Genomic DNA, 56875 nt, shown 5'->3' with positions numbered 1-56875 from the left:
ACGACGTACTCACCAAGGTCAAGGACTCGCTGCGGGCCACGGTCGTCTACGCCGAGCCCTACGAGAAGGACGGACCACCGTCATCCCGGCCGCGACGGTCATCGGGGGCGGCGGGGGCGGCAACGGCCGCGGCCCGACGGGCGGCGAGGGCGGCGGCTTCGGCATCCTCGCGCGGCCGGCCGGGGCGTTCGTCATCCGGGACGGGACCGTCCAATGGGTCCCGGCGGTCGACCCCAACTGGCTGGTCGGCACGGTCACGGCCGTGGCCCTGGTCTTCGGCGTCCGGCTGACCCGCCGCAAGCAAGTCAGGGCGCGATGACCAGCTCCGCCGGCGGCGCCACGTCGGTCGGCGTGGGCGCGGGAGCGCACTGCTCGGTGCCGGGCCGACCGGGGCCGCACTCCGCGGCACCGGGGTCCGCTCGGCCGCCGATGCCGAAGTAAAGCCCGACCACGATCCCGAGCGCGAATCCCAGCGCCACCAACCGGACCACGCCGGACAAGGAAACAATAACTCTCATCGGAACCTCCACACCGGGAACCAATTCCAGACTGCGCCCGGAAATACCCTGACAACAGGGATTCCCGACGCCCCACCCGACTGGAAACAGGAAACCGACGAGAAAACGAATGCGATGTGGCTAGCCCCAGCAGCCACATCGCATCGCCGACACGGCGACGCCACGAGACGACACAGCCACGCCACAGGACGACACGGCGACGCCACGGGGCGACACGGGGAACATCACCTCCCTTGGTCGAACCCGTTCGACGGGCTCCCCACCTCGTCCACAGCGTGACTCTCGCCGGCATATTCGCGATGGATCGGATCCGCATTCCGGCCGGACCGGCGCCGGGTGAGCGCGCCCAGCCAGAAATCCGCCGCCGGACGCATCCCCGGCCGGGCCGCCTGCTCGGCCAGCCCGGCCAGCACCGGGCCGAGCGTCGCCCGCAGCGACCCACTGGCCCGCACGTCCTCGGGCGTCACCGCGTGATCGCCCAGCAGCAGCCGCAACGTGAGCAGCGCGAGCTTGTACCGGTCGGTGTCCGGCGTGACCTCGCCCCACCGCGCAGCCGGGTCCGCCCACCCGACGGTGTCCGCCGGGCGCACCGCGGGCTGCCGTCCGGCGATCCGGAAACCGTCGCAGTCGATCGCGAACACCCCCGGCCCGTCCGTCAGCGTCCACAACAGGTTGCGCATCGACACGTCGCCGACCAGCACGTCGTGCCGGTGCAGCACCTGGAAGAGCCGCAGGTACCGCACGGTGAGCCAGCGCCGCTCGGCGTCCGTCGGCAGCACCAGCTCGTCCCACATCGCCCGCCGCGGGTAGAGCAGGAACTGCAGCTCCAGCAGCCGCCACCGCCCGGCCAGCACGGTCGCGAACCGGGCGGGCGCCTCCTGCATCAGCAGGCCAACGCACCGCCCCCGGTGGAACACCCGCCCGGTCGGCCACGCGGTCATCGCGCGGATCAGCGCCCGGTCCGCGCTGCCGACGCCGGTGGGCAGCGCGATCAGCCGGCCCAGCTCGTCGGCCAGCACGTCGACGTCGTTGTGGTACAGCTTCAGCAGCACACCGGCCGGCCGGGACAGCCGGAACACCGCGCCCTGCCCGCCGTCCGCGACGACCTCCGCGACACCGAGGTCGGCGATCTCCATGTCGCCGAGACCGGTCATGACACGGCCCAGACGACCACCGCTGTCCGATCGTCGTCGAACGTCCGCAGATCGAACTGCAGCTGGTGCAGGTACGCGACCGGCCCGGGCGGCTCGACCCACGCCGTCGCCAGGTATGCGCCGGCCTCGGTCTCCTGCACCGGCACCCCGATCCCGTCCGACGCCAGCACCAACGCCTGCCCCGCCGCCAGCACGCCGGCAGCCGTCTCCGCCGGCCGGCGCGGCGACGGCAGACTGTCGGTGCGCGGGTCCACGATCTCCCCCACCCGCGGGTCGAACAGCGGCCGGAAAGCTCCGTCCGCCAACAGGAACGCCGGGCTGTCCCCCACCCGCGCCACCTGGTACCGGTGCTGTGCCGACCCCAGCTCGACGAGCGCCACGGTCAACGTCGTCGAACGCGAACCCGGCTCCGGCCCGTCCTCCCGCACCGCCCGGTCCGCTGCCCGCAACGCGTGCCCGAGATCCACCGCGGCCGCCCCCGGCAACGCCCACGCCAGGTAGCCCAGCGCGTGCCGGACCGCGAGCTGCGCACCCCGGTGCGCGTCGGCCGCCGCCCCCACCCCGTCCGCGACCGCGGCCAGCACGTACCGGCCGCCGAGCTCGGTCACGCCGACCGCGTCCTGCCGCACCACGCCGTCGAAGCGGTGCGACGTGCCGCGGGTCGACGCCGCCCGCACCTCCAACGCCCCCACCCGGCCCGCTTCGACGACGGTGTCCGGCACGTCGGCGACCGGGTCCAGCCGCCACGGCATCCGGGCCGCGAGCGACGGCGGGCCCAGCTCCCGGGGGCGGAACACACCCTGGTCGCCCCACACCGACCCGATCATCAGACCGGGTCGATCTGCAACGCGGTGAACCCGGCCACCCGCTGCGGGACCCGCAGCACCAGGTCGCCGTCCGCGGTCACCCGACCCGAGCTGACGACCGACATGGTCAGCGCTCGCGCGAAGGTGTGCAGCGCCGCGGCCGGGCTGACCCCGCCCTGGCTCATGTACGCCTGGAACGTCCCGATCCGGCCGATGGTCGGCGCGTCGGCGTCGCCGATGCCGAAGGAGATGATGTTGGGTCGGGCCGACCAGCCAGGGTCGACGAGCCGCTCGTAGGCCGCCTGCCATGAGGTGGGGTCGGTCGGATGCCCGTCGGACAGGAAGAACACGGCCGGCCGGTACACCCGGTGCGCGTCGGCCTTGAGCATGTCGACGTCCCGTTCGATGGTCTCGCGCAGCAGGGTGAAGACCGCGCCGAAGCTCGTCGCCGCCTGGGTGGTGAGCCCGACGAGCGAGACGACGTCGCTGAGCCGGCAGAGTGGTTGCAGGATTTCCGCGGTGCCCGAGAAGCCGATCAGGCAGAACCGGGTCTTGTCCGCCACCACCGGGTCGGTGCCCACGGCGTTGTGCAGGTCGGCCAATCCGTCGTTCAGCGCATCAAGATGGTCGGCCATCGAGTACGACTGGTCGCACACCACGTAGAACGGCAATATCTGTTCAGGCATCTCTCCTCCTCGTGAGGGAGGATGGCCCGCTCACCCGCACCAGATCTGGATCAGATGTTGACCGCGAGGGCGATACTCCGGATGCTCGCGCGGCGATGCGTTTCACTGGGGGTCGAAGTTCTTCCGGCGAAAGCCGGAAACGTCCGTGGGAGACGGTATGGACTTTCGGATGTTCGGTCCGTTCGAGGTCTGGCACGAGGGTGTCCAGATCGAGCCGGGCGATCTGCAGCAGCGGTACGTGCTGGTGATCCTGCTGCTCAACGCGAACCGGGCGGTGTCCCGGGAATACCTGCAGGAATACGTGTGGCGCGGGCAGCGGCCCAAGTCCGACCTGATCACCAGCTACATCGCGCGGCTGCGCAAGGTCTTCAAGGACGCGGGCGTCGACGACGTGGTGATCGACAAGTCCCCGACCGGCTATGTCCTTCGGGTGGACGAAGGCTCGATCGACACGGTCCGGTTCGGCCGGCTGCACGAGCGGTCGCGGCACGCCAAGCCCACCGATGCGGTGCCGTTGCTGCACGAGGCGCTGGACCTGTGGCGCGGCCCGTTCCTGTCCGACCTGGACATCGACCGGGTCGGCGGCCCGACCATGGCGCCGTCGGAGGACACGCGGGGCGACGCGCTGATCGACCTCGCGGCGCTGGAACTACAGGCGGGCAACCACCGGCGGATCCGCGACCGGCTGCGGCCGGTGTGGGAGGAGGACCGCAGCCAGCAGCGGCTGGCGGCGATGCTGATGCGCGCGTTGATCGCCAACGGGGACCAGGTACGGGCGGTCGAGGTGTTCCACCAGACGCGGGACGCGCTGGAGGAGTTCGGCATGGAGACCGCCCGCGAGCTGCGGGACATGGCGTGGATGGCGCAGTACGGCGAGCGGCTGAGCTCGCTTCCGTTGCGGCTGGCCAGGTTCACCGGCCGGCGCGACGAGCTCGCGCTGGTCGACGCCGCCGCCCGCGCCACGCTCGAGGAAGGCCCGGCGGTGCTGTGGATCTCCGGTATGCCCGGGGTCGGCAAGACCGCGCTCGCCGTGCACGCCGCGCACCGGCTCGCCGAGGCGTTCCCGGACGGGCAGCTGTTCGTCGAGCTCAACGGGTTCACCCCCAACGTCGAGCCGACCGCACCGGCCACCGCGCTGGAGCGACTGCTGAGCGATCTCGGCGTGCCGCCCGAGGCGATCCCGGAGTCCACCCGGGCCCGCTCGGAGCTCTACCGGTCGCGCCTGGAGGACACCCGGACCCTGGTCGTGCTGGACAACGCCGCGTCCGAGGAGCAGGTCGAGCCGCTGCTGCCCGGGGTAGCCGGCTGCCTGGCGGTGGTGACCAGCCGGGAGCTGGGCGACCTGGCCGCCACCGACCACGTCCACCTCGAGCCACTGCCGGCCGAGGAGGCGGTGGAGCTGTTCCGCAAGCTCGTCAGCGCCGACCGGACCCGCGGCCGGGTGGACCAGGTCCGCGAGGTCGTCGCCCGCTGCGGGCAGGTGCCGCTGCTGATCCATCTCGTCGCCGCGCAGTTCCGCCGGCACCTGCGCTGGCCGCTGGACCACCTGGTCGACCTGCTGCGCGAGGCGTCGCCGCTCAGTCCGGACACGAGCTTCTCCGACCTGGCGACCGTCGCCTGCACGGTGTCCTACCAGCAGCTCACCGACCCGCAGCAGGACCTGTTCCGGCTGTTCGGCCTGGTCCCCGGCGCGGACCTGTCGGCGCACGGCGCGGCCGCCCTGGTCGGCGCGCCCGTGCCGAAGGCGCGGCTGCTGCTGGAGGACCTGCACGGGGTGAGCCTGCTGGAGGAGCCGGCCCCCGGCCGGTTCCTGATGCTCGACCCGCTGCGCGACTACGCGGTGTCCGCCCACCCGGTCGACGACCCGATCGCACCGGTCGCCCGCCTGCTCGACTTCTACCTGACCTCGACCGCCGCGGCGATGGCCGTCCTGTTCCCCTTCGACCGCGACCGCCAACCCGAGATCGACCAGGAGTGCCCGGTGGTGCCCCGGTTCGCCGACTCCGCTGCCGCCCAGACCTGGCTGGGCGACGAGCGGCGCAACCTCGTCGCCGCCATCAACTACGCCGCCGACCACGTCTACCGCGACCACACCTGGAAGCTCGCCGTGCTGCTGTGGCGCTACTTCTACACCGCCGGCCACCTGCGGGACTGGACCGAGACTCTGCAACGGGCCCGGGAGGTGCTCCGTAGCTCGACCAACACGCGCGGGCTGGCCAACGTTCTGCTGCGGCTGTCCGGCGCGCGCCGGCGGTCCGGCGCGCAGTCCGAGGCCCGGTTGCTGGCCGAAGAAGCGCTACCGCTGTGGGAAGAGCTCGGCGACGTGCGCGGCGAGGCGGGCACCCTGACCGCGATCGCCTCTGCCGCGCAGAACCTGGGCGACCTGCCCGAGGCGGCCCGGTGCTATGCGGCAGCGCTGGAGCGGTTCGAACGCATCGGCGACGAGCGCGGACGGGCCAACACGCTGGACCACTTCGGGCTCGTGAGTGAGCTGTTCGGTGACTTCGAGACAGCCGAGCGGCAGCACCGTCAAGCGGTGGAGCTGCTCCGCGAGCTCGGCCACACGCACGGCCTCGCGCAGTCGTTGGACAACCTGGGCTGTGCGCGGCAGCGGCTCGGCCGGCTCGACGACGCACTGGCCAACCACACCGAGGCCCGGGAGCACGCCGTGTCGATCGGCGACCGGGCGGCGGAAGCCTATGCGCTCAACAACATCGGCAACACCCACCGCCTCGCCGGCCGGCTAGAGGAAGCCACCCGGTTCCAGCAGCAGGCGCGCCGGGTCGCGGACCTGGTGGTGGACCCGAACCTCCGCACCCAGCTGTACCTCGACCGCGGCGAGACCGCGTGGGCCGGCAAGGACGACCGGGCCGCCCTGCACGCATACCGTGCCGCGCTGGACATGGCCGCCGGCACCGGCGAGAGCGCGCAGGCGGCCCGCGCCAACCACCGCATCGGCACGGTGCTGCACGAGACCGGCCACCACAACCCGGCCGTTCCGCACTGGCGTGACGCACTCGCCGGCTACACCGAGCTGGGGCTGCCCGAAGCCGACCAGGTTCGCGACCAGCTGAGCGAGCTGAGCTGCGCGTGCGCTAGCTCGGCACGTTCAGCACCGGCATGAGGTCCGCCTGGAACTCGCGGACGGCACGGTCGCCATGCCAGCGGTTGAGGGTCCTGGCGAGGTCGCGCAGGTCGCCCCGGATCGTCGCGGAGTCGACCTGGGCGATGTCGGGAAGGAGGTCGCGAACCGCTGAGCACGCGTGCTCGATATCGCCGTTCAGGGCGTGGGCGAGCGCGCGCCGCACACCGAACCGGGCCTTGGCCCGGCGTGCTGTCGGTCTGATCCCGGGCACCTGCTTGTCGAGGATCTGCGCCGCCTCCGCCGGCCGGCCCAGGTCGTAGAGCGACCAGCCGGCCGCCAAGGACACCTGGTCGGGCGCGCTGCTCATGCCGAGAACGGGCGCCGTGCCGTCCTCGCGAACGGCGAGCAGGGACGCGGCTCGGTCCAGTGCTCGCCGGTAGGCGGACAAGTCTCCGGCAAGTGCGTGTCCCTGGGCCTCGAACTGTGCGGCCAGGCCGAGGATCCGCGACCCGGCGGCGGGATCGCGCTGAGCCTGCTGGGTGAGCCCGACGGTGCTGACCGGGTCGTGCCGGTACATCGCGAGCTCGGCCCGCCGGACGAGCGCGAAGCTGGCCAGGTGCGGGTCTCGGCCGGCGGCGGCGAGCTCGACGGCCCGGTCGGTCCACCACAGCGCGGCGCCCTCCTGGCCGGCCTCCTGGCTCATCCACCCGGCGAACTCGGCCACCCGGGAGGCGAGCCGGAGCAGTTCGGAGCGCATGGGCTCGGGATTGCCGGCCGCGAGGGTCCGGAGCGCGTGCACCTGCGCGATCGCCGGGGCCAGCACGACCCTCGGGCTCGCCATCATCCCGAGCTCCCGGTGCTGGTAGAAGGCGGAGCGCAGGACGGTGAGCGTGTGCTCGTCGGTCGCGATGCCGGCCCCGCGGGTGAGTGCGGAGCCGAGCAGCACGCCCGCGCCGGCGAGCATCGTGCGTCGGGAGACCTGGTTGAACCGCACCCCGCCGGTCTCGTCTAGCTCCATGACCCACACCCCGCCGTCGGCATCCGGTGGCTCGACGGCCTGACTGCTCGCCGGCTGGACCGCGGCCGTCAGCACGCCGTCGGTGCTCAGCGCGCGGTCGCACAACTTCGCGAACATGGCGCTCGGCCGCTGCAAGCCGTTCTCGATCTTGCTGACGTGGCCCTTGCTGTAGATGATCCGCCGGGCGAGCTCACCCAACGAGATACCGGCCTCGGTGCGTAATTTTCGCAACAACATGCCAAATGACTCGGCCACCGGTTCCCTCCAGGTTCGCTCCTGCGAGTAGAACATTTCGACATTCCGATGGCAATGTTCTACGCACGCGGGCCCTCCGGTCGTTGCCCGACGGACGAGGGGCCCGCGTCACGAATTCCGACTAGTCCATCCAGTCGTGCCCGTCGGTGGTGTTGGTCGGGGGCGGCGGCGGAGGCGTGGTCGGGTCGGCGGAAGCCGAGGTCGAGATGAGGGCGGGGGCGGCCACCGCGATGGCGGCGGCGCACAGGAGTCCGGTGACCTTGGCCGTGAAAACGGCGCGACGAGGCAACGACATGATTACTCCTTGGTTTGGGTTTCCGGCGCTTTCGAGCACCTACCAAGAAGAATTCACTCGGCCGACGGGCAATACCAGATGGTGCCCGTTTCCCCTTTCAGGAGGAAACGGGAAACGCTATTCGACGATCCCTTTCACGTGCGCGGCGAGAATGGCGAACGAGCTCCCCGCGTGCGGCAGCTCGCCCGCGAGCACCATCTCGACCACCTGCCCGAACGGCAGCCGGTGCACCCGGAGATCCGCCTCACCGGCCTCGAGCCGCTGCTCCCCGTCGGTCAACCCGGTGGCGAGGAACGCGTGGTCCCGGTGGTTCGTCAGCGAGTCCGCGCAGTTGACGACCCCGAGCTCGACCCAGCCGGTGGCGGAGACCCCGGTCTCCTCGGCGAGCTCCCGCCGCGCGGCCGCCGCGGGTGTCTCCCCTTCGTCGACCCGCCCGGCCGGCAGCCGCCACTGAGCCTGCCCGTGCACGTAGATCCACTGCCGGGTGACGGCGACCCGACCCCGCGCGTCCACGGCGAGCACGGTCACCGCGGGCGGCGCGACGACGTGGTCATAGACGGCGGACGACCCGTCCGGCCGGAGCGCGCCGTCCCGCCGGACCTCGAACCACTCGGAGGAGAACACCTGCTCAGACGTAAGGCGCGACCATCCGGCGCCGGCCCGCGACTCGACCACGTCGCAAGTCCACCACGTGGTCGGCACCCGATCCACGTTCCGTCCACTTCTGATCCACCCCCGCCAAGCACGATGACGACCCACTGACCCGAGGGACGCACATGGGAACCCGACTTGGTGGTCGCTACGAGCTCCTGCACCCGGTCTGGCGGGACCGGCTGGGCTCGACCTGGATCGCCCGGGACCCGGCCGGCTGGCCGGTCTCGGTCCGCGTCCTGCCCACCGCCCTGGCCGAGGACCCGGCGGTGCTCCGCCGCTTCGCGTCGGACAGGCGCCGGCTGACCGCCGTCCGGCACCCCAACCTGGCGGCGGTCCTGGACCTGACCACAGCCGACGGCACCGCGGCGATCGTGAGCGAAGCCGTCGACGGTACCAGCCTGCGCCACCTGCCCGGCCCGCTACCGCCGCGGGAGGCGACGAGGGTCGGCGCTGCCGTCACCGCCGCGTTGACCGCGCTGCATGACGCCGGTGTGCCGCACGCGCACCTCGGCCCTGGCAACGTCTACCTGACCCGCGCCGGCGAGGTCCGCCTGGTCGACATAGCACTGACCCGCCTGCTCGCCGACTCACCGACGGGCCGCTCGCTCCTGCCCCCCACCGCCGACCAACCGGTCCGTGCGCTGCTGCTCGACGTCACCCGCCGCCCGAGCAGGCGCCGACTCCCCCGCACGTTTCTCGCCACCTACGACACCTGCCCAGGGGCGTAGCCAGTCGTCTCGGCTACGCGGGATGACCTCAGATCGCGATGAGCGGCAATGTGGGATCCAGCTTCCCGAGGTCCTCAGGATCCGAGGTGATCACCGGGCAGTGGTTCAGTCGGCGGGCGCACACTGCCACGCAGGCGTCGATGACGTCAGCCGTGCCACTGTCACCGAGCAACGCGCCTATCTCGAGGGCGGTCGGATAGTCGAGACCGACGAAGCTCAGGTACGAGTCGGCCAGGAAACGACGCAGGTTGGCCTGTCTCCCGCCGCCCCGCACGACCTGTGCGACCACGACGGTGGGGATCACGATGCTGACCTCGCGCGACCGGGCGCGCCGGAGCAGCTCCTGAACCTGTGTGGACCGACGATCGACACCGATCAGCGCGCCGGCGTCCAGCACCAGTGCCCGGTTCATGCTGCGCCGTTCATGCTGCGCCGTTCACGCGACGCCACGGTTGTGCGCGGACTGCTCGGCGAACGCCCGGTCAAGCTCCCGCTCGGCCCACGCGCCAACCTCGGCGGAAGGCGCCCCACGCTCGGCGTCCCACTCGGCGAAGAGCGAGTCCATGATCACACCCGGCGCCAGTCTGGTGGCGATGTAGGCGGACACCGACCGGGCCTCGCCACGATCGACCGCCGCCTTGATCGTGTCGATCAAGTGCTCAGGCAACGTGATGGAGATCTGCCGAGTCTTACTCATGATGCCATCATAGTGGAATCCACTCACCATGCCGCTCGGCGCAAGCCAGTTGAGCGGCCAGCGATGCCGCGATCCTCCAGACGGGTGACCACGACCGAAACGACTGCCCGCCCGCGGGTCCCGTCGTACTCTCGATGCGCGGAGTGCCCGTGGGAACACGAACAGTAGGATGCGCGTGGCGAACTGGGGAGGTCGTGGTGACGAGCGAGGACGCGCTGGGCAATGCCGGATATGCCATCACCGGCAGCGGCGGAGGCGGCTCCGGCGGCAACTACGTCTTCGCCAACCTCGCCGAACTGAAGGCGATCATCACCCAATGGACCGAAATCCGCGACGCCATCCAGGCCGACGGAGTAAGACTTGCGCAAGCTCAGACCCTCATCAGGCCGCCGGCACACGACACCATGAGCAAGCGGCAACCAGAAGCGGTGAACCGATCACTGGACAAGGCGCTGGCTCACAACGCGACGATGCGCGCGTACGCGAGTTCCTATATCGAGAAGTTGTCCGCCGCTAGAGAACGGTACATGTCCGATGACGACGCGAGCGCGGCGCGGATGCGAGCAGCCGATGCGAACTGACCTACTGCGGCCACGCATCCTCTCGGCTTTGGCCCTGGCGTGTGCCATGCTGGCGGGGGGAGCGTGCTCTTCGGAGGCCGACGGCACACCAACTCCACAATCGTCCGGCGAACGGCCGGAGACGAGCGAGTCGAGCCCTGACCCGTCCACCGGCGATCCGGCCCAGGAAGCGCCCGGGGTGGACAACCCGTTGGACGCGAGCCGCTTTCTCACCGATCCGTGCACCGTCCTGACACGGGCTCAACTAGCCACGTTCGACGTCACCCGACCGGGTATTCCGGAGACAACGGGCGGCGTGGCCGAACAGGTAGGTCCGTTCTGTACCTGGCACGCCGCGGCAGAACTGGGCAGCACAATTGGTGTTGGTTTCATCACTGGAAACAAGAACGGCTTGTCCGACACATATCGGGGTCGCAGCCAGTTTGAAGATTTCCGGCCAACCGAAGTGGAAGAATACCCCGCCGTGTTCGCCAACAGCCCAGACCTCCGCTCTAAAGGCATGTGCACCATCGTCGTGGGCATCAGTGACTCATCGGCAATTCAGGCAACTGAAGTGGGCGAGTTGGATGAGACAGGGTCTTGTGAGCGGGCGAAACAGGTGGCGACGTCAGCGTTGGCGACGATCCGAGAGGGTGGCTGATGGGCGACATGAGCGGTGACGAGATCTACCGGAACTTCCACGACGGGGATGGGCCGGAGGGGCTCATCGGTGGGGCCGCGGTCGTGAAAGACGTCGCCAGCGAGTATTACGAGCGGACGAGGCAGATTCAGGCGTTGGTGGGGCGGATGGAGTCGGTCTGGCAGGGGGAGGCGGCGGGTGCTGCGCAGCGGGGAGCCGGGCCGTTGGCGACCGAGCACGAGCTCGCCGGCCACGCGTTGGGCACCGCACAAGACCTGACCGGCCGGCAGGCCGGGTCGTTCGACGAGGCCAAGAGCAGGGTCGTACCGGTGCCGCCGAAGCCGGAGATGGAGAACCCGGCAGCGGTGTTCACCAACCTGCACGCGGGGGTCGACCACGAGCGGCAGGTGGACGAGTACAACGCGGCGGCGCAGAACAACGTCGACGTGATGAACGGCTACTCCGGCGCCTCCGAGTACAACACCACCAACCTCCCGGCCAGCTACGGCGACCTGTCCGATGACAAGACCGGGATCAGCGTCGGCACCCCTAGCACGATCGACTCCAGCGACTTCGGCGACGACACCGGCCGGGACGCTGGTCGGGACCCTGGCCGGGACGCCGGCTGGGACACCGGTCGCGACCCCGGCGGCTCCTCGGGCGGCGACCCGGCTCCCGAGCCCGACCAGTCGGCGCCCCGCGGCCCCGGCGGCGCGACACCAGGGCCAGGCGGTGCACAACCGCCCGACCCCGGTGCGACGGTGCCCGGCGCCTTCAACCCGTCCGGCCCGGGCGGTCCCGCCGTCTCGCCCGTCGACGCCACCGCCGGCAGGACGACGGGCGGCGCTCCGGTCACCGGTCTGGGCGTGGTCGCGGGTCCCGGCGGCGAGCCCGGTCCTGGACGCGGCGGAAGTGGTGGCGGCGTGGGCGGCGGCACCCGCGGCGCCGGACCACGGGGCGAGATGCTCGCCGGTCCACGGCCCGGCGCGGAGCCGCACGGCTCGCCCGCCCGGCCCGGGGCGACGGGCATGGTTGCCGGGGCGGGGCGCGGGGCGGCACCCGCGGGCGGGATGCCGATGGGTGGCGCCGGCCGAGGCCGTGATGGTGAGGACACCGAGCGGAAGCGGCCGGAGTGGCTCGAGGGCGGCGACCCGGACGACCTGTTCGACACCGACGTGCTGACCGCGCCGCCCACGATCGGCGCCGAGGACGACTGACATGGCGCTACCCACGCCGGCGAAGGTTCCGGCGTCGCTGCTGGCGTGGCTGGTGGCCGACGCCAACCTCGGCGAGCTGCACAAGACCCTCGCCCCGGAGGCCCGCTGGCGACCGCCGGCCGGGCACGACGCGCTGCGCCGGCAGTCCCACGACCAGCTCACGGAGCTGGGATGGCGGGACCGGTACGGCAGGCTCGAACGGGAGGTCGCCGGCTCGCTCGCCGTGCTGTGCCGGCCCCGGGTCGAGTACTACGGGTGGATCGCCCACGGCGGCCACACCATCGGGGTGCTCGCCGGACAGATCGGCAGGGAAGCCATCCTCGCGGTCTGCCAGCCGGACTCGACGGTGTGGCTGACTTCCATCCACGCCTCCCGGCTCGCCGAGCGGCTCGTCGCGCAGACGCCCGACGTGCCGGCCGGCCAGGGCAGGCCGTTCACCGTGTCGGCGGCCGAGGTCCGGTCCACCCGCCGCGACGGCCGGCAGCGCACCCCGGCCGGGGTCGGCGTCCGGCGGGCCGTCCCCGATGTGCGGCAGGCGCAACGGCTGGCCGCGTTGCCGGCCACGGGGTACGGCGAGCTGTCCGTGGCGAGGCGGGACGAGCTGGGCCGCCGGCACCGGGCTCGGAAACCGTTGCGGTACACCGACACCAGCGACGGCCGGTTCACGATGCTGTTCGCCGGCGGCGAGGACCAGGTGCGGGTGGAGCCGGCCAGCCGGGACGACCTCGTCCGGCACCTGAACGCGATGCCCTGAACGGGCCGCTCGGGACGCTCAACGTCCTCAATGGCCCGTTCAGGGCACTACGCGACCAGCTAACAGGGGCCTAGTTGATCTAGGCGAAATGCGTCCGGACGACCTGGGCCATGGCCTCGACCGCCCCGCCGGCCTGTTTCGGGGTCACCGCGGCGTCCGTCTGCCGGTCCGCGACGCCGCGCCCGCCCATCGGGCTCAGCCCGATGTGCAGGTTGCCCCGTTCGGCAAGGTCGCCGCCGGGCGAAAGGTAGACGTCGAAGCCGCTGCCCCAGAAGGTCACCATGGGCTTGCCGGCGATCGTGGTCTCCCGGCGGTCGCGGTACAGCCCGCCCCGCCCGTACTCCCCCGGGACGTTCACCGCGTCGACGTTGACCGTGATCTGGAGCACGTGGTCGGGCGCGACGAAGATGCAGTGCGCGCCCCAGGTGACCGCCGCGTACTCCGCGCCGAACGCCGCCTCGATCGCCTCGTCGAACACCGCGCACTGGACGTGCCGGTTCTCCTCGGCCGCGGCCAGGATCTCCGCCGGCCCCTCGGGCACGCCGACCTCCTGGTACGGCTCGCAGTCGTCGCTGGCACCGACGCTGAAGTCGACGCAGGCGCCCCGCGTGGCGGTGTCGTTGTCGTCCGGGCCGTACAGCAGCGGGCGCTGCGGGGCGGCGTCCGCGTCCGCCGGTCGCTGCCCGGCGAGCGCGACCACCCGCGCCACGAGCCGTGCGGTGGTGTCGCAGTCCTGGGTGGACAGCTTGACGACGGTGGCGGCGAACCACGTGTTCCGGCTGCCACTCGGACCGTTGTCCCAGGTGGCGATGCATCGCTTGCCAAGATCGGCGACCTCGACCGTCCGGCCGGCGACCTGGCGGGTCCGCCCGGTGAACTCGGGTGCCCCGGCGTAACTGATCTCCAGGCGGGGGCCGTAACCGTCACCCTCCAGCGGGGCGGTGTAGCAGCCGGCGAACGGGTCCCGGGTACCCGTCGGCTTGTACCGGAAGCGCTCAGCCTCCCCACCGAGCAGCTGGGTCACGAGGACGCAGCCGTCCCAGGCGGCGAACGGGCGGCTCGCCGGATCCATCGCGACGCTGTCCGGGGCCCGCAGCTTCGCCACCGTGGCCTCGGCATACCGGCGAACGGGCGGGCACGCGCCCGGCGACTCCAGCTCGACCGACCGGTTCGCGCTCACCGGGATCACCACCTGGCACGTGTCCCCACTCCGGACGTACTGGTAGGCCTTGGCCCCGCCGATCGTCACCGGCGCCTGGAGGTACCGGCTGATGTGGGTGGAGTCCGCGCCGACCTTGACCGTGAGACCTTCGTCGCCGGGCGAGAAGTCGGGGTCGGCCAGGAACAGGCACGAGTGCGGGCCGGTGGGGATCGCGGCCAGCTCGACCGGGCCGAGCAGGCACGGGTCGAGCGCGCGCAGGGCGACGGTGACGGCCTGCATGTCCCGGCCCTCGGGTCGCGGCGTCCTCGTGCCGGTGGCGACGATCACGGTGGGCAGGCCGGCGCCGACGGACCCGGCCGGCGCGCGCTGGTCGGTCTGACCGCCGGTGAGCGCGATCGGCACGACCACCGCGGCGGCCACCACGACGACCAGGGCCGGGATCAGCCAACGCCACCATTTCCGGGACCCGCCGGGCCGGTACCGCTGATTCGGGAAACCCACATCTCCCCCACATGTCAGTCGGCTTCGGAGTCGGCGAGGAGCGCCAGGCAGGTCGAGCAGTGCGCGCGGATCTCGTCGTCGGGCAGGTCGCCGACCAGCCATGCGCCGCAGATCGCGAACCCGACCGCCACGCCGCCGACCGGGAAGGTGCCGTCGTCGCGCACGTGTGCCCGGTCGGGTTCGAGAACCGAGTGGCCCCATCGCACGGTGGGTTGGCCGGCGGTGGACACACCGTCACCGCGCCGCGGGCAGGTCGACCCAGACCAGCCGCGCGCTGACGTCGGGGGCGTGGCTCAGCAGCCGGCAGGCGCGCTCCGGGGAGCGGACGTTGAACCACGAGCGCCCGCCGTCGCACATCACCACGGCGTGGTCCGCGAACGCCAGGCCCCACCCGGCGATCTCGCCGTCCAACCGCTCGCCAACCTCCGCCACCACGGCGAACAGCCGGGGCGCCTCGTCGCTGACCATCTCGTCGACCAACTCGGCGAACTCCTCCTCGCCGCAGATCGCTGCCAACTCGCCCATGCCACATCCCGTGCTCGATCCATCACCTGACGTAAGCTACGATCGTTCATACGACTTTGGATGGAAAGTGGGAATCCCATTTTTCACCTGAACGGGGGCATGGGTGTCTGAGGAGAACAAGTGGGTCGTCACCGCAACGGTGCGGCAGTGGCAGCTCACCGAGACGCTACGTCAGCTGCGGGAACAGCACGGCTGGACGATCGAGGAGGTGGTCGCGCGGCTGACCAAGATCGGCGGCAAGTGGTCGACGTCGAAGCTCAGCCGGATCGAGACCCGGCAACAGGGGGTGAAGTCGTTCGACGTGGAGCGGCTGCTCGACGCCTACGAGGTGACCGACGCGAACACCCGTGAGTGGCTCATGGGCCTGTCCGCACGGGCCGGTGAGCGCGGCTACTGGCTGGCGATCCGCAAGGACTTGCCGGTGGACTTCCAGCAGCTACTGCACGTGGAGGCGACCCTGCTCGCCGTACGCCAACTGGAGACGCTGGTCGTGCCCGGCCTGCTCCAGACGCCGGACTACACGCGGGCGCTGGTCAACGGTGTGAATCCCGGCCTGGACTTCGAGGTGGCTGAGTGCCGGGTGCTCGCCCGGATGGCCCGCCAGCGAGTGCTGAACCGGCCGAAACCGTTGCGGTACCACGTGATCCTCGAAGAATCGGTTCTCACCAGGCCGGTCGGCACGCCATCGGTGCTGCGAGGTCAGCTCGCCAAGTTGGTGGACGCGGCCGAATCGGAGCACATCACGCTGCAGGTGCTGCCGACATCGATCGGCGTGACGCCTGCCGTGCAGGGTCCGTTCTCGATCCTCACCCTGCCCGAGCCGATCCCCGACTTCGGCTATGCGGAGAGCCCAGGTGGCGCGATGTACATCGAGGACCGCGCGCACGTACGGGAGCTGGTGGAGATGTGGGGCATCCTCACCGGTCGCGCATTGACGTCCGCCGATTCGCTGGACGCCATCAAAGCTGCCGAGGAGACTTGCGGGTAGGACAACCCCGGGAGGACTCCCATGACCATCGTCTGGCGCAGGAGCAGCTTCTCCGGCGGCGGCGGCACCGGCGGCGGCAACTGCGTGGAGGCCGCGCTGCTGCCCGCTGACCGGTTCGCCTTACGCGACAGCAAGAACCCGGACACCGCCATGCTGGAACTCCCCCGCCCCGGCCTGACCGCGCTGCTGCGCCACGTCACGAGCTAGGCAGCAGCGACGACGCCGTTCCGTGCCAGGACAGACGCAGGGTCTCCCGCGCCCTCGTGCACGCGACGAACAGCAGGCAGCGTTCCTGCTGGAGGTCGAGCTCGTGGCTCAGCGGGTCGTCCTCGACCGGGGTGACCGCGCGTGGTGGCGGCACCGCCTGCTCGGTGAGGCCGACCACCGCCACGCAGCGGAACTCCAGCCCCTTCATCGCGTGCATGGTGGCCACCGCGACGCGACCGCTCTCCGGCCTGGACCTCGCCAGGGACTTGGCCGGTAGACCGGCCGCGGTCAGCGCGCCGACGGCCGCGTCGACCTGGCTCCACGAACGCGCCGCGATGCCGATCTGGTCGGGTTCGACGCCCGCGTCCAGCCACGCGCGCACCTCGCCGGCGAGCCCGTCCAGCTCCTCCTGCCGGGTGGCCGCCGCGTGCAGCGACGGCGGCTGCCCGTGCACCTCGGACCGGCAGCCGGCGAGCGTGTCCAGGTCTCCGTTCAGGTCGTCGACCGGCTGGCCGTGCAACAGGCCGATGCTCCAGCCGAGGATCTCCGCAGTGGTGCGGTAGTTCAGCGTGAGCCGCTCGGAGCGGCCGGTGATCCGCACGCCGACCTGCTTGAGCGAGATCCGGTGACCGTAGATGCGCTGGTGCGCGTCGGCCGCGACGAACATGTCGTCGCGTGCCTCGGGGACCGCGGCGCGCAGCAGCCGCCAGCCCCACGGGCCGAGGTCCTGACCCTCGTCCACCACCACGTGCCGGTACGGCTTGTGGGTGCGCGCCGCCAGCAGCCGGGCGGCCTCCGCGCACACGGTCTCGTGGGTCCACCGGTCCCGGCGGCGCAGCCCGTCGACGAACGCGGTGACCGCCGCCCAGACCCGCTCCTTCTGCCGCTGGCCGAGCGGCCGGCCGCGACCTCGGCGCGGCGCGGCCAGGTACCCGTCCAGGTCGTCGACCTGGTGGGCGAGCACCACGTCCCGCCATTCCTGCGCGAGAAAGGCGTCGGTGAGCTCGACGCCAGTCTCCTCGATGACCTCGCGCCACAACGCCCGCTGGTCCTCGGCTCGCATGATGCCGATCCGGCCGTGCTCGGCGGTGACCACCTGGTTCGCCAGCTGATCGACGTGCCGGACGTCGATGCGGCGCAACACGTCCTCGTCCTCGACGAGGGTGCGGAGCTGGACCTCCAGCGAGCCGGTGAGCGTGCGGGTGAAGGTCGTCACCAGCACCGACCGGTCCACCGTGGACCTCTCGGCGAGGTGCTTCGCCCGGTGCAGCACGGCTACCGTCTTACCGGTGCCCGGGCCGCCGGTCACCCGCACCGGGCCGGAGAAGTCCCCGTACGCGACGCGGTGCTGCACCGGGTGGAGGTAGACCCGCCACAGGTCGAACGGGTAGCTGAAGACCTCCATCAGCTCGTCCGGCCCGCTGACCAGGACGACCTGCTTGGTGGAGCGGGCGAGCGCGGCGGTCACGTCGTCGGGGTCGATGTCGCCGGGCTCGGTGTCGTCGGGCACGGTCGCCGCGATCTCCGCCCAGACCTCCTCCGGGCTCAGCCCGACCGCGAGGCCGATCAACGCGTCGTACTGCGGCTCCGGCAGCATCGCGTGGGCCGCTTCGAGCTGGTCGGTCGTGGTGAGGGTGCGCGCGAAGGCGAGCACCTGGTCGTCGATGCCGAGCCGGCGCAGGTCGGCGTCGCTCACCTCGGTGAGCAGTCGGTCCGATGTGGACGCTGCCTGCTCGGCGAGGTCGGGCAGGGTGTCCTCGATGGCGACCGCGTCGCGCAGCTCGACGGCCCCGGTCGCGCGGTTCACGCTCGCGGTCTGGCGCCGTGCCCAGAGGTAGGCCTCGTCGTGTTTGAGCACGCGGAGCAGCGTGTAGGAGTCACCGGACTCTGGGGCGAGCACGATGCCCCGCCACGACTGGTCGATCCGGATCGACCGCAGCCGAGGGTCGCGCGCGTTGCGGATGGTCTCCAGGTGGACGCCCGCGAACGTGGCCTCCTCGAACTTCGCGAACGTCTCGAACACGCGGTCCTGCACGGTCCGTTGGAGCCTCCCGAACTCGCGCAGGAACTCCCGCGCGATCCCCAGTGTCGGCACGTCTCCTCCTATCGTTCGGTGAGCTCCTTGGCCAGCTCGTCGACCTGGCGAAGCAACGTGGCCGGCGGGGCGGTCAGGTCCAGGGCGTGGCAGACGATCTCCACCCCGGCGCGGCGCACCAGGTGCCGCGACGGCTCGCCGTTGCCCTCGCCGACTCCTGCCGCGTACACCAGATGCCCGCGCCGCAGGCCGAGCGCGACGCAGTAGGCGAGCAGTTGGTACAGGTCGGCGTTCGGGTAGCCGTCCGGCTTCTCCCGCTTGTACTTGGCGTCGACCACCGCGGCCGGCGTGTTACCGACCGTCCACACCAGATCGGGTCGCATCCACACCGCCGACGACTCGTCCAACGTGCACGGAAACTGCCGATGTGCCGCGCCGGTTCCGTGCAGGGGCAAGGACTCCGCCAACGCCACGGTGACGAAGTCCTCGAAGATCCTCGACAGGTCGAACAGGAACCCGGTCGCGGTCACCGAACCGGGTGCGTGCTCGGGCGAGGTGGCCCGCCAGACGATCTCGGCCAGCCGCAGCGCGGTGTGGTAGCGGGCGTTGAGCCGGTTCGGCCGCCACTCGGGCAGCCGGGCGCCGCGCACCAGCGTGGTCACGTCGGCGAGGCGCGGGCGCAGCGCGGTCAGCCGGTGCCGGGAGTGCCGGTCCAGCCGCGGTGCCGTGAGCATCCGGGTGATGGCGGCGAGCAGGATGCGGTTCTCGGCGATGTCCACGGTGAAGTCGTCGTGCCGCAGCTCCAACGGGATGACCCGGCCGTGGTGTCGGCGCAGCTGGTCGTTCTCGCGCAGCCGGCCGCGCAGCACGTAGGAGGTCTCCTCGACCTCGAGGTAGCCCTGGAGGAGTCCCCGCCGCAGTGCCCGCTCGGTCAACCGGCACAGCGCGTTGGCGACCGCCGGCACCAGCTCGTCGCCGGTGGCCAGGTCGACCTCGTCGTCCCGCCAGCCCTTGGGGTCGATGGCGTAGCCCAGCAGGAAAAGCAGGCGCGCGATGTCGAGCTTCGGCCGGACCCACAGCTCCACGTCACCGACCCGCGCGGCCCCGACCCTGCCTCGGGCCGAGACGTCCCACCGCCCCGGCACGAGCGCCGAGGGCGTCGCGGCGACCAGCCCGGACCGGGCGAGGCGAAGCCCCTGCTCGGCGGTCAGCCCGTGCTGGGAGCTCCCCAGCTCGTCCAGCTCAACGACGGCCATCGCGGGCCGACTTCAGACCGTTCTCGATCCCGGTGACGAAGTGCTGCCAGGACGAGAGCCGGGTGACCAAACCGGACCGGTCCAACCGTTCCAACAGCTGTCGCCGGTGCTGCGAGAACCGCCTTCTGACCTGGTCGAGCCGCCGGCCAGAGACCCCGGACGCCTTGGCCAGCGTGTCCCTGAGCAGTTCCTTCGGATCCGCGATTCGCTCGAGCGCGCCGACCGGCGGCAGGTCGAGGGAGATCCGGCCTTTCGGGTTCCCCGCGACTCGGCGCAGCTCGTCCTCGCTTGTGAGCAGCCAAGCCTCGGTCATCCGGACCGGTACAACCGGCACGTGCGGCACCTCAGCGGACACCGCACAGACCGCAGCGGCGATCTCGTCGACGCGGGCCGCGACGCCCTGGTTGTCGGCGTCGCGATGGACCACGATCAGGTCGTACACACCACCCATGTCGAGCACCGCCCGCAGCTTGTCCTCGACCGCGAGGCCAGGCGGCTTCGGCAGCCGGTCCAGTTCGGGATCGGTGACCGTCACATCGAGGTCGTGGTCCGCGGCGATCGCCTCGATGTGCGGCACGATCCCGCTGTCGCTGGTGCCCTCGCGAAGGAACACGACGCGGATGGTCACGCGGTGTCCCCCAGGCTGAGCTGGGCGCCTGGGTGCGTGGTGAGGTACGGCAGGATGTCCGCCCTGGTCACCGCCGAGTGACCCTTGGCACGCCAGGTGTCCGCCATTGGCTGCAGACGGAGCACGTGCGCGGTGTTGCCGTCCGGCCCCTTGCGGATCGCGGTGTCGGCGAACAGCAGGTCGCCGGGGTCGACGAGCTGCACGATCGCGGGTGCATGGGTGTTGATCACCACCTGGCGGAACGGGTTGTCGTCGCCCGGCGTGGTCTGCGGGTCGACCGCGAGATCCTGGACCAGTTGGACCATCGCGTCCATGTTGGCCGGATGAATGCCGTTCTCCGGTTCCTCCATGCAGATCAACCCGGTAACCGAGGGGTCTTCGAGCAACACGCACAACGCCAGGAACCGCAGGGTTCCCTCCGACAGGCTGCGCGCCGGCAGGGTGAGGCCACTGGACTCCACCAGCTGGATGGTCAGCAGCTCGCGGACGTCGTTCTGGTCGACACGAAGGTCCCGAACGTGGATGCCCGTCAGATCCGCCAGCCGTCCGGCGACCCGGGCGTACGCGGCCTCGGGTTCGGACCCCGCGCGGTTGGCGACCCGGAACAGCGCGGCGGCCAGGTGACGACCGTTCACGTCCATCATGCGGTCGTCGACGTACCGGTCCGCCGTGCGCAGGGCCGACGGTTCCAACGCGAGCCGCCGCCACGACTGCATCTCGCGCCGGGCGGCGAGGATGGTGGGATCGTCGTTGCTGGTCACCGTGCTGACCACAGTGGCGGGGGCGCGGGAGGCCGCCGCCCGCTTGGGCTGGCCGCGACTGCCGCCGTCCTGGTGAATGGAAACGATCGGCTGGCCGTCCTCGACGGTGGTCGAGATGAAGGCGGTGCCGCTACGTTTGCCGTGCAGTACGACATTGCGAAACTTGCTGGTGCTGTGCGGAAAGCGGAGGTGGGCGGGAGCGTCGCCGAGCTTGATATGCCGGAGGTTCTCCTCCAGTAGGACGAGCCGGCCGACCTTGTCCAGCCCGCTTGGCGCGGCGTAGCCGATCTCCAACTCGTAGCGCAGGAAGGTGATGGTGGCCTTGGCCGCTCGACCAAAGTCGTCCTCGACCTCGCCGGGCACGATCATCTCGGCGGCGAACCGCATCCTGCGTTCCGGCCAGGAGTGGCCGTTCCAAAACAGGTCACGCGGGTCGCCGAGCCGCTCGCCGTGGATGCCCCGGACCTCCTGGGCGGACTCGATGAGGGAGCGGTCGGCGAGCAGGCTGAGGAACTGGATCGCGTCGAACACGTTGCTCTTGCCGGTGCCGTTCTCGCCGGCGATGCAGGTGAACGCGCCGAAGTCGATGGACAGTCCCAACAGGTTCTTGAAGCCGTCCACCTCGAGGCGGGTCAGCATGCGACCTCCCGTGTTGTCGGCTGTCCGGTACGCCCATCATCCTCGCAGGTCACGGTTCATCCGAACCGGCATCGAGGGACTTGCGGAGGGTGTCGAGGCGGTAGCGGTCGAGGATCTCGCGTGGGCTGCCGTAGTGGTGCTCCTCCAGCAGCGGCAGGATCGAGGTGTCCCAGACCTCGGCGAGCGCGTCCGGGCGCTGGTAGACGTAGCGGTGCATCAGGTAGGACGGGCCGACCGCGAGGTCGCGGTCGTCGATGGCCCGGTTGAGCGCGTCGAGCAGGTCGGCGGCGTCGGCGTGGTGGGCGACCTCGCCGGCCTCGGTGCGGCGGCGCAGCCACTCGCGCAGCAGGCCCGAGGTCGGCGGCTGCGAGGGGTGCAGCTCGACGAACGCGAAGCGGCGCCGCATGGCCGCGTCGACCAGGGCGATGGACCGGTCGGTGGTGTTCATCGTGCCGATGACGAACACGTTCTTCGGCAACGTGAAGTCGGCCTCGGTGGAGTACAGCAGGCTGATCGAGTCGTCCCGGTACTCCAGCAGGAAGTACAGCTCGCCGAACACCTTCGCGAGGTTCGCCCGGTTGATCTCGTCGATGATCAGGAGGTACGGGTCGGACGGATGCTGGCGGGCGTCGTCCACCAGCGCGCGGAACGGTCCGGGCCGCAGTTCGAACGCCAGCTGCCCGTCGTCGCGCTGGACCGGCCGGAAACCTTCGAAGAAGTCCTCGTAGGTGTAGGACGGGTGGAACTGCACGAGCTTGACCGCGCTCGGCTCGGCGAGATGCTGGGCGATCTTGCGGGCGAGGAACGTCTTCCCGGTGCCGGGCGGGCCGTAGAGGATCAGCTGCCGGCGGTGCCAGAGCAGGTCCGCCTGCCGCTGCAACCAGGCCGGGTCGATCATCAGCTCGTTGGCCAGCTCGGCGCCGATCGGGGCGAACGTCAGTGCCTTCTGTGGAGCCGGGGTGGGCGTGTCCACCTCGACGTCCAGCTCACGCAGCAGCGTCTCGATCGCGGCCAGGTTCTCGGTGAGGTCCACGACGTCGGACTGGTTGTGCAGCTTGGCAGGCAGCGGGTCGGGCAACCGGTTGAACGCGACGGGCCGGGTGTCGTTCAACCAGTCCACGGTGCGGCGCAGGTTGGAGCGCTGGTCGGACGAGCTGACGTACTCGGCATCGCCGGTGACGCGGCCGAGGTAGGCCTTGCCCTGGGTGGTGGTGAGCACCAGGTCGCCGGCCCGCATCCGGTTGCAGAACGCGTCGAACTCGGCGATCTTCGCCTCGCGCGCCGAGTACGGCTTGTGCTGGTAGTCCTCCTCCACGAAGGACTTCAGCTCGGCACGGGCGACCGGCGGGCTGATCGCCCGCAGACCCGACGCGGCCAGCGAGATCGAACCCTTGTGCAGCCACACGTGCACCAGGTCCAACCCCTCCACAGAGGACCCACGCACCAACCACGCCCGCCTGGTCGGCGTCTGGTCGGCCGGATCGGTCTCGACCAGCTGAGCGCGCAGCGCTTCGGCAGTCACCCGCTGGCGCGGCGAGGCGTGCCCCCGCTGGTCGAACTCGACACCCTCGCTGGCGAGCTTGGCGGACAGGTCCCCGCCGCGGTAGCGGAAATGCTGAAGCCCCTCCGGCGGGACCGTGCCGTCCGGCCGGAGCACACGGTGCGATCCAACAGGGCCGGCCTGCGCCAGAAAGTGCGCGATGGTGGCCGGGTCCACCCCCGTGAGCTCAGCGAGGTCGGCGTGCGAGGTCCAGAAGCCGGACCCAACCAGGTCGACGGTCTGCGCGATGCGCTGCTCGGCGCCGGAAAGCCGCTGCTGGGCCTGCTTGCGTTGGCGCCGCGACTCGTTGAAGCGGCGAGTGAACTCGCCCCAGAGCGCGTCGCCGAGAAAGGTGTCGAGCGCGGACTCCCCGGCCTCGGTGATCGCCCAGCCGTCGATCTTGGTGAGCCAACCGATGGTCGCCGCGTGCCCGGTACGCCAGCGTAGATGGTTCTCCCAGCGAGGCTGGCCGGAATCGTCGATGGGTTCACGCTCGTAGTCGGTGAGCGACAGGCGCGAGGCGACCTCGGCGATCACCTCCCGGCCACTGACCGGCCCCGCGTGTTCGCGGAGAACCTCCATGCAGGTCCGCAACAGCAGGGCGGCGTGGACGACGTCGTCCGTCATGCGTGATCACCAGCGTTCGGTCGCGCGGGGTGGCGGGGGCCGTGGCCGGGAGGTGGGTCGAGCCTGGTCTGGTAGGGCTCGCCGGTCTCGATGGCCTTGGCCAGGTCGTCGTAGATGTCGAGGATCGCCCGCTTGGTGCGAGCGAACCGGTCCGGGTCGTTGTTCCGGAAAGCGCGGAACGTGTCCATGATGTAGTCCACGTCGTCGCGCGGCACCCCGTAGAGCCAGAAGTAGGCCACGTCCAGCTCGGCCCGCAACCAGAACCGCCGCTCCTCATCCCACCGAAACGGCGGCCCATCATCCCCATGATCCCGCGCGAATCCCGCCATGTGATGCGTGGTGTGGGACAGTTCCAGCACTCGCTGGATGATCCAATCCATCAACAGCTCGCTCGCGCTCCACCCACACGGTTTCACGTATCGATTTGGCACGATCACGGGCAACTGCTTTAGCAGAAAGTACTTCAAGGACGTCCCGACCATCTTCTGGCGGGCACAGAAGTCGAATGCCATCGAGATCAGATTCGCCTGTAGGGCACCACCACCCTCTGGCGGCAATGCGAGCAAGAACTTATCTCCGACGCTTGTGCGAGGGATCGCCGCACTCACAACGGTTCGCTCGTCGGAGCTGCGGCAGATGTCGCGCCAGCCGAGGAGCCAGTCCTTGTCCCAGGCCCGGCGGGCGAGTCGGGCGTCGACCTCTGGCTCGGCTACCCAGTAGCGGGGTAGGACGGCGTAGTTCGGGTCGTCCTTCTGCTCGGGAGACAGGCGCGGGAGGGTGCCCATCCTCGCCTGGGCCTCGGTCTGGCCTTCGTAGGTGCCGAGGCGGTGGTCGAAGAGGTGGATCATCTTGGCCTCGTAGAGCGGGAGCATTCGCTCGCTGTCGCGTTCGAACACGTTGCCGGCCAGCGTCCAGCCGTCCTGCTCCAGGGACTCGCGGTCGTGGAACAGGTCCGAGTCGTTCGCCATGTCGAACATGCGCAAGAACGAGAGCTGCCAGGGGTTGTCCTCGGGGTCCTCGCGCCAGAGCACCGAGCCGACGTGCCGGTACATGGCCAGGGTGATCTCGGCGTTGCGCCTGTAGTCGAACACCGGGCAGGTCCCGGTGTTCGGGTTGAGCAGGGTGATGTCCTCCGGTGTCAGCACGAACCGGCGATCGTGGATCTGACTCGCCTGCCGGACCCGGAAGGCGAGGTTGATGTCGTCGACCTGCGTCGCTCTTCCGGAGCTGGTCCACAGGCAGAACCTGACCCGATGGTCGACTCCCGGAAATACCTTTTCTTCGTTCTCGAAGTCGTAGATCGAGGCGAGGGTGCGAGTCAGCACCAGGTCCTTGAAGAAGTACTGGGTGGTGGCGTCGGTGGCGATGCCGGTAGGCAGCACCATGCCGACCCTGGCACGCGGCGCGAGGATGGTACGGCCGGTCTCGGCGAACACCGCGTAGGTGTTGATGTCACCGCGACCGGTCAGCGGGTACCGGCCGCTCTCCCGCAGCAGGTGGCTCCACCCGTCGGCCAGACGCAGCTCGGCCCGGAACTCCTTGTGCACCAACGTGTCGAGCGCGTCGTCGCTCGTGGCCAGCGCGGCGATCATCTTCTTGCGGGCCGACGCGTTCTTCGCACCGGCGATGTCCGGGCGCCGGGAGGCGAAGAACTCCTGCTCCTGGAGCTTGACCCGCTCCCATGGCGGGTTGCCCAGTACGCAGGAGAAGCCGCCGCGCCAGCCGGTCGCCCGGTCCACCCCGGCGCGGTCCTCCGGTACCGCGAAGATGTGCGGGAACTCCACGTGCCAGTGGAAGAACCGGTAGTCCCTGGCCAGCCCGTCGACCAGCTCGGCGGCGTGCGCGCGTTCCAGCGTGTCGGGATCGTCGGCGATCCAGTCCAGTGTGGACCGGACGACCGCGTGCAGCGCCGTGTCCTTGGTCTTGGGCTGCACGAACGCCGCGCACCAGGCGTCGGCGACCCGCTTGGCGGCCAACCGGTCGTCGTCGATGCCGCGCAGGCGGGTGCGTTGCACGTACACGTCGGCCAGGCTCCGGGGGTTCGAGCGCACCAGCCGGACCGTGTCGGTGGCGATCTCGGCGTTGTCGGTGAGCGGGGCATCGGCGGCGAACAGGTCGAAGAGGCCTTCGCCCTGCTCGGTGTTGCGCCGGGCGATCACCCGGGCGGCATCCTTGTCGTCGCCGACCAGCGCCTTGAACGCCTCCTTCGGGATACCCTTCTCGATCAGCGCCGGGGTGGTGCCGAGCAGCGAGTTGCCGACGCGGACGTTGGCGTCCAGGAACGGCAGCGGCCGGCCCGGCTCCACCGCCTCCAGCCACAGCGACACCTTGGCCAGCTCGGCCGCGGTCTCGTTGATGTACCACGCCGTAGATGCAGCGGCTCACCACCTCGCGCATCGCGGTACGCACCTGGCTCGGTGACGGCTCGTTCTCGCCACTGCGCAGCTGGGCCACCCGGCGGGCGATCCGGCGCGCGGCGGCCACCAGGAAGTGCCCCGAGCCGCAGGCCGGGTCGCACACCGTCACGTTCAGCAGCGCCGCTTCCCGCGCGTTCGCGTCCTCGATGCCGCGGACCGCGTCGTCCAGAACCGGGTCGAGGGCACTGTCCAGCAGCGCCTCGGTCAACGACGACGGGGTGTAGTACGAGCCGGTGGTCTTGCGCTCGTTGCCGGCCGCGGCGTTCAGCGCGAACAGCTGCTCGGCCGGGTCGTAGTCCGGATGCAGTTCCAGCAGCGACTCGTAGACGCTGCCCAGCTCCTCCGAGTCCAGGTTCAGGAAGTCCACCTGCCGGCGCTGCCCCGCACTGTCCACGATGGCCAGGTGGCGCACCGCCGTCAGCAGCGCCTCGTTGGTCAGCCGCATGCCTTCCAGCGGCTGGTCGAACTCGCTCGGGCGGCTCGGTTCGAGCAATGTCTCGCCGTCGCGGGTGATGCGTTCGAAGATGCCGCCGATTCCCGGCACGCCCAGCTCCGGGCGTCCCTGCTCCAGTCCGAGGCCGACGAACACCAGGCGCACCGACTCCCACAGGTCCTCGTGGTGGTCGGTGCTGGTGCGCCGGGCCCGGTCGCGCAGCCGGCGCGAGGAGAAGTACGTGTCGTAGCGCTTGCGGACGGCCGGCGTCGCGTCCGGGTCGAGCAGCACGTCGCGGTCCTCGGCGACGAACCAGAACAGCAGTCGGTACACCAGTCGCAGCACCGACCGTTTGTAGTCCTCGGCGCGTAGCTCGCCGCCGGCCAGCCGGCGGTTCAGCTCGCCGTTCGCCGGGTGGCGGGCGAAGCCGGTGCCGAGCGTGTTGATCGCCTGCTCGACGCCGCCGCGCAGCCGCTCCAACGCCCGCTCGCCCTGCTGGATCGCCGTGGTGCGCCAGGTCTCCAGCCAGCACGACGCGGGTGACTCGCTCGACCGGGCCTCGAACCGGGAGGCGTGCAACAGCCGGAACAGCAGCAGGAAGTCCGGGAACAGGCCCTCGTCGAAGATCAGCTCCAGGTCGAACTCCACGTACGCCGAACCGGCCAGCGAGCGGGAGTCACGCAGCAGCCGGAGCCGCTGCCCGTTCGACACCATCGCGAACAGGTGCTCGTCGGTGCGGTTCAGCAGCTCCTGCACCATCGACTGCGGGGCCGCGTCCGCCGCGCCCACCACGCCCTTCGTGCGGTGGTCCAGGTCGGTGCCCCACGGCAGCCAGTGCACCGGCAGGTGCTGCCAGCGGTGGCTGACCTTGAACTGCTTGTCCTCGACGGTCATCCCGCCACGCAGCTCCTCCAGGAGGCCGAAGCCGAGGCCGTCGCTGCCGTAGACCGCGCGCAGCCAGTCCCGGGTGCGTGGTAGACGAGCGCGCCGGGACCGAACTCGCTGATCGCGATGAACCGTGGTCGCTGGATGAACTCGGCGTCCCCGCCGATCCCGCGCCGGCCCGGCACGTAGGCCCGAAGCGGCAGCCGCGGGAAGGAGTAGCCGGGCAGGAACCCCTCGGCCGCGAGGTACCGGTAGGAGTAGAAGTCGGTCTGGTACTCCTCGCTGTCGTCCAGCCGCAGCAGGCGCAGCTGGTTCTCCGCCTCCCGCCGCCGGCGGGTCGCCTCGTCCCGGGACTTCGGGCTGCTCGAGTGATCGAGGATGATCTTGTTCTGCTTCTCCTGCTCGCGCACCGCGGACCGGAACAGCTCCCGCCAGCGCTCGAGCGCCCGGTCGAACTCCAGCTCGGCGTCGGTGACGACACGCTCGATCCAGTCCGGGTGCCACCAGGAGGTGCCGTCCAGGTCGTCGGCCAGCCCGGACAGGACGAACCCGGCGTGGCGCATCGCCCGGTCGCGGGCCGCCACGGAGCTGATCTCCTTGCGCACCCGTGCCGCGATCACCAGCGTGGGCCGGCCGGTGTCCACGACCTTCGCCAGCGAGCGGTCCAGCCGGGCGCCGGTCTCGGCGAGCCAGATCGCGTGCACGTGCGAGCGCAGCAGGTCCTCGTTGGTGAGGTCCAGCCGGGGCGGCGCGACGGAGCCGCCGACCATCTGGTCCCGGTTGCGGAAGTAGTACTGGTCGTGCGCGTTGCCGGTGGCGCAGTAGGTGACCACCAGCGCCGGCTGACCCGACCGGCCGGCGCGGCCCGCCCGCTGCGCGTAGTTGGCCGGCGTCGGCGGAACGTTGCGCAGCCCCACGGCGTTCAGGCTCGCGATGTCGATGCCGAGCTCCATCGTGGGCGAGCAGAACAGCACCGGCAGCTCGCCACGCCGGAACTTGTCCTCACGCTCGATCCGGTTCTCGTTGGACACCTGGGCGGTGTGCTCCCGGGCGTGCATCCCGGCCAGCGTCTCGGCCACATCGGCGTAGAGGCGCCGGAAGAACGGGTTGACCCGCGGCCCGTGCTCGGAGGCGACCTCCTTGCGCACCGGGTCGTCGGCGCCGGACTTCCCGTCGCCGGCCCGCCAGATGATGGCCGACGCCTTGAGCTGGTACCCAGGCGCACCGTCGGCCTCGTTGGTCCGGCTGACCGCGAGCAGCCCGCACTCGGCGAGCACGCCCAGCAGGTCCGCGATGATCTTCTGCGCGTCGTCCCGGCCGAGCTTTCCGGGCAGGGCGGGGAAAGTGGTGGACCGCAGCAGGTAGCGGCCGTAGGCGCCGTAGCCGCTGAGGAAGAGGTGGTCGCGGCGGGTGCCCCGGCCGCCCGGGCGGGCGAACGCCTTGCCGGTGCGCGGCTCGCTCTCCCGGTCGGACAGCGCCCACGGCTCGTCGAGGTGCTGGCCGGACAGCTTGCGGAGCTGCTCGAAGCCGATGGGATCGAAGCAGTCGACCTCGACGGCCAGCACCCGGCGCAGCTCGTCGAGCAGGATGCGCATCAGCTCGCGGCGGTGCTCGGCGTCGTCGTCGCGGAGCACCGGATGCCGGCCGTCCCAGAGTGACGCCTCGGCCGCGATGTCCGGCAGGTCGGTGTAGTCGATGCGGAGCAGGCCGGCCTGTTCGAGGTTCGGCATGGTGATCCGCCAACCCCGCTCCAGGTCCTGGTAGATCCGGTAGCCGACCACCCTGCGCAGCGCCTCCCACGCACGCCGCTCGACGCTGAACCGCGCGGTCTTGTTCTGTGCGAAGTCCGGAATGGACAGCCCGAGCGCGTCGGTGACCCGCTGCTCGATCACCTCGTGGGTCAGCCCGTCCGGCGCCGCGCCCACCGCCCGGTACAGCGCGCCCCGCAGCTGGCTGACCTGGATGAAGTCGTTGAAGTGACCGGCCTGCAAGCTGGCGTCCTGCCGGTTGTCGGCGAACGCGAGCAGCTTGCGGGCATCCGGCGGCAGGTCGGGTTGCCCTCGGAGGCTGCGCACGACGCTCGCGCTGATCACCGACGCGGCCGAGCTGCGACCTTCCGCGGACAGCGAGGCCAGCTTGCCGAAGTCACTGCTGCGCAGCTGCTCGTAGGACACCCGGCAGCGCAGGCAGAACGCGAAGGCGCCCTCGATGAACGCGAACTCGGTGCCGGCGCCGCGCTCGGTCAACTTGCCGGCGCGGTCGAGGTGGACCCGCTCGGGCAGGCGGTCGCGGCGGCGCGGCGCGATGGAGGTGTTGCCGTGGTCGTCGGTGACCAGCCACGACTCCGGCAGCCGCTGCTCGCTGATCGCGACATGCACGTCCGCCGGCCACGGCACGTCCTCGCTGGTGAACAGGTATCCGGGAGCGCCACCGCGACCCTCGCCGTCGGCGCGGGACACGAAGCGGTCGTAGCCGTCGTCGTCGATCCGCTGCACCACGAGGTACTCCTGACCGCACTCGCGGCAGAACGCGGCGGGCAACAGGATGGCGTCGGCGCGGTCCGGCTCCGGCACCACCGCCTGGTACCGGCTGGTCACGTACCGGGTCGACGGGGGTTCCGGGCTGAGGTAGACGTTGTCCCCTTTGGACAGGAACTGGTGCAGGCGGAAGGCGAACACCGGACGGCGGGTGCGCGGGTCGATGATCTGCGCACCGCGCTGCAACGTCCGCGCGACCCCGGCCGCGCAGGCGTCGACGGTGAGCCCGGTGTTGTCCGCGAGCACCCGCGCGGCATCACGAACGGTGGACGGCATCGGTGGCCGTACCAGCCTGCCGTCGGACTCGACGATGCCGAACCGTCGCTCCACCCACGCGGCCAAGGGGTCGCCGGCGAACCGCGCGTAGTCGTCGATCCCCACGTCGTCCTCGATGCCCCGGCGGAGTCCCGCGACGTCGTCCGGGTCACCCTCGGTAGCGCGTTCCAAGGTCTCACCGATGACGTTCGCCGCCGACACCGAGGTGCCGAACAGGTCGCTCGCGACCGAGGCGACCGCGGCCCGGCGATCCCGCTCGGACCCTTCGGTGGTCATGGTCGCCGAGGTCCCGACGCATTGGAGGTCGGTCGCGGCGCACGCGTCCCGGAGCCGCCGAACCAGCATTCCGACATCGGCCCCGGAACGGCCGCGATAAGTGTGCAACTCGTCCAGCACCAGGAATCGCAGGTCGCCGGCGGCGGTAATCAGCCGTTCGCGCTCGTCCGGACGAGTGAGGACGAGCTCGAGCATGACGTAGTTGGTGAGAATGATGTCCGGTGGGTTTTCGAGAATTTCCGCGCGCTCGGATTCCCGGTCCTGCCCGGTGTAGCGGCGGAAAGTGACCAGCTCTTCCTCGGGAGCCATTCCGTTCTTGAGAAACTTCTCCAGCTCGTTGCGTTGGCTGTTGGCCAGCGCGTTCATCGGGTACACGATGATCGCCTTGACGCCTGGCCGATAGGTTCCGGCCGCACGCTGCCGCAGGACGCTGTCCACGATGGGCACGATGTAGCTGAGGCTCTTGCCAGAACCGGTTCCGGTGGTGAGCACGTAGCTCGCGCCACCACGCGCGATCTCGATCGCCGCCCGCTGGTGCTGGTGCAGGCTGAGCGGATGGCCGGTCATGCCGGGCTCGTCCTTGCCGACCCGGAAGATCCGCTCGGAGTCCGGGTGCAGGAGGCCCTGCGTGACCAGTTCGGAAACCGAACCGCCGGACGCGAAATTGGGGTTCAATGACAGGTACGGGTCGGGCCACTGGTCGCCGTCGCGGAGCCGGCGATCGACGTGCTGCCGAATTTCCGGATCGCGGATCTCGGTGAAGCCCGAGGTGAACTCTCGGTAGTCATCGATCAGGTGCTCGTGTACCTGGAAAACGTCCATGTCAGCGGGTCCCCGGTGTGATCGGCTACCGACAGGCTAGCCGCACGGAACGTAACCGCGAGCCGGTGGCTTCGTCGATCGCGCGCGATGATCGACAGCAGCGACCACAGCTCCGGCTTGCCGGTCCGCCCGCCCGGCGGGCCGCGCATCGGCACTCCTGGATGAGCGGCCGGCAACTCCCACGGTTCCTACCTACAATTCGTAGGTACATTGGTGGATGTGGAGACGATCGGCCTGCGAGAGCTCAACCAGAACCCCTCCAAGGCGGTGGCCCGCGTCCGGGCCGGTGCCTCCATCGTCGTGACCGACCGGGGTAGGCCCGTGCTGCGCATGGTGCCCGAGCCGCGAGCCGAGGACACGCTCCACAGCATGGTCGCCAACGGCGAGGTGCGCCCCCCGGCCGAGTCGGGAATGCCGGACATCGTCGATGACCTCGCACCGGATACCGAAAGCCTGTCGGAGCTCCTGGTCGCGGACCGGGACCGGGACCGCAACCGGTGATCTACCTCGACTCGGGTGCCTTGCTGAAGTTCATCAAGCGCGAACCGGAGACCGAGACACTGCGTACCTGGCGTCGACAGCTGCCTGAGGACACCGAGCTGGTCACCAGTGAGCTGGCCGAGCTGGAGATCACCCGCACCCTGATCCGCGCCACCGTCGACCACGAACGGGTGCCCTACCTGGTCGGCCAGGCGGTGCGCGGCGTGTACCTCGCCGACCTGAGCAGCACCGTCCTGGCTCGCGCCAGGGCGTACCGAACACCGAGGCTCGGCTCGCTCGACGCCATACACCTGGCCACCGCCGAACCTTTCCGATCAGACCTGACCGGGTTCGTCACCTACGACCGCGAGCTCACTACGGCTGCGCGTGAGCTTGGCCTCCCGGCCCAAGCGCCTGCCTGACCTGCTCGTGGAGCGGCTCCGGCACTGGTCACCATCCCGCGGCCGGCGGTCGACGTGGTCACGTATCGCCTGGGCCTTGACATTACTTCCGGCAGAATAGCCCCGGACGGCCTTTCCTGACCGGAACGAGGATCACGCACAATGCCGATTGGACCCCGCTTTCGTCCCGGTGCGGTACGCCGCCCGTTCGTCGATCGTGAGGAGATCCTCGCGACGTTCGACACGGCACTGCGCACCGCCTCCGGCCAGCCACAGGTCATGGTGCTCACCGGTATCGGGGGCATCGGCAAGTCGCGACTGCTCACCGAACTGCGAGGCCGGGTCGAGGAGGAGCACCCGACCGCACTGCTTGATCTACAGGTCCCCGCATCACGCCAACCCGAGCACGCGCTCGCGATCCTGCGCTCACAGCTCGGCCGAAAGAAGATCAAGTTCCATCGCTTCGACATCGCGTACGCGGTGCTGTGGCAGCGACTCAACCCGCACCTGCCGATCTCGCGCCTGGCTTTCGCCGAGCACAGCGAGATTCTTACCGAGGTGCTGAACGACGCCTCCGGTGTCCCGGTATTCGGCACGGCCGCGAAGCTCATCGAAGCCGGCGCGACCAAATATCGCCGGCGCCAGTGGATCCGGCGGGACGAAACGCTCCAGGTGCTCGACGAGCTGACGCTGGAGGAGCTGTTCGACGCGGTCGGGTACCTGTTCTCGACAGACCTTCGGGAGGCCGTCGCCGGCTCCGCACCGTATGTGGTTTTCGTCGACGCCTACGAGGCGTTGTTCGGTGGGTTCGGGCGCGGCGGCAACCCGGCCGGGGCGGACGGCTGGTTGCGCGACCTGGTCGGTCAGCTCGATTCCGGGCTGGTCGTCATGGCCGGCCGGGAGCCGCCCGGCTGGCCACAGCATGATCCGGAGTGGGCGGTGCGGCTGCACCCGGTCGCCGTGGACGACTTGCCGATGGGCGCCCGGCACGAGCTGCTCACCGCCTCGGGCGTCACCGATCTCGCGGAGCTCCGGGCGATCGCGGCGTCCAGTGCCGGGGTGCCCTTCTACCTGCACCTCGCGGTCGACGCCCAGACCGATGGGGCGCGGCTGCACCATGCGGTTGCTCCCGAGGCCTTGCTCGAGCGCTTCCTCAAGCACGTCGATCCCTACGAGGTCCGCCTGCTCGAACTGCTGAGCACGCCACGAGTGTTTGATTTCGAGATATTCGCGACGGTGGCCGAAGCCTTCGACCTGCCCGGCCATCCGCTGGCCTGGGAGTCGCTGACGGGTTACTCGTTCGTCCAGTCGGCCGGCGACGGGGTGCGCCTGCACCAGTTGATGGTGCAGGCGCTACGACGCCGGTTGACGCCTGCGGTGACCACGAGCTTGCACCGCATCATGCGGACCCTCTGGGACCAGCGCGCCGAGCGCGGATCAGGGCGTGGGGCCAGCCGCGTGGTCGCACTTCGCGAGGCGGCGTGGCACCGGCTGCACGACGACGACCTGGTCGCGGCCGACCTGCTCGACTACGTGGACCGAATCACCACCTTCGGCGGCAAGCAGGGCATCGACGGCGTGCTGGCCGACCTGCGCGAGTACCTCCGCGCCGCGCCTGAGGACGCGCGCACCGACGCCATCGTGGAGCTGGTGCGCTATCTCGAGGTGGAGGAGGCGTTGCTGCGCGGCGATCCCGAGCGCGCCGAAGCGCTAGCCGGCCCGCCGTCGGCCGACCTGTCCGCACCCGTGCCCGCGCGGCTCGCGGTGGCCGCGGCGAACGCACGGAGGATGCTCGGCCGAACCGAATCGGCGCTGTCGATCTGCCGCGAGGTGTGGGAGCGCGGCTGTGGTGCGTCTCGGCTGCAGGCCGGGCTGTGGGCGGCCGATCTTGACATGTGTCAGGGCCGGTTCGCCGACGCGGCAGTACTGGCCGGTGAACTGCTCGACAGCTGCCCCGCCGACGACCACGAGTTCCGTGGTGATGTCTCTCGCCTGCTGAGCCTGTCCTACCGGTTCGCGTTCGACTTCACCGAGTCCGCGCGACACCTCGATGCGGCGGAGAACCACTATCGGCTCGCCGACAGCGTGGTCGGCGCCGCCAACGTGCGCACCAACCGAGCGGAGTTGCTCGCGCTGGTCGACCCGGTCGCCGCGATTCCCGCCGCGGGCGCCGCGATCGAGGCACAGCACGAACTCGGTGCGCTACACGAATGCGGCAAGGCCTACACGGCGTTGGGCATCGCACATCTCATGCTCGATGACCTCGAACGTGCGGATCACGCGCTGGATGCCGCGGTGGACGTCCTGGATCGGGCCGGTTACCGGTCCGGCCGGGCTCGAGCGGAGCTGTTTCGCGCCGCGGCGCACGCGCGACGTGGGCGGCTCGACGACGCCGGACGCAGCGCACGCTGGGCGGTGACCGAACTCGAGACCGTCGCGGTGTACCCGACCTTGGTGGTGACCGCGGAGCGGCTGCTCGAGCTTGTCGGCGCGCCGGACCCGACGGTTCGGGCCGCCGCGTCGCGAGCCCGCGAGAGGATCCAGTTGCCCACGACGAGGCGCGCGCCATCGATCGGGATGGATGTGGTGTTGGGTCGGCTGGTCGGGGTGGACGCGACCGGGCTCCACGACCAGGCGGGCGCGGCAATGTCACGATCGGCCGGGTACTACAACTACAACGTGCGTGTCGATACCAGTTACGGTCCGGTCAACGTGCGGATTCCGGCGCCGGGTGCCGATGTGATGGATCTGCGTATTTGGCCCGAGTTTGAAGTGTTGCGAGCGTTAGCGCCTTTTGTGTCCGCCGCGCCACGGTTGCGTTGGAATTCGACGAAGCCGGTCTTCCAGGTGCACGACTTTGTGGCCGGACCGGTACTGGACAGAATCGCTCCGCGCGGGAAACCCGTGCCGGATTACCTCATTGGCGATGTCATCAATCTGTTCGTCGAACTCCGAAGAGTTCCGGTGGAGGACTTGCCAGAATTACCACCCGGTTGGCCGTCCGACGGTGACAGCTCTTGCTTCGCAAGCCGACTTTCCGACGTCACCGAGGCGGTGTATCGCCGTCACCGCACGAACTCCGCCCGACTGTTCCGCGATCTAGGATTTCCCGAGGACCCGTTCGCGGCTGCTGTCGCAGGTTGGTCGAGCCTGTCCGAACGCCGATTCCGGCTTATCCACGCGGACGTGCATCGGAAGAACATGATCGTAACGGAGCGGGGCGTCGTCTTCATCGATTGGGAGCTCGCGTTGTTCGGCGACCCGGTCTACGACCTCGCCGCGCACGTGCACAAGATGGCCTACCAGTCCGACGAACTGAGCCGGCTGCTCGCCGGGTGGGCGGAAGCCGAACCGGAAGCGGCGGCCGACGGCTGGCGTGCCGACCTGGACACCTATCTGCGACACGAGCGGGTCAAGTCCGCGGTGGTCGACTCGCTTCGGTACGCAAAGCAGGTCCGGCAGGGGTGCCCGGCCGAACAAGAGACTGCGCTGCTGAACAAACTCGTCACCAAACTGCGTGCCGCACGCACGATATGGCAACTGGATCCCGAGGTCGATCCGGACGAGGTCCTTTCGGTCTTGCGCGGGAGTTGACCGGGTGCTCGGTCGTGTCGCTGACCCCGTGCTAGGCCATGTCTCGCGGATCTTGGATCGTGGTATTCGCGCCCAGCTGCCCCCTGGCCGCGTTGTCGGAAGGCCCGAATACAACCCGGTATGAGCGGCCTTCCTCCGCCTTGCCAGGAGACAGCTGGATCACGAATCCCATCGACCAAGATCCACGAGACACGACCTAGTCGAACAGGCCTCGGATGTCGTCCGCCTCCAGGGTGGATCCGAAGACGTTGCCGTCGTCCATGACGTTCGTGAACAGCGCGGCCTTTCTTGCCTTCAGGGCCATCACCTTCTCCTCGATCGTGTCCTTGGCGATGAGGCGGTACACCATGACGTTGCGGGTCTGGCCGATGCGGTGGGTCCGGTCCACCGCCTGGGCCTCGGTCGCGAGGTTCCACCACGGGTCGAGCAGGAAGCAGTAGTCCGCCTCGGTGAGGTTCAACCCGAAGCCGCCCGCCTTGAGGCTGATCAGGAACACGGGGGCCGACCCGTTCTTGAAGCGGTCGAGCACCGCCGCCCGCTTCCGGGTCTTGCCGTCGAGGTAGCAGTACTCGACACCCGCCTCGTCCAGCCGCGTGCGGACCTTGTCGAGGAAGCCGGTGAACTGGCTGAACACCAGCGCGCGGTGGCCGCCGTCGACCACGTCCGCGAGCTGCTCGAGCAGGGCGTCGATCTTGGCGCACGCGAGGCCGTCGTGCGCCTCGTCGACGAGGCCGGCGTGCAAACTCAGCTGGCGTAGCAGCGTGAGCGAGCGCAGGATCGTGAACCTGTTCTTGTTCATGTCGTCGACCAGGCCGAGGACCTTCTGCCGCTCGCGCTGCAGGTGGGTCTGGTAGATCTTGCGGTGCCGCGGCGTCAGCTCCACCTCGAGCACCTGCTCCTGCTTCGCGGGCAGGTCGGCGGCCACCTGTTCCTTGGTGCGGCGCTTGATCAGCGGCTTGACCCGCCGCCGCAGCTGCGCGAGGAGCTCGGTGTCGCTGCCCTTCTCGATCGGGCGGGCGTAGTAGTCGCGGAACCGGGTCGGGCTCGGGAACAGACCGGGCGCGGTGATCGACAGCAGCGACCACAGCTCCATCAGGTTGTTCTCCATCGGGGTGCCGGTGATCCCGACCTTGAACGGGGCCGGAAGACGCCGCGCGCACTGGTGGATCTTGGACTGGTGGTTCTTGGTGAACTGCGCCTCGTCCAGGATCAGCCCGGACCACGACGCCGCGCTGTAGTCGTCGAAGTCGAGGCGGAACAAGGTGTACGAGGTGACCACCACGTCGGCGCCGGCGACGGCCTCGTCCATGGTCTGGCCCCGGCGGCGCAGCGTGTCCGAGATCGACACGATGTTCAGGTCCGGCGCGAAGCGCGTGGACTCGGCCACCCAGTTCGACACCACGCTGGTCGGCGCGACGATGAGGAACGGGGCGCCGTCCGGGTCGGCCTGCCGGGCGTGGCAGATCAGCGCCAGTGACTGCAGCGTCTTGCCGAGCCCCATGTCGTCGGCGAGGATGCCGCCGAGCTGGGACTCCCACAGGAACGTGAGCCAGCGGTAGCCGTCCACCTGGTACGGGCGCAGCCGCGCGGTGAGCGCCGACGGCACGGGGGTCGGGGCGATGGCCTCCGTCGACAGCAGTCCTTGTACCTGCCGCTGCCACGCCTCCGCCTGCCGGTTGACCACACCCAGCTCGGTCAGCTCGTCCCACAGCCCGGCCTGGAACCGGCTGATCTTGAGGGTGCCGTCGGAGGACTCCCGCAGCGCCCGCGCCTCCTCGATCAACCCGCGCAGCGTCCGCAGTTCTGGCTTCTCCAGGGAGAAGTAGGCCCCGTCGGCGAGCAGCATGTGCGACTGGTCCCTGGACAGCGCCAGGAACACCTCGATGAACGGAACCTCCCGCCCCTCGACGGTGATGGTGACGCCGAGGTCGAACCAGTCCGTCTCGCCCGCCACCTCGTCGGTGGACACACCGATGGTCAGCGAGTCGCCCGCCTCGCGGTAGTCGGCCCGGGCTCCGCCGATCTCCACGGCGACCCCCGGCTGGTCCTCCAGCAGCGGCAGGACCTCGGTGGTGAACCGCATGGTGTCGATGCCGCGGAGCTCCGCGTGCGGGGCGAGCACCGGCACCGGATCGGTGTCGAGCAGCCCGAACCGTTCGAGCGAGACGTCGAGGTTGGCGAGCATGGTCCGCTCGGCCTGCACATCCCGGTATCCGGTGTCGGACGCGACCTGATGTAACGGTTCCCGCAGCAGCGCGTCACCGACCTGGTAGGACCACTCCCAGTCCACGTCGAGGTGGTGGTCGCCGCCGTAGGAGGCCCGCAGCACGAGGGTGGGCTCGGAGATCGCCGGCGGCGTGAACGACTCGTCGGACGAGGTCACCGTCGCCAGGTGGCGCAGCCGGGGGTAGTACTCGTCGCGGAACCGGGCCTGCTCCGCCGCCGGAACCTCCAGGCGCCGGTTCTCGATCGCCATCTGTCGCAGCCGAGGCGAGACCGGCTCGGCGAGCTTGGCGAGGTTGAGACGCCAGTCGTTGTGCTCCGTGGTCCGCCGGATCTCCGCGCGGTCGATGTAGATAACGCCATGGCCGTCGGCCCCGATGAACTCGACCGGCGCCGCGTCCACGGGTGCTCCGTCCACGCGAACGACCGGGCTGACGACCAGCGGCCCCGCCGGCCGGTCGCGGGTGACGTCCAGGAAGAGCTGGGCGGAGCCGTACCGGTCCACCGCACCCAGCCGCTTCCTGCCGTGCACCAGCCGCAGGCCGATCGCCGCGGCATCGTCCAGCACCGACCACAGCATCGGGCTGTCGAAAGAGGACAGATCGATCGACTTCACTTCCGACGAGTAGTAGCCGGACTGGTTGCCGCGCGACCGGTACAGCGCGTACAGCTCCTGAAGCAGCCGCACGTGCGAGGCGAGGTAGTCGTCGAAGTAGTAGTGCGGGGTGCTCAGCCTGCTCCAGCTCAGCCCGGAGTTCACCCAGGTGTTCTTGCCGGGCCGCACCAGCCTGGCCAGCACCCGCAACGTCGGCCCGGCCGTAGCTGGACCGTGCAGCCGAGGTGCCCCCGGCGCCAGGGTCAGCTCGATGGCCAGCGGCGTGTCGCCGGACCGGCTCGCGGGACCGTCCGACCGGGAGTCGAGCAGCGATCCGAGGGACTCCTCCCAGGTCGGGACGCGCGGACGCCTGCTGGGCGCGGGGCTGGGACGGCCAGCACCCAACGCGGTGAGCACCAGCGCCACGACGTGCTTGCAGTTGTATCCGACCGGGCAGCTGCACTCGCCGAGCTCGAACTCGGGCGCCGCTCCGCCGTCGGCGAAGAAGGACGCCGATGTCTCGTAGACGTCGGCTCTTCCCTGCACGGTCCCGTGCAGCATGTGTTGCGACGCATCCCACCGCACTGCGACGACCGCGCGCTGTCGCGCGTACCGGGCACCTCTGTCGTAGGAGGCGGCGCCGGCGGCGTCCTCGAGCTCGGCGAGATCGATGTCGTGCAGGCCGTCGGGAAACATGCGGCAAAGCTATCGGCAGGCACCGACAGAACCGGCACCGCGGCTCATTCCGGCCCGGCGACCAGCGAGTCACCCAGCTCGGTGCGCGCGTAGAGCACCGTGCGACCGGTTCGCCGAGCGGACACGATTCCCGCCGCCTGCAACGCTTTCAGGTGGACGTTGAGGGTGGGCGCGGTCCGGTCGAGCTGGTCGGCCAGCTGGGTGGTGGACATCGGCAGGTCGAGCTGGGTGAGGATCGTGGCCCGGCTGCGCCCGAGCACGTCGACGAGCGGGGCTCGGCCGGCGCCGGCCGGGGACTCCCAGAGCCGGCCGACACCGCGCGGCGAGTAGGTCACGGCCGGTTGCGGGTCCGCGGTGCGCACGATGACGTCCGGCCAGGCGAACACGCAGGGAACGAGGAGCAGCCCGCGATCGCGCAGCTCGGCGTGCCCATCGTAGTACTTGACGATCTCGAGGGTGTCGTCCTCGAAGCGCAGCGACGGGTGCAGCGTGCGGAACAGCAGCTCGACCCCGCCGGTGGCGAGCTGGTCGAGGCGGTACTTGAGATCGGCCTGCAGCAACGCCTCGATCCGCGACCAGTGCGGCTCGACGGCGACCCGCCAGTACCGGTCCAGCTCGGCGACGATCCTGGCGAGCCCGGCCCGCGGCTCGCCGGCCAGCTCCCGCAGCGTCCGGACACGGCCCTCCCGCCCGGGCCCCTGCTGCGCGACGCGGTGCTCCGCGAGGTGGCTCAGCTCGGCGGCGACCAGCTCCGGGTCGGTGGCGGCGACCTCCGCGAGCCCGTGCTCGAAACCGGCGGACCGGTGGCTCAGCGTCGGGTGCAGGAAGTCCGGGATGTAGCCGGTGGGGCGCACGACCGCGGTCAACAAGTCCACGTCCACGTCCCCGAGGCGGGACCCGACCCACCGCAGCCAGGGGGTGTGGAGCCCGTTGCGGCGGCCCGCACCCAGCGTTCGCAGACTGCTCACGCCCTCCCACACCGGGGAGAAGGAGAACCTGACCCGGACGAGGTCCTCGGTGCTGAAGTGCAGGTGAATCACGGTTGGAGATTAGGCCAGGCGCTAATCGTGGACGGCCGGCCGGCACGCGGACACCCTTCAGTCCGTAGCCGCACCATTCGCCGGAGGGGAAACCACGATGAGGAAGATCGTTTCTGGGCTGTTCATGTCGCTGGACGGTGTCGTCGAGGCGCCCGAACGCTGGGTGCGCTTCAACGACGAGCTCGGCGCCGAGATCGACGCGCAGATGGCAGCGGCCGACACGCTGCTGCTGGGCCGGCGCACGTACGAGGTGTTCGCCGCCTCGTGGCCGCGGCGTTCCATGGCCGACGACCCGGGCGCCGACTGGATGAACAGCACGCCCAAGCTCGTCGCGTCGACCACGTTGGACACGGTGACCTGGAAGAACTCGACCCTGCTGAAGGGGGATGTCGTCGACGCCGTCGCCGAGCACAAGCAGCGGGACGGCCGGGACATCATGATCAGCGGCAGTCCGACGCTCGTCCGCTCGCTGCTGCGTGCCGGACTGCTCGACGAGCTGCGGCTGTTCGTGAACCCGGTGGTGCTCGGCTCCGGCGCGCGACTGTTCGGCGACGACCGGTTCGACCTGGACCTCACGAGCGCGCGGAAGCTCGACACCGGCGTGCTGTCGCTGGCCTACCGGCCCGGCACGGACGGGTGACCCGATGGACGAGACGCTGACCGAGGCCTACGAGCGACTCCACCACCACGGCCCGGAGTTCGGCGGGGACGAGGAGGGCAACCACGGGCTGACCAACCACGGCCCGATGGCCGCCGAGGTGATCGTGCGGCGCGGGTTGGACATCGACGTGCAGCGCTGGCTCGACCGCTACATCCCGCGGCTCGCGGAGCTGCCGGTGCCCGGCGAGCGCATCACCGAGTCGACCTGGCGGGCCGCACTCGGCGACGGGCGCCGGGTCGGCGACTGGACGGCGTACTTCTCCCGGCAGCTCGCGGAGCGGCCGTGGCGCCAGGTGCTGGAGACGTGGTGGCCGCGGCTGCTTCCCGGAATCGCGGCCGGTTCCACGCACGGGGTGATCCGGGTGAGCCACGCCGTGCGCGTTCTGTCCGGCGGCGAGCATGGTCCGGCAGCGGTGACCGAGCTCGGTTACGGCCTCGCCTTCTGGGCCGCCAGGTTCCGTACGCTGCCCGGGTTCACCGCCCCGGTGGGCGCGCTACCGGCGGCCGACGCGCTGCGCGGCGTGCCGCGGCTGGCCGAGCAGAGCGGGCTGATCGCCCACCGGCTGAGCAGGCTCGCCGATCTCCCCGGCTGGTCGAAGGCGCTGGCCGCGCTGCGGGCCCCGACCGGCGCCGCCGACGTGCCGGCGCTGCTGGCGGACCTGGTCGACACCGCCACCCTGCACTACCTCACCCACGGGCAGGGCAGCCCGGTGCTGCTGGTGCACACCGCCACCGCGCCGAACGCGGTGCGCCACGTCCTCCCCGCACTGCCCGAGGGGATGTGGATCCCGAGCCTCGTCGCGGCGTGGGCGGCCACCGCGGCGATCACGGCCGCCTACAGCCCCGCCGACCCGGCGCGACCGCCCGGCGTCTCGCTCGGCGCCGACCCGTCGGCGGAGGCGCTGGACCGGGCCGCGTCGCACTACGACGAGCACGTCATCAAGTTCACCGACACCGCGGTCGACGTGTTCGAGCGCACCGAGAACCCCGACGCGCTCGCGGCCGCGGTGCGGGCGGGCCAGCTCATCGACAGCCCACGGTGAGCGGGACCGCGGGCCACCACCGGCCGTCAGGGCCACGTGGTCAGGGCGGCCCTGGCGATCATCGCTCCCACTGATGTCGGACGCTCGTGCCAGCCGGTGGCGGCGCGGTCGAGTGCCCCCACGCGCCGGAGCACGGCTGCCGTGTCCCGGACTGCCTCGCCGCCATCACGCCGGTCAGTGGGACGTTGTCCTCGGTCGTCCAGCCGATCGCACCGAGCAGTTCGATGAGGGTCGGGGTGAGCTCGCGCGTGCTCCGCGCGGCGGTCATGATCAGGAGGATGAGCCAGGCCTGCGTCACGCTTGCGCGGATCGGGGCGGGGTCTGCTCCGCGAGCAGCCACCACAACGCGACCGGGTCGGTGCGCGCGGTGCGTCCACGCGGCGTCAGCACGAGTTTGCCTTGGTGCTTGCGCAGCAGTCCCGCCCGCTGCGCCGACTCCCGGAGGTTCAGCACGGGCAGCGTCTGGACCTCGCGGTTTCCTTTGCCGATCCACTCGTTCGCCAGGCCGAGCTCGGTCACCGCGGCTTGCACATGGGCCGGTGGGAGGTAACCGGCGCCGGTCAGCGTGATTCCGTCGGCCCCGACGCGGTCCAGTAGCCAGGTGTAGGGATGGACCATCGTGGTCGCGCATCCGGGCCCAATCCCGCGAGCGCGTCCTCGAACCGCCCCACCAGCTCGTCGCGCCCGCCAGGACTTCCGTCCCGATGTCCACCCACCGCCATGGACGTCACCGTACCCACCGACGTAACGCGACAGCGATCACGTGACACCAGGCCGCACCACCGTTGCCGGGCGCGCGCTCGGCGTCGAGCAGGTCGAGGTATCCGTCCACGGCCTCCCACAGCCGGTTCTCGGGGTATCGGCCGCCGCCACGATTGTCGCGCCGCCACTCGCGCTCCCAGTACGCCTCGTGAACCACACGCAGGTGTGCCAGCGCCGCGTGGAGTTCGGCGGCGGTGCGGGATCGCTAGTCCGGCGGCAGGTTGAGCACGACCGCGAGCTCGACGCGGTCGATGGGTCGGCACCGTCGAGCAGCGCGCCGAACACGTAGACCTCGTGCAGAAACGGTTCGTCGAGCGGCATCATGGTCGTCCGCTGGCACGCTTCGGCCAGGTCCTGGAGCTTCTCGACCGCTCTGCGATAACGCATGCCGACGATTCTGTACCCGGGGACCCGGTATTGCCGGGTACGGGGAAGAATGTGTCGCGTGGACGAGACGGAGCTGACTGGACGGGTGCGGGCACTGCGCGACAAGGGGTGCTCGCCGAAGGAGATCGCCAGAGCGATCGGAGTGCCGCGATCGGCAGTGGCGCCACTGATCAAGTCGATCGCCGCCCAGGACGACACCTCCCCCGCTGCCCGCGAGGTCGTCGAGTGCTGGGTGAGCCCGAACTGGAGCGATGGGCTCACGGTCGACCGCCACCCCGAGTGGCCCGACGTGAAGGTCCCGGACTCCGGCGGTTCCGGGTTGGTGAGCGTGTTGGTCGCGCGAGATGCCGGTCGCCACCGGGTGAGTGTCTGCGGATACCTGGTGGACGTCTTCTGCCTCGGGGTGAAGAACACCATCGGGCCGCACGTCATGGACCGGCACGCGTTGACCATGTTCGCCCGCTCCTACTTCGACGCGTATCACGCGAGTCCACTGGCCGTGCCGATGGAACTGGTGCAACACCTGGTGTTCGGAGCTGTCGAGTACGCGCGCGATCTCGGCTTCGAGCCCGCCGCGGGCTCCGACTTCGAGACGACCAAGGACCATCTCGGCCAGTGGACCGGCCCGAGCGCCATCCGCTTCGGCCGCGACTGCCAGCCGTTCTTCGTCGAAGGTCCGCACGACAACGCGGCGAAAGTCGTCGCCACTCTGCGCCGTTCCGTCGGGCCGGACAACTTCCACTACCTGGTCGGCGCGGAGCGGTCACCGGCGAACTGAGCGCGACATCCGCGCGATGACGAGCGTCTAGCGCGCGACGGGGACGCCGACTTTCGCGAGTGCGATGTTGATCGCGTCGCGGTCGACGGCCACCGGATCGTAGATCCCGCCAAGCCAGTCCGGACAGTGGTCGTGCTCGGGGTGTTCGGGGTCGCTCCGGGCGTCCAGGAGGTTCTGGTAGCCGGGGATGCCGCCACTATCCTCGGGCGGCCCGGCACGCTCGGCGGCCAGGCACGCCACCCGGGCGTCGCCGAGGTCGTAGGGGTAGCGCAGCCGGTGGCCCTTTCGCGGCGCGAACTCGACCAACGTGGCCCGGCGTTCGTCCGAGACCCCAGGTGCCGCGCCGTGGCTGGTGTCGGTGTACTGCCGACCCTCGGCCTCGAACTGGTGCGGGTGGCTGTGCTCCCAACCGAACGCGATCCGGATGACGTCGTGCAGCACGTCCAGTGGGGTGTCACCGGGCAAGGAAGGCCGCCGCCAGATCAGCGGCTCACTCCACGCGAGGCTGACCTTGACCTGATACGTGGTGTGGCTGGGTCGAGGCCGTGCGCCGTTGCGCGGCCCAGGTCGTCGAGGGCATGCCGGTAGGCGTCGAGGTCGAACGGTTCACGGCGGACCAGGGCGGGATGCAGGTGTTCGGTCGCGACCGCGGCCAGCTCGTGCAGGATGTCGTGCCGGTCCATGCCGAGCTCGCGTAGTCGCTGGGCGGCCTGCCATGCCTCCGGCGGGTCGTTGTCCCACAGCTGGTTGGCGATCATCTCGTGCATCACCAGGTGCAACCGGGGGTTGACGCCATCGACTTCGTCTTTCCCGACCGGATCGGCCAGCGCGTCGTGGTACTCGGGATGCTCGCCCTCGATGAGCAGTCCACGCTCATCCGGGTCGGCGGGGTTCAGGCGGTCGAAGTCCTCGCCGCGGATGGTGGTGCCGTAGTACGGCATCGTGAACACCCGCCGGTCCATGGTGCGCTCGACCTCGGCCCGGGACATCAGCGGCGACAGGTCATCCAGGTATGCCTTCGCGGCGAACCCGTGTTCCGCGGGCGGTCCGGGCCGCGCGGACCCGCCAGGGCGACCGGCTCGCCGGCCGGTCTTGGTTGGCTTGCGCTTACGTCCTTTGCTCACCGGGCTCACTCCAGCAGCGTCTCACGACGCGCCGGGTGGGGATCGACCGAGCCGGCGGTCGGTCCCGGTATCGTGGCGACGATGTTGGCGCGTGAGCAGAGCACCGTCGGACAACCCGTCCTACCTGAGGCGCTGCTTGGGCTGCTGGGCCGGTTGGCGGCCGCGCCGGCCGCCGATCCGGTGACGTCGGCACTGGTGGACCAGGCGGTCGCGGTGCTGCGGCGGCCCGGGTTCGACACGTTGCTGTCGTTGCCACAGTTGACTTTCCAGCCGTTCGACTACCAGCGGGAGACAGCGGCGACCGTCCTGCGCCGGATGCGGGGCCGGGCAATCCTGGCCGACGAGGTCGGACTGGGAAAGACCATCGAAGCCGGGTTGATCGCCTCCGAGCTACGGCTGCGCGGCCTGGCCGACCGCACGTTGGTGATCACTCCGGCCGGCTTGGTCGAGCAGTGGCGAGACGAGCTGGAACGCAAGTTCGGCCTGCCCACCGTGATCCTGTCCGGCAAGGACCCCGTCCCGGAAAGGCGCGGGAACCAGCCGGTGCTGTTGGCTTCGCTCGCCGCGGGCCGCCGCGATCCGCTGAAGACACGGCTTACCGGCGTCGGGTGGGACCTGGTGATCGCCGACGAGGCGCACCGGCTGCGATCGACGCGCAGCGCGTCGGGGAAGCTCATCCGGGCCCTGACCACTCGGTTCCTGTTGCTGCTGACGGCCACCCCGGTAGAGAACAAACTGCAGGACCTGTACGAGATGATCTCCTTGGTGGCGCCCGGCCTGCTCGGGACCCCGAGCCGGTTCCGCACCCGGCACGCCCCGTCCGGTGGCGATGTGCGGAGCCCGCGCAACCTGACCGAACTGCGGGCCAGGACCCAGCAGGTGATGGTGCGCCACCGGCGCAGCGAGGTCGCGCTACGGCTGCCGCAGCGGCTGGCCGAAACCGTCCTGGTCACCCCCGACGCCGACGAACGGGACATGTACGCCGAACTGGCCGACCGAATCCGGGTCGAGGCGAAGGAAGCGCCCGCCGGGCGGCGCCTGGCACTGCGTTCGGTGGCCCGACTGGCAGGGTCCACCCCCGCGGCGGCTGCCCCGACCCTCACCAAGCTCGGCTGGTCCGACCTGGCGGCAGCGGCGGCGGCGATCACCGCGCCGGCCAAGGTGCGCCTGCTGGTGGCCAAGTTGGGCGAACACGTTGCGCGCGGGGAGAAGGTGCTGGTGTTCACCGCGTTCCGGCAGACCCTGGACGCGGTGGCCGCATCGACCCGGATGGCTGGGATCGACGCCGCCGTCTACCACGGCAGCCTGCCTCGCGCGGACAAGGAACGCGCCATCGGCGCCTTCCGGGACGACAGACCGGTGCTGCTGTCCACCGAGTCCGCGGGCGAGGGCCGCAACCTCCAGTTCTGCCACGTGATGATCAACCTCGACCTGCCGTGGAACCCCATGCAGATCGAACAGCGCCTCGGCCGGCTGCACCGGGTCGGCCAGACCGAGGACGTGCGGTTGACCAACCTGGCCTGCCGGGGGTCCATCGAGGAACGAATCCTGCACGTGCTGGAAACCAAGATCAATATGTTCGAGCTGGTAGTCGGGGAGCTCGACATGATCCTGGGTCGGATCGACGAGGACTTCGACTTCGAACGAGCTGTGTTCGACGCATTCACCACCAGCGAGGACGGCGACGGTTTCGCCCGCAGCATGGACGAGATCGGCGAGGACCTCGCCGCTGCCCGCACCGGATACCTGGCAGACCGGAGCACCGTCGACGCACTGGTCGGAGAGGATGACGCGTGATCACGCGGCATGGCCCGGCCTTGTCGTTCTGGCTGGACTACCTGGACTCCCGGGGCGGCCTGTGGGAGCGGTCCGACGACACCGTGCTGGCGGTACTGCCCGAGCAGCTCGCCGCCACCCACGACCTGCCCGAGTCCGCGCTGATCACCGACGATCCGGACATCTCCCGCGAGGACGGCGTGCTGTTCCTCGACGCCGGGCATCCGGAGATCGGCCGGGCGGCCGAGTCGGTCATCGGCACCGGCGACGTCGGCGCGCTCACCCTGCCGCACCGCTCGCAACCACCACCGTCCACGCAGGACCTCCAGGCCATGATTCGCGAGCTGATCGCCGTGGACCACGGTCGCATCGACGCCACCGGCGCGCCGATCCGCACGCACCGTCCCACGGTGCGTCTCGCGGTGCTGGTCACGCACACAGTCTCGGAAGATCAGTTCACCGAGGTCGCCGAGTGCCTGGTCGACGTCGCCTCGCGGATCGCCTGGCCAGAGGAGTCCGCCACCCGGCTGCGACACGCGGTGGCCACGACCGAGATCGCGCCCAGCCGCAACATCAGGACCGGCCCGCTCGTCCCCGCTCTGGCCGCCGCGCACGAAGTGCTCAACGCGACCGCGGCGGCGCGTGGCCGGATTCTGGCCGCCGACGCGGACGCCGAGCGCACCGCGGAGCTCACCCGGGCCTGCGAGTACTACGCCGCCGCGCTGGCCGCGATCGACAAGCGCCGCAACGGGGCGGACCAGCAGCGCGCCGCGCTGCTGGATGCGCGGGCCGAGGCCACGACCGCCGAACGCGACCGCCGCGTGGCCGAGATCAACGAGAAATACCGCCACCAGCACACGCTGCGGCCATACCGTCTCCACCTGATCGACGTGCCCGTGTGGCGGCTGGACACCGATGTCCGCCGCGGCGACCGCCGCTGGCCGGTGACCTTCGACTATCTGCCGCTGGTCGGCGCCCTCGCCCCCACCCGCTGTCCCACCTGCGACGCATCCGCCCCGCTGGTGGCCACCAAGACCCACCTCGGCTGCACCGCCTGCGTTCCCGCGAAGGCTGAGGCGCCCCCGCCGAAACCACCCACCCGCCCCACCAACCCGCCCAGCACGGCTCAGCAGAAGGAAGATCGACCCCCGACCGCACCCGAGCGGCAGAAGCGCGAACCGGTTCGGCCGCCCACCTCGAAGACGACCGCGGCCCGCGTCGCCGGTCCGGTCCTGCCCAGGAAGGCCGACGAGAAGAAGGTCGTCGACTTCTGGCACCTGGTGGCCGCGGAGGAGCGACGCAAGCTCGCCCGGCTCATCGCCGCCGACTCACCGCTGGCCGCACTGACCCGCCTCTACGGCGCATGCGGCCCCCTGTACGGCGTCGGGGTTCCCGTCGGCCACACTCCGGTGCAGTTCACCTGCGGCAACTACGACCAGCCGGTGGCCGGACACCGCGGCGCCACCGGCGGCACCCTGAGCACCCACCACGGCCAGTACCGATACCTGCTGCTCTGGTCGCGGGACCGGCTCCTCGAAGAGCTCCTGCCCTACTCGATGCCCTGGCTCCCGGGCATGGCGTCCCGGTACCTCGGCGGGCCGACCATCCAGGTCCCGCCGACGCACGTCGCGCTCGACCCGGTCGCCAAACTCCTGTTCACCACCTCACGCAACGGCCTGACCTTCACCGCCCGCGCGCTCGCCGCCTGGTGGCGCCTGCCCGACCCCGACGACCTCGTCACCCGCTTCCCGCCCCGCGTGCTCGCGGCAAGCGTGGATCGAGCCGTTCGCTACTGGTCTCGAGCGGGACAGGCCACCTACCCGGAAGCCGCCAAGGCGTTCGGCGCCGACCAGGCCGACATCCGCAAGGCCACCCCTGTCCTCCAGAAACACCTGCAGCTCAACGAGACCACCAACTGGTGACCCGGAAGCGAGTGTTCTGTGGGTAAAAGCAGAGTGAATGAAAGCGCATCCCGGGACACAGATTTGATCTAGAGTCAAGGAAGGGTGGCCGCGTAGTCGATGAATCCCCGGAACCAGGCGTGGCTGCGGCGCGAAATCGCGGCCGCGGGCACTGCGGCGGTCGCCAGGAAGGGCTACGTCACCGCGATCGACGCGCTGCTCGCCACCGGCTGGCTTCGCCCCGAGAAGGTGGAGAACTGGCGGCGCGGTCGCGTGCCGTACCTGGAGCAGGTGACGGTCGCCAGCCTGCCCAAGATCAGCGCGGCGATGCGGATCTTCCGGAGCTGGGCCGAGCGCGCGGGCCTGCGACCCAGCGAAACGGCCTATGTCAGTCAGACCAGGGATCGTCGGCGACTCCAGTTCTCCAAGTCGGGAGACCCGAACATCGAGCGGGCCTACCGCACCCACTGGTTACCGCCGAAGCCCAACACGAACGGGTGAGCCGGCGGTGTCCTGTGTCAGTGCCGCGAGGCGACGGGACCGGCGTGCGCCACGGCGGTGAGCCGCCGGTTGGCCTCGTCGGGATCGAACCGCGCGGGGTCGAACTGGCCGCGGCGGTCCAGCCCAAGCCAGTCGAGCATGTCCCGGTGTTCCTCGTGCTCGGGAACCCCAGTTCGGCATCGGGACGCCGCGACCGGCATGACGTGACCGCCTCACATCCAGCACCGCCGGGCGCCGCGGTCGACGATCTCGTCCTGGTCCACCGCGCTGAAGGGCTCGGGCAGTTAGCCGCGTCCCCGTCGGCCGCCGCTACAGTCAGGCCGCGAAAGAACACGAAAGAACACGGCGAGCGCGCGAGGGGACACATGGCGAAGACGGCACGGGAACGACTGGCGTATCTGCTCGACGACGCCGAGCCGGCTGGGTCGTTCAGTGCTCAGCTGCTGGCACCGGCACATCTGCTCGAGTTCGAGGTGTCCGGCGTCGGGCCGGTACGCCTTCCGGTCCGCGCGCCCATGGCCAAGAATCTGATCGCGGTGGCGCGGCCGGTGTCCGCGACACCTGGGAACTCACCCCGGATCAGCTCACGCTCGGCGGGCCGGCCTGGACGGCGCTGCTGGACAGCGCGCTGGAGCACTTCCGTGACGAGCTCGGGCTCCCGCGGACGTCGCGGCTGCGGGCCGAGCCGCACTCGATGCTGGTGTACGGCAAGGGACAGTTCTTCCTCCCCGACCAGGACTCGGAGAAGCACGACGCGATGGTGGGCACGCTGGTCGTGTCACTACCGTCGGCGCACACCGGCGGGGAACTGGTCATCGACCACGCCGGGGAAAGCAGGACCTACCGAGCGTCGAAGGAGGAGCTGACCCTCGTCGCGTTCTACGCCGACTGCCGGCACGGGGTCACGCCGGTCAGGTCCGGGTACCGGGTAGCGCTCACGTTCAACCTGCTCGCCGAAGCCGAGACCCCGGCTCCGGAGGCCGGCCCAGCCACCGAACTGGCGCACTGCCTCACCGAGCATTTCACCACGTCGACCACCTCGCGGTACGGGAGGTCGGGACCTCGACCCGCCGAACCGGCTGGTCTTCCTGCTCGACCACGAGTACACCCAGCGGGGCCTGACCTGGCGCCGGCTCAAGGGCGCCGACGCGGAGCGTGCCGCGCAGGTGCGCGCCGCGGCCGAGCGGGCCGGGTGCGAGACGGTGCTGGCGCTCGCCGAAGTGAAGGAGACCTGGGACGCCCAGCCGTCCGACAGCGACCGGTGGCGCGACTACGACTCCGACGACTATGAGGTCAACGAGCTGATCGACGACGAGATCACCCTCGGCTGGTGGGCCGGCCCGGACGGCACCGGCGGCGAGCCGATCTCGCTGCACGTCTCCTATCACGAGGTGTGCGCCACCACCCCGAGCGCGGATCTGGCGCCCTACCAGTCCGAGTACGAGGGCTACATGGGCAACTACGGCAACACGCTGGACAGGTGGTACCGGCGGGCCGCGGTTGTCGTATGGCCCATGGACCGGGCGTTCGCGGCGCGTGCCGAGGCCGGATCGCAGTGGGCGCTGCACGAGCTCCGCGACCGTATCGAGGCCGGCGACCTGGTGGGCGCACGGGCCGCGGCGGAGTCGCTCGCGCCGTTCTGGCAAAAGACCGAGTCACAGCCGGGACTGCTCGGCGCCGCGCTGGACGTGGCGGCGGGCCTGGGCGTCGCCGGGACGGCGGCGATGCTGCTGGAGCCGTTCCGTGTGGAGACGCTCACGCAGGAGCACGCGGACGGGCTGGCGGCGGCGGCCGGGCAGTACGGCCAGGAGTGGACGCGGGGTGTCATCAACGGGTGGTTCGGACCCGGGCACCACTACGGAACCGGCCGGCACGAGTGGGTCGAAGGACTGCCAGGGCTGTGCGGGGCGCTGTGTGCCACCGGGAGCCCGGAGGCGGCACGGCTGCTTGCCGCCGGAGCCTGGCACTGGCTGGGCGACGAGCTGCGGTCCTGGACCACGACCGCGCGAACCGAGGTCCGCCAGCCGCAGCTGGAGATGCTCAGCTCGCCGCTGATGCGGCTGCTGGAGGCGGCCGACGATACGCTGCACGACGAGATCACCGCAGCGCTGCGCGGGTACGGGGACGCTGTGCTGGAGTGCTTGATGCCCGCGCTGCGTTCGGTGGACGCGCCGCGGCCGGCGGGACTCGACGCGGTCGCGCGGGACTGCGCGCAGCGGCTCGGCGCGATCGTCGCACGGCCGCAGCGGGACGACGACGACTGGTCGATCGCTTGGACCGGGTGCCGGTGCGACCTGTGCGACACGCTGGGGACGTTTCTCGCCTCCCGGTCGCGCCGAATCTTCGAGTGGCCGCTGGCAAAGGACGGACGCCAGCACGTACACACCCAGATCGACCGGGCCTGGCTGCCGGTGCGGCACCAGACACAGCGGCAGGGCCGGCCATACACGCTCGTGCTGACGAAAACCGACGAGCTGTTCACGCGCGCCACGACCGCGCGGCACACAGCCGTGACCGACCTGGCGTGGCTGACCTCGACGTCGGGGTGACGCATCAGCGCGAATGCATGGTGGCGCAGCGGGAATTCGGGATAAGTCCGAAGTAGACGATCAACAAGGTCCTCACCTGCTGATGTCATGGCGCGCGCCCGGAGGGATTCGAACCCCAACCTTCTGATCCGTAGGGCTCACTACGCCGTTGACCATGGCCTCTACCTGCAACTATAGCAATACCGGTCCATGATCTGTGGCCTTTCGCCACTCTGGGCTCAGCTGTTTGGGTCCCATGATGGGTCCCGCACCGTTCTTCGGTCATGGTGCCTGACCGGCGTTGGGTGCGCTGTTGGCGGCGTCGAGCAGGTCGAGGTAGCCGTACACGGCCTCCCACAGGTGGTTCTCGGGGTATCGGCCATCCCCGCGATTGTCGTGCCGCCACTCGCGGTCCCAGTACGTCTCGGTCATCGCGCGCAGGTGCGCCAGGGCCGCGTCCAGCTCGGTGGCTGTACCGCGAGCGCACGTCCTCCGGGCTTGCCGCCAGCCGCGGCAGGTTGGCCAGCCGCCGCTCGGACAGCGCTCGCAACACGGTGTCGTCGGGACCATCGAGAGACCAGAACCGCACCGGGCCGCGGATGTTGTGGTTCCACACCGGGCCGTGCCGGGAGCGCCACCAGTAGGCGAAGCCACCTTTGTCCAGCCGCAGGCTGTCGACGAGCCAAGACGTGCCGCGGGGCTGGGACTCCCAGGGCACCTCCTCCGGCGGCAGGTTCAGCACGAACGCGAGCTTCAGGTGGTCGATCGGGTCGGCGCCGTCCAGCAGCTCGCCGAACACGTACACCTCACGTAAGAACGGTTCATCGAGCGGCAACTTGGTGGTGCGCTGACACGCCTCGGCCAGGATGTGGAGCTTCTCGACGGCTCTGCCGTATCGCATACCGGTGATTCTCGCCACTGAGTCAGTGCGGTGGGGCGACCGACTCGATGTTGGCGATGGTGAACTCGCGGTCGGCGTTGCGCAGGTAGCACCAGGAGTCAAGCCACCGTCCGAAGATCTGGTTGGGCTGGATCTGGCGGACGGTGGGGCTGCCGTTCTTGTCGCGGTAGGAGATCAGTACGTCGTCTTTGTGGTCCACTGCGTGGCTCAGCAGGGCGAGCTCCGCGTCGTCGAGGTGCCGGTTGAGCTGCGCGAGCAACTCGAAGGTGGCTGAGGTGCTCGCCATCGGCGGGTGCTCGCCGTGCGGGTCGGCGATCAGCCGCCCGACCAGCTCAGCGGCGGTGAGCCGCGACTTCGTCCGCTTGGCGGTGGTGATCCGGTTGTTCTTGGCCCGGTGCTCTTGACGGTTCTCGATGATGGTCATCCCTGAGGAGTCCTCGGCTACCGGGGACAGGCCGGCCGCGCGCAGCCGGGCCAGCACGTGGTCCAGGTCGAACGGGCTGGACACGACAGTGGGGGCGACCCTGCCGAGCTGCAGGTCGGCCAGTGACCGGGTGTTGAGGATCTCGGTGATCAGCGCCTCGTCGGCGACGACACACGACCTCATCCCGCGCACCCGCACCTGGCCGTGCCGACGCGCCGCGTCGGTGATCAGGTACTCCAGGGGCTGCGGCACGGCCCGGTGGGCGATCGCCGCCAGCTCGGCCAGCAGCTCCGGCGCGGTCCACCCGGCATCGAGCGCGGCGCGGAGGCTGGCCGGGGTGAACCGCCAGATGCCGGCGTTGTCGCGGGTCTCGTTGACGGCCATGGTCACAAGCAGACGGGAAACGGCTGGGCTCGGCTGCCCGGAGACCACCGCGGTCAGGTCCGACTGCAGGATCACCCCGCAGTCCACCCCGGGCAGCAAAGACGCGCAGCGCCGGGCGGCCTCGGCCACGACATCGTCGCCAGCCTCGTCGTCCGCGGCATCTGCGTCGTCGATGGCGGCCAACAACTCCTCGCCGAGTTCGGACACCCGGTCGCCGGCCGTTACGCCCAGCAGCTCGGCCTCCCGTACGGCGGCGGCGATCTTCTCGTCGCGCGCCTCCGGGTCGTAGCCGTGCAGCGGGAAGAACCAGTCGATCTCCGCGCCGGCGCCGCGCATCGACAGACCGGTGCGGGCCGCTCGCAGCATCGCACGTCGCATCGCGCCCGCCGCCGACATCAGCGTCAGCGGTGGCGGGTGCTCCTTGTCGCCGTCGATCTCCCGCATCAGCGGGGCGTGCTCGAGCGCGTGCCAGGCACTGGCCACGGCGGCCCACTGCAGGCTGGGCTCGGCGGCACGCCAGTCCGGGTAGGCATCCGTTGGCGCGTACCCGCCGTCGACCTCACCCAGCAGGCCGGCCGCGTAGGCAAGGTCGATCCACAGCACCAGAACGTCGTCGGGACTCGACAGCCGCTTGGCCAGCCGGCTCCGTTGCCGCGGCCCGACCCCGCCCTTCTTCAACGCGGTGATCGGCGTCCGGCCGGCCTCGTCGAGCAACATGGACAGCCCGCGCACCACCTCCCGGGCGGCGGCCTGCGCGGTCGGGCGCACGGCGTCGGCCGCCGTACCGGCCGCGGCGACCTCCGGCCGGCCGGTCAGCCGGTTCTCGTGCTCGGCCAGCCACGCCGCGACCGCCACCTCCCGCGGCACCTCCACCTGCCGGTTCGGCCGCAGCACCAGGCCAGCCTCGAGCAGCAGATCGGTCGGGTCGGTGCCGCGCCGACGTGGGTCCACAAAGCCGAACATGATCCCGAACCCGCCTTGGCGAAGCTGCTCAAGCCGCGCGCGAGCCGGCCCGGGCAAACCGGCGATCACCTCGACCAACGACCGCAGGTCCGCCATCGCCTCGGTCAGCCGCGCGATCAGCTCAGGCTTGCGCAGACCGTCCGCCGCGACACCCAACGCCGAGGCCGCGACACGAAGCTCCTCCGCGAGCACCGTCGTCGCCATCTTGGCTACCGGACGCCCGCCGCCGAGCTCGGCGGTCCAGTGCGCCTGCAGTCGTTCGGGCAGGTGCAGCATGCCCGAACTGGTCCACGCCAGCCCCCGATCGCGCAGTTGCGTCACCTCGTCGCGCACCGCCTGCTCCGGCGCGCCCAGCAAGCGCGCGACGGCCGGCAGGCTCGCAGCCTCGCCCAGGACCGCGATCGCCTGCCCGACGACCACGGTGTCCCGGGTCAGCGTGCGCAGCGCGGCGACGATCGAGTCCGCTCCGCCGAGCCGCTGCGCCAGCTGCGGAAACCCACGCGGTACGGGCTCGATCCGCACGTCCGGCCGGGCCACCAGCAACCGGGTCAAGGCCTCATCGTCCAATTCGGACAGGTACACGGCGAAGGGCGCTGCATCCATGCGTGGCATTCTGTCGCTCCGCCGGCACGACCCTCGACAGACCCGCCGTCATCCTGGCCATACATAACTACAATTTGTAGGTACATTGGTGGATGTGGAGACGATTGGCCTACGGGAACTCAATCAGAATCCCTCCAAGGCGGTGGCCCGTGTCAGGGCCGGCGCTTCGATCGTCGTGACCGACCGTGGTCGGCCTGTGCTGCGCATGGTGCCCGAACCGCAAGCCGAGAACACGCTCCACCGCGTGATTGCCATGGCGCGGTGCGCCCCCCGGCCGAATCGGGCATGCCCGACATCGTCGATGATCTCTTGGCCGATACCGAAAGTTTGTCGGATCTCCTGGTCTCGGATCGAGATCGGGAGCGCAACCGGTGATCTACCGATTCGTGCGCCTTGATCAAATTTATCAAGCGCGAACCGGAGACCGGTGCACTGCGCGCCTGGCGTCAAGAGCTCCCCGAAGACACTGAGTTGATCACCAGTGAGCTGGCCGAACCGGAGATCACGCGCACCTTGATCCGCGCAGGCGTTGACCATGAGCGAGTGCCGCACCTGGTCGGTCAGGCGGTTCGGTGTGTATCTGGCCGACCTGACCAGCACCGTGCTGGCTCGGTGTCAAGACCTACCGAACACCGAGGCTCGGCTCGCTCGACGCCGTGCACCTCGCCACCGCCGACCCGTTCCGGTCAGACCTGGCCGGCTTCGTCACCTACGACCGCGAACTCGTCGTGGCCGCGCGCGAACTCGGTCTCCCAGCACAAGCCCCTGCCTGACTGAGACCGAGATCCCGACCACCGGCCGTTGCGCCTATACAAGGGCCCGGACAGGTTCGGGCAGGTCAAGCCGGGACGCCGGGTCCCTGTGAATGAGTTCGGCGAGCGTCCTGTTGATCCCGTCAAGGTCGAACGGCGTGGGCATGAAGCCCACCGGGTCGGCGTCATCGCCGAACAGATTCCGCTGGCCGATCCCCGTGTCATCGGAGGTAGCCAGGAACACTGACCGAGGTCGATGCGACGGAGCCCGCTGCGAGACACGACGCACAGGAACGGGCCCGGGGTTGTGCAGGCGGCCGTGAGCTTGCCGAGCACGGCAAGGTACAGCTGGGTCATCCCCGCAGCACGAAGGTTTCCGCTGGTCAGGCAGAATGCTCGCACACGGTGGTCGACGAGCGCCGCGCGTTCGGCCGGGCGGTAGCGGATGCGCTCGTCCTTCATGAGCACGACCCATCCCTCGCGGCCAGCGCGAGCGAGCCAGTCGACATCGGCAATGGTCTCATCGGCCGGAATGCCGTACACCTCTGCGAGTGTCCGCAGGCGTAATCCGGCGGTGCGGAGAAGGTCGGGGACCTGCTTTCGGCCAAGGCTGCGGTCGAGGAACAGTGTGGGCAGGCCGTCGGGGTGCCCGATCGTCATCTCAGGCCGCTGACCGTGTCGCGATGCGGACCGCGTCTTCCAGGTGGTCGCTTGGGATGCCGTACTCGTCGGCTACCACGTCTAGGGGCTCACCAGCGCGGAACAGTCCCAGTGCGT

The 56875-nt window shown here is 70.3% G+C and carries 51 protein-coding genes and 1 pseudogene (1 of these 52 cut by a window edge); 21 read left to right on the top strand and 31 right to left on the bottom strand.

Features of this window, described 5'->3' with window-relative positions; translation table 11 throughout:
• Positions 1 to 319, top strand: the 3' portion of a protein-coding gene (locus GEV28_RS06485) for a hypothetical protein (RefSeq protein ID WP_291409610.1). It extends 23 nt beyond the left edge of the window; the window shows 319 of its 342 coding nt (coding positions 24-342); its start codon lies off the left edge, out of view; its stop codon occupies positions 317 to 319.
• Here the strand turns inward: GEV28_RS06485 and GEV28_RS06480 are convergent.
• The 4 genes from GEV28_RS06480 to GEV28_RS06465 form a co-directional block, all read right to left on the bottom strand.
• Positions 306 to 518 carry a hypothetical protein gene (locus tag GEV28_RS06480; protein ID WP_291409608.1) on the bottom strand — a complete coding sequence of 71 codons (213 nt, stop codon included), beginning with the start codon at positions 516 to 518 and terminating at the stop codon, positions 306 to 308. The two genes, GEV28_RS06485 and GEV28_RS06480, sit on opposite strands and share 14 nt — an antisense overlap.
• Before the next feature lie 224 nt (positions 519 to 742).
• The gene (locus tag GEV28_RS06475; RefSeq protein WP_291409606.1) at positions 743 to 1672 is read right to left on the bottom strand and encodes a hypothetical protein; all 930 of its coding nucleotides are present in this window, start codon (positions 1670 to 1672) and stop codon (positions 743 to 745) included.
• Positions 1669 to 2499 carry a protein phosphatase 2C domain-containing protein gene (locus tag GEV28_RS06470; protein ID WP_291409604.1) on the bottom strand — a complete coding sequence of 277 codons (831 nt, stop codon included), beginning with the start codon at positions 2497 to 2499 and terminating at the stop codon, positions 1669 to 1671. The genes GEV28_RS06475 and GEV28_RS06470 overlap by 4 nt, the downstream gene beginning before the upstream one ends.
• Entirely contained in the window at positions 2499 to 3164 is a 666-nt protein-coding gene (locus GEV28_RS06465; protein ID WP_291409602.1) for a hypothetical protein, read from the bottom strand. The genes GEV28_RS06470 and GEV28_RS06465 overlap by 1 nt, the downstream gene beginning before the upstream one ends.
• Positions 3165 to 3333: 169 nt before the next feature.
• Here GEV28_RS06465 and GEV28_RS06460 point away from each other — a divergent pair, with 169 nt between their 5' ends.
• The gene (locus tag GEV28_RS06460) at positions 3334 to 6288 is read left to right on the top strand and encodes a tetratricopeptide repeat protein (RefSeq protein ID WP_291409600.1); all 2955 of its coding nucleotides are present in this window, start codon (positions 3334 to 3336) and stop codon (positions 6286 to 6288) included.
• On the opposite strand, the gene GEV28_RS06455 is transcribed toward GEV28_RS06460, so the two are convergent.
• From GEV28_RS06455 to GEV28_RS06445, 3 genes are all read right to left on the bottom strand, one after another.
• A complete protein-coding gene (locus GEV28_RS06455) occupies positions 6260 to 7522 on the bottom strand; it encodes a helix-turn-helix transcriptional regulator (RefSeq protein WP_291409598.1) in 1263 nt (420 codons plus the stop codon). The two genes, GEV28_RS06460 and GEV28_RS06455, sit on opposite strands and share 29 nt — an antisense overlap.
• 121 nt (positions 7523 to 7643) lie before the next feature.
• Complete coding sequence (locus tag GEV28_RS06450) at positions 7644 to 7817, bottom strand: hypothetical protein (RefSeq protein ID WP_291409596.1); 174 nt, start codon at positions 7815 to 7817, stop codon at positions 7644 to 7646.
• A 117-nt stretch (positions 7818 to 7934) separates the two neighbouring features.
• On the bottom strand, positions 7935 to 8441 hold the full coding sequence (locus GEV28_RS06445) for an NUDIX hydrolase (RefSeq protein ID WP_291409595.1): 507 nt from the start codon (positions 8439 to 8441) through the stop codon (positions 7935 to 7937).
• 152 nt (positions 8442 to 8593) lie between these two features.
• Between GEV28_RS06445 and GEV28_RS06440 the strand changes: the two genes are divergently transcribed.
• Positions 8594 to 9199 carry a protein kinase gene (locus GEV28_RS06440; protein WP_291409593.1) on the top strand — a complete coding sequence of 202 codons (606 nt, stop codon included), beginning with the start codon at positions 8594 to 8596 and terminating at the stop codon, positions 9197 to 9199.
• A 28-nt stretch (positions 9200 to 9227) separates the two neighbouring features.
• On the opposite strand, the gene GEV28_RS06435 is transcribed toward GEV28_RS06440, so the two are convergent.
• Both GEV28_RS06435 and GEV28_RS06430 read right to left on the bottom strand, forming a co-directional pair.
• Positions 9228 to 9596 carry a PIN domain-containing protein gene (locus GEV28_RS06435; RefSeq protein WP_291409591.1) on the bottom strand — a complete coding sequence of 123 codons (369 nt, stop codon included), beginning with the start codon at positions 9594 to 9596 and terminating at the stop codon, positions 9228 to 9230.
• A 39-nt stretch (positions 9597 to 9635) separates the two neighbouring features.
• Positions 9636 to 9896 (bottom strand): hypothetical protein, encoded by a 261-nt coding sequence (locus GEV28_RS06430; protein ID WP_291409589.1) that lies wholly within the window; start codon positions 9894 to 9896, stop codon positions 9636 to 9638.
• Between the two features lie 197 nt (positions 9897 to 10093).
• Here GEV28_RS06430 and GEV28_RS06425 point away from each other — a divergent pair, with 197 nt between their 5' ends.
• The 4 genes from GEV28_RS06425 to GEV28_RS06410 are packed head-to-tail and all read left to right on the top strand — an operon-like array spanning position 10094 to position 13067.
• On the top strand, positions 10094 to 10477 hold the full coding sequence (locus GEV28_RS06425; protein WP_291409587.1) for a PE domain-containing protein: 384 nt from the start codon (positions 10094 to 10096) through the stop codon (positions 10475 to 10477).
• The gene (locus tag GEV28_RS06420; RefSeq protein ID WP_367115042.1) at positions 10431 to 11117 is read left to right on the top strand and encodes a DUF3558 domain-containing protein; all 687 of its coding nucleotides are present in this window, start codon (positions 10431 to 10433) and stop codon (positions 11115 to 11117) included. Before GEV28_RS06425 ends, GEV28_RS06420 begins: the two co-directional genes overlap by 47 nt.
• On the top strand, positions 11117 to 12313 hold the full coding sequence (locus tag GEV28_RS06415) for a hypothetical protein (protein ID WP_291409583.1): 1197 nt from the start codon (positions 11117 to 11119) through the stop codon (positions 12311 to 12313). The genes GEV28_RS06420 and GEV28_RS06415 overlap by 1 nt, the downstream gene beginning before the upstream one ends.
• Position 12314: 1 nt before the next feature.
• On the top strand, positions 12315 to 13067 hold the full coding sequence (locus GEV28_RS06410; RefSeq protein WP_291409580.1) for an ESX secretion-associated protein EspG: 753 nt from the start codon (positions 12315 to 12317) through the stop codon (positions 13065 to 13067).
• 79 nt (positions 13068 to 13146) lie between these two features.
• On the opposite strand, the gene GEV28_RS06405 is transcribed toward GEV28_RS06410, so the two are convergent.
• From GEV28_RS06405 to GEV28_RS06395, 3 genes are read right to left on the bottom strand one after another with little or no spacing between them, the layout of a single operon-like run.
• Positions 13147 to 14730, bottom strand: coding sequence for a hypothetical protein (locus GEV28_RS06405; RefSeq protein ID WP_291409578.1), 1584 nt, complete (start codon positions 14728 to 14730; stop codon positions 13147 to 13149).
• A 14-nt stretch (positions 14731 to 14744) separates the two neighbouring features.
• A complete protein-coding gene (locus tag GEV28_RS06400; RefSeq protein WP_291409576.1) occupies positions 14745 to 14960 on the bottom strand; it encodes a hypothetical protein in 216 nt (71 codons plus the stop codon).
• 4 nt (positions 14961 to 14964) lie between these two features.
• A complete protein-coding gene (locus tag GEV28_RS06395; RefSeq protein ID WP_291409574.1) occupies positions 14965 to 15255 on the bottom strand; it encodes a hypothetical protein in 291 nt (96 codons plus the stop codon).
• Between the two features lie 103 nt (positions 15256 to 15358).
• Here GEV28_RS06395 and GEV28_RS06390 point away from each other — a divergent pair, with 103 nt between their 5' ends.
• Together GEV28_RS06390 and GEV28_RS06385 are read left to right on the top strand one after the other, a co-directional pair.
• On the top strand, positions 15359 to 16243 hold the full coding sequence (locus GEV28_RS06390) for a helix-turn-helix transcriptional regulator (RefSeq protein ID WP_291409572.1): 885 nt from the start codon (positions 15359 to 15361) through the stop codon (positions 16241 to 16243).
• A gap of 21 nt (positions 16244 to 16264) precedes the next feature.
• On the top strand, positions 16265 to 16450 hold the full coding sequence (locus GEV28_RS06385) for a DUF397 domain-containing protein (RefSeq protein ID WP_291409570.1): 186 nt from the start codon (positions 16265 to 16267) through the stop codon (positions 16448 to 16450).
• Here the strand turns inward: GEV28_RS06385 and GEV28_RS06380 are convergent.
• The 7 genes and pseudogenes from GEV28_RS06380 to GEV28_RS06350 form a co-directional block, all read right to left on the bottom strand.
• Complete coding sequence (locus GEV28_RS06380) at positions 16440 to 18545, bottom strand: UvrD-helicase domain-containing protein (protein ID WP_291409568.1); 2106 nt, start codon at positions 18543 to 18545, stop codon at positions 16440 to 16442. The genes GEV28_RS06385 and GEV28_RS06380 overlap by 11 nt on opposite strands.
• A gap of 8 nt (positions 18546 to 18553) precedes the next feature.
• Positions 18554 to 19741, bottom strand: coding sequence for a restriction endonuclease (locus tag GEV28_RS06375; RefSeq protein WP_291409566.1), 1188 nt, complete (start codon positions 19739 to 19741; stop codon positions 18554 to 18556).
• The gene (locus GEV28_RS06370) at positions 19728 to 20369 is read right to left on the bottom strand and encodes a hypothetical protein (protein WP_291409564.1); all 642 of its coding nucleotides are present in this window, start codon (positions 20367 to 20369) and stop codon (positions 19728 to 19730) included. Before GEV28_RS06370 ends, GEV28_RS06375 begins: the two co-directional genes overlap by 14 nt.
• A complete protein-coding gene (locus tag GEV28_RS06365; RefSeq protein WP_291409562.1) occupies positions 20366 to 21769 on the bottom strand; it encodes an AAA family ATPase in 1404 nt (467 codons plus the stop codon). The genes GEV28_RS06370 and GEV28_RS06365 overlap by 4 nt, the downstream gene beginning before the upstream one ends.
• A 49-nt stretch (positions 21770 to 21818) precedes the next feature.
• Positions 21819 to 23936: an AAA family ATPase gene (locus GEV28_RS06360; protein ID WP_291409560.1), complete on the bottom strand. Its 2118-nt coding sequence runs from the start codon at positions 23934 to 23936 to the stop codon at positions 21819 to 21821.
• Positions 23933 to 26263, bottom strand: a complete 2331-nt coding sequence (locus tag GEV28_RS06355; RefSeq protein WP_291409660.1) for a hypothetical protein — start codon at positions 26261 to 26263, stop codon at positions 23933 to 23935. The genes GEV28_RS06360 and GEV28_RS06355 overlap by 4 nt, the downstream gene beginning before the upstream one ends.
• Positions 26264 to 26450: 187 nt before the next feature.
• Positions 26451 to 26720 (bottom strand): annotated as a pseudogene (locus GEV28_RS06350) (hypothetical protein); the annotation flags it as partial.
• Between GEV28_RS06350 and GEV28_RS06345 the strand changes: the two are divergent.
• Positions 26655 to 27158 carry a hypothetical protein gene (locus GEV28_RS06345; protein WP_291409658.1) on the top strand — a complete coding sequence of 168 codons (504 nt, stop codon included), beginning with the start codon at positions 26655 to 26657 and terminating at the stop codon, positions 27156 to 27158. The pseudogene GEV28_RS06350 and the gene GEV28_RS06345 sit on opposite strands and share 66 nt — an antisense overlap.
• Before the next feature lie 518 nt (positions 27159 to 27676).
• Here the strand turns inward: GEV28_RS06345 and GEV28_RS06340 are convergent.
• Positions 27677 to 31582 (bottom strand): DEAD/DEAH box helicase, encoded by a 3906-nt coding sequence (locus GEV28_RS06340; protein WP_291409558.1) that lies wholly within the window; start codon positions 31580 to 31582, stop codon positions 27677 to 27679.
• Positions 31583 to 31801: 219 nt separating this feature from the next.
• Here GEV28_RS06340 and GEV28_RS06335 point away from each other — a divergent pair, with 219 nt between their 5' ends.
• From GEV28_RS06335 to GEV28_RS06325, 3 genes are all read left to right on the top strand, one after another.
• Positions 31802 to 32083 carry a type II toxin-antitoxin system Phd/YefM family antitoxin gene (locus tag GEV28_RS06335; RefSeq protein WP_291409556.1) on the top strand — a complete coding sequence of 94 codons (282 nt, stop codon included), beginning with the start codon at positions 31802 to 31804 and terminating at the stop codon, positions 32081 to 32083.
• A complete protein-coding gene (locus GEV28_RS06330; protein WP_291409554.1) occupies positions 32080 to 32484 on the top strand; it encodes a type II toxin-antitoxin system VapC family toxin in 405 nt (134 codons plus the stop codon). Before GEV28_RS06335 ends, GEV28_RS06330 begins: the two co-directional genes overlap by 4 nt.
• A 141-nt stretch (positions 32485 to 32625) precedes the next feature.
• Positions 32626 to 36057, top strand: coding sequence for a phosphotransferase (locus GEV28_RS06325; protein ID WP_291409552.1), 3432 nt, complete (start codon positions 32626 to 32628; stop codon positions 36055 to 36057).
• A 196-nt stretch (positions 36058 to 36253) separates the two neighbouring features.
• On the opposite strand, the gene GEV28_RS06320 is transcribed toward GEV28_RS06325, so the two are convergent.
• Together GEV28_RS06320 and GEV28_RS06315 are read right to left on the bottom strand one after the other, a co-directional pair.
• Positions 36254 to 39571 (bottom strand): DEAD/DEAH box helicase, encoded by a 3318-nt coding sequence (locus tag GEV28_RS06320; RefSeq protein ID WP_291409550.1) that lies wholly within the window; start codon positions 39569 to 39571, stop codon positions 36254 to 36256.
• 44 nt (positions 39572 to 39615) lie between these two features.
• Positions 39616 to 40611 carry a DUF5937 family protein gene (locus GEV28_RS06315; RefSeq protein ID WP_291409548.1) on the bottom strand — a complete coding sequence of 332 codons (996 nt, stop codon included), beginning with the start codon at positions 40609 to 40611 and terminating at the stop codon, positions 39616 to 39618.
• Between the two features lie 97 nt (positions 40612 to 40708).
• Between GEV28_RS06315 and GEV28_RS06310 the strand changes: the two genes are divergently transcribed.
• Positions 40709 to 41251: a dihydrofolate reductase family protein gene (locus tag GEV28_RS06310; protein ID WP_291409546.1), complete on the top strand. Its 543-nt coding sequence runs from the start codon at positions 40709 to 40711 to the stop codon at positions 41249 to 41251.
• Between the two features lie 4 nt (positions 41252 to 41255).
• Entirely contained in the window at positions 41256 to 42314 is a 1059-nt protein-coding gene (locus GEV28_RS06305) for a questin oxidase family protein (RefSeq protein ID WP_291409544.1), read from the top strand.
• A 58-nt stretch (positions 42315 to 42372) separates the two neighbouring features.
• Here GEV28_RS06305 and GEV28_RS06300 read toward each other — a convergent pair whose 3' ends face one another.
• Together GEV28_RS06300 and GEV28_RS06295 are read right to left on the bottom strand one after the other, a co-directional pair.
• Positions 42373 to 42582, bottom strand: coding sequence for a hypothetical protein (locus GEV28_RS06300; RefSeq protein ID WP_291409542.1), 210 nt, complete (start codon positions 42580 to 42582; stop codon positions 42373 to 42375).
• 26 nt (positions 42583 to 42608) lie between these two features.
• On the bottom strand, positions 42609 to 42932 hold the full coding sequence (locus GEV28_RS06295; RefSeq protein WP_291409540.1) for a hypothetical protein: 324 nt from the start codon (positions 42930 to 42932) through the stop codon (positions 42609 to 42611).
• A 589-nt stretch (positions 42933 to 43521) separates the two neighbouring features.
• Here GEV28_RS06295 and GEV28_RS06290 point away from each other — a divergent pair.
• A complete protein-coding gene (locus tag GEV28_RS06290) occupies positions 43522 to 44241 on the top strand; it encodes a helix-turn-helix domain-containing protein (protein WP_291409538.1) in 720 nt (239 codons plus the stop codon).
• 27 nt (positions 44242 to 44268) lie between these two features.
• Here GEV28_RS06290 and GEV28_RS06285 read toward each other — a convergent pair whose 3' ends face one another.
• Positions 44269 to 44706, bottom strand: coding sequence for a plasmid pRiA4b ORF-3 family protein (locus GEV28_RS06285; RefSeq protein ID WP_291409536.1), 438 nt, complete (start codon positions 44704 to 44706; stop codon positions 44269 to 44271).
• 17 nt (positions 44707 to 44723) lie between these two features.
• Positions 44724 to 45365: a DUF1841 family protein gene (locus GEV28_RS06280; RefSeq protein ID WP_291409534.1), complete on the bottom strand. Its 642-nt coding sequence runs from the start codon at positions 45363 to 45365 to the stop codon at positions 44724 to 44726.
• A gap of 81 nt (positions 45366 to 45446) precedes the next feature.
• Here GEV28_RS06280 and GEV28_RS06275 point away from each other — a divergent pair, with 81 nt between their 5' ends.
• The 3 genes from GEV28_RS06275 (at position 45447) to GEV28_RS06265 (ending at position 49543) form a co-directional block, all read left to right on the top strand.
• Positions 45447 to 47162, top strand: coding sequence for a DEAD/DEAH box helicase (locus tag GEV28_RS06275; RefSeq protein WP_291409532.1), 1716 nt, complete (start codon positions 45447 to 45449; stop codon positions 47160 to 47162).
• Positions 47159 to 49063 carry a hypothetical protein gene (locus tag GEV28_RS06270; protein ID WP_291409530.1) on the top strand — a complete coding sequence of 635 codons (1905 nt, stop codon included), beginning with the start codon at positions 47159 to 47161 and terminating at the stop codon, positions 49061 to 49063. Before GEV28_RS06275 ends, GEV28_RS06270 begins: the two co-directional genes overlap by 4 nt.
• Before the next feature lie 99 nt (positions 49064 to 49162).
• Positions 49163 to 49543, top strand: coding sequence for a hypothetical protein (locus GEV28_RS06265; RefSeq protein ID WP_291409528.1), 381 nt, complete (start codon positions 49163 to 49165; stop codon positions 49541 to 49543).
• Positions 49544 to 49560: 17 nt separating this feature from the next.
• On the opposite strand, the gene GEV28_RS06260 is transcribed toward GEV28_RS06265, so the two are convergent.
• On the bottom strand, positions 49561 to 49683 hold the full coding sequence (locus tag GEV28_RS06260) for a hypothetical protein (protein WP_291409527.1): 123 nt from the start codon (positions 49681 to 49683) through the stop codon (positions 49561 to 49563).
• A 439-nt stretch (positions 49684 to 50122) separates the two neighbouring features.
• Complete coding sequence (locus GEV28_RS06255; RefSeq protein WP_291409656.1) at positions 50123 to 50359, bottom strand: hypothetical protein; 237 nt, start codon at positions 50357 to 50359, stop codon at positions 50123 to 50125.
• Between GEV28_RS06255 and GEV28_RS06250 the strand changes: the two genes are divergently transcribed.
• On the top strand, positions 50244 to 50834 hold the full coding sequence (locus tag GEV28_RS06250; protein ID WP_291409652.1) for a 2OG-Fe(II) oxygenase: 591 nt from the start codon (positions 50244 to 50246) through the stop codon (positions 50832 to 50834). The genes GEV28_RS06255 and GEV28_RS06250 overlap by 116 nt on opposite strands.
• Positions 50835 to 52353: 1519 nt before the next feature.
• Here the strand turns inward: GEV28_RS06250 and GEV28_RS06245 are convergent.
• Together GEV28_RS06245 and GEV28_RS06240 are read right to left on the bottom strand one after the other, a co-directional pair.
• The gene (locus GEV28_RS06245) at positions 52354 to 52503 is read right to left on the bottom strand and encodes a hypothetical protein (RefSeq protein ID WP_291409525.1); all 150 of its coding nucleotides are present in this window, start codon (positions 52501 to 52503) and stop codon (positions 52354 to 52356) included.
• 491 nt (positions 52504 to 52994) lie between these two features.
• Positions 52995 to 55346 carry a helicase-associated domain-containing protein gene (locus tag GEV28_RS06240; protein WP_291409523.1) on the bottom strand — a complete coding sequence of 784 codons (2352 nt, stop codon included), beginning with the start codon at positions 55344 to 55346 and terminating at the stop codon, positions 52995 to 52997.
• Positions 55347 to 55434: 88 nt separating this feature from the next.
• On the opposite strand from GEV28_RS06240, the gene GEV28_RS06235 reads away from it, so the two are divergent.
• Positions 55435 to 55743, top strand: a complete 309-nt coding sequence (locus GEV28_RS06235) for a type II toxin-antitoxin system Phd/YefM family antitoxin (protein ID WP_367115039.1) — start codon at positions 55435 to 55437, stop codon at positions 55741 to 55743.
• A gap of 289 nt (positions 55744 to 56032) precedes the next feature.
• Here the strand turns inward: GEV28_RS06235 and GEV28_RS06230 are convergent, their stop codons facing one another.
• Complete coding sequence (locus tag GEV28_RS06230) at positions 56033 to 56758, bottom strand: hypothetical protein (RefSeq protein ID WP_291409521.1); 726 nt, start codon at positions 56756 to 56758, stop codon at positions 56033 to 56035.
• Positions 56759 to 56875 lie beyond the last annotated feature (117 nt).

This window comes from Actinophytocola sp., from assembly GCF_009379765.1.
Classification (GTDB): domain Bacteria; phylum Actinomycetota; class Actinomycetes; order Mycobacteriales; family Pseudonocardiaceae; genus Actinophytocola.
This window is presented reverse-complemented; position numbering and strand designations above follow the sequence as displayed.

Bases quoted from the DNA above. Each gene is read 5' to 3' on its own strand.
- GEV28_RS06320 (WP_291409550.1), bottom strand. From the start codon at position 39,571: ATGTTTCCCGACGGCCTGCACGACATCGATCTCGCCGAGCTCGAGGAC.
- GEV28_RS06375 (WP_291409566.1), bottom strand. From the start codon at position 19,741: ATGGCCGTCGTTGAGCTGGACGAGCTGGGGAGCTCCCAGCACGGGCTG.
- GEV28_RS06310 (WP_291409546.1), top strand. From the start codon at position 40,709: ATGAGGAAGATCGTTTCTGGGCTGTTCATGTCGCTGGACGGTGTCGTC.
- GEV28_RS06305 (WP_291409544.1), top strand. From the start codon at position 41,256: ATGGACGAGACGCTGACCGAGGCCTACGAGCGACTCCACCACCACGGC.
- GEV28_RS06420 (WP_367115042.1), top strand. From the start codon at position 10,431: ATGACGACGCGAGCGCGGCGCGGATGCGAGCAGCCGATGCGAACTGAC.
- GEV28_RS06230 (WP_291409521.1), bottom strand. From the start codon at position 56,758: ATGACGATCGGGCACCCCGACGGCCTGCCCACACTGTTCCTCGACCGC.
- GEV28_RS06275 (WP_291409532.1), top strand. From the start codon at position 45,447: ATGTTGGCGCGTGAGCAGAGCACCGTCGGACAACCCGTCCTACCTGAG.
- GEV28_RS06480 (WP_291409608.1), bottom strand. From the start codon at position 518: ATGAGAGTTATTGTTTCCTTGTCCGGCGTGGTCCGGTTGGTGGCGCTG.
- GEV28_RS06465 (WP_291409602.1), bottom strand. From the start codon at position 3,164: ATGCCTGAACAGATATTGCCGTTCTACGTGGTGTGCGACCAGTCGTAC.
- GEV28_RS06460 (WP_291409600.1), top strand. From the start codon at position 3,334: ATGTTCGGTCCGTTCGAGGTCTGGCACGAGGGTGTCCAGATCGAGCCG.
- GEV28_RS06255 (WP_291409656.1), bottom strand. From the start codon at position 50,359: ATGACCAGTTCCCCGCCGGTGTGCGCCGACGGTAGTGACACGACCAGC.
- GEV28_RS06265 (WP_291409528.1), top strand. From the start codon at position 49,163: ATGAATCCCCGGAACCAGGCGTGGCTGCGGCGCGAAATCGCGGCCGCG.
- GEV28_RS06300 (WP_291409542.1), bottom strand. From the start codon at position 42,582: ATGACCGCCGCGCGGAGCACGCGCGAGCTCACCCCGACCCTCATCGAA.
- GEV28_RS06340 (WP_291409558.1), bottom strand. From the start codon at position 31,582: ATGGACGTTTTCCAGGTACACGAGCACCTGATCGATGACTACCGAGAG.
- GEV28_RS06415 (WP_291409583.1), top strand. From the start codon at position 11,117: ATGGGCGACATGAGCGGTGACGAGATCTACCGGAACTTCCACGACGGG.
- GEV28_RS06410 (WP_291409580.1), top strand. From the start codon at position 12,315: ATGGCGCTACCCACGCCGGCGAAGGTTCCGGCGTCGCTGCTGGCGTGG.
- GEV28_RS06360 (WP_291409560.1), bottom strand. From the start codon at position 23,936: ATGACGGACGACGTCGTCCACGCCGCCCTGCTGTTGCGGACCTGCATG.
- GEV28_RS06475 (WP_291409606.1), bottom strand. From the start codon at position 1,672: ATGACCGGTCTCGGCGACATGGAGATCGCCGACCTCGGTGTCGCGGAG.
- GEV28_RS06295 (WP_291409540.1), bottom strand. From the start codon at position 42,932: ATGGTCCATCCCTACACCTGGCTACTGGACCGCGTCGGGGCCGACGGA.
- GEV28_RS06430 (WP_291409589.1), bottom strand. From the start codon at position 9,896: ATGAGTAAGACTCGGCAGATCTCCATCACGTTGCCTGAGCACTTGATC.
- GEV28_RS06245 (WP_291409525.1), bottom strand. From the start codon at position 52,503: ATGACCGAGACGTACTGGGACCGCGAGTGGCGGCACGACAATCGCGGG.
- GEV28_RS06440 (WP_291409593.1), top strand. From the start codon at position 8,594: ATGGGAACCCGACTTGGTGGTCGCTACGAGCTCCTGCACCCGGTCTGG.
- GEV28_RS06325 (WP_291409552.1), top strand. From the start codon at position 32,626: ATGCCGATTGGACCCCGCTTTCGTCCCGGTGCGGTACGCCGCCCGTTC.
- GEV28_RS06365 (WP_291409562.1), bottom strand. From the start codon at position 21,769: ATGCTGACCCGCCTCGAGGTGGACGGCTTCAAGAACCTGTTGGGACTG.
- GEV28_RS06385 (WP_291409570.1), top strand. From the start codon at position 16,265: ATGACCATCGTCTGGCGCAGGAGCAGCTTCTCCGGCGGCGGCGGCACC.
- GEV28_RS06450 (WP_291409596.1), bottom strand. From the start codon at position 7,817: ATGTCGTTGCCTCGTCGCGCCGTTTTCACGGCCAAGGTCACCGGACTC.
- GEV28_RS06470 (WP_291409604.1), bottom strand. From the start codon at position 2,499: ATGATCGGGTCGGTGTGGGGCGACCAGGGTGTGTTCCGCCCCCGGGAG.
- GEV28_RS06240 (WP_291409523.1), bottom strand. From the start codon at position 55,346: ATGGATGCAGCGCCCTTCGCCGTGTACCTGTCCGAATTGGACGATGAG.
- GEV28_RS06260 (WP_291409527.1), bottom strand. From the start codon at position 49,683: ATGCTCGACTGGCTTGGGCTGGACCGCCGCGGCCAGTTCGACCCCGCG.
- GEV28_RS06395 (WP_291409574.1), bottom strand. From the start codon at position 15,255: ATGGGCGAGTTGGCAGCGATCTGCGGCGAGGAGGAGTTCGCCGAGTTG.
- GEV28_RS06345 (WP_291409658.1), top strand. From the start codon at position 26,655: ATGCAGTTCCAGCAGCGACTCGTAGACGCTGCCCAGCTCCTCCGAGTC.